This window comes from Nostoc sp. (assembly GCF_036918015.1).
Lineage (GTDB): Bacteria > Cyanobacteriota > Cyanobacteriia > Cyanobacteriales > Nostocaceae > Nostoc.
In genome coordinates, this window is record NZ_JBALEO010000024.1 from 1 (window position 1) to 57,671 (window position 57,671).

Annotated in this window: 50 protein-coding genes and 2 pseudogenes (1 of these 52 running past the window's edge); 30 read left to right on the forward strand and 22 right to left on the reverse strand. The window is 42.1% G+C overall.

Going from position 1 to position 57,671, the window contains the following annotated elements:
- Positions 1 to 251: 251 nt before the first annotated feature.
- Entirely contained in the window at positions 252 to 1,136 is an 885-nt protein-coding gene (locus V7K61_RS05970) for an SMP-30/gluconolactonase/LRE family protein (RefSeq protein WP_335051825.1), read from the reverse strand.
- A 374-nt stretch (positions 1,137 to 1,510) separates the two neighbouring features.
- Here V7K61_RS05970 and V7K61_RS05975 point away from each other — a divergent pair, with 374 nt between their 5' ends.
- Entirely contained in the window at positions 1,511 to 2,245 is a 735-nt protein-coding gene (locus V7K61_RS05975) for a Uma2 family endonuclease (RefSeq protein ID WP_334879442.1), read from the forward strand.
- Positions 2,246 to 2,830: 585 nt separating this feature from the next.
- Here the strand turns inward: V7K61_RS05975 and V7K61_RS05980 are convergent.
- Complete coding sequence (locus V7K61_RS05980) at positions 2,831 to 3,769, reverse strand: NAD-dependent epimerase/dehydratase family protein (protein ID WP_335051827.1); 939 nt, start codon at positions 3,767 to 3,769, stop codon at positions 2,831 to 2,833.
- A gap of 313 nt (positions 3,770 to 4,082) precedes the next feature.
- Here V7K61_RS05980 and V7K61_RS05985 point away from each other — a divergent pair, with 313 nt between their 5' ends.
- The 8 genes from V7K61_RS05985 (at position 4,083) to V7K61_RS06020 (ending at position 12,204) form a co-directional block, all read left to right on the forward strand.
- Entirely contained in the window at positions 4,083 to 5,237 is a 1,155-nt protein-coding gene (locus V7K61_RS05985; RefSeq protein ID WP_335051829.1) for a glycosyltransferase, read from the forward strand.
- A 98-nt stretch (positions 5,238 to 5,335) separates the two neighbouring features.
- Complete coding sequence (locus V7K61_RS05990) at positions 5,336 to 6,091, forward strand: sugar transferase (RefSeq protein ID WP_335051939.1); 756 nt, start codon at positions 5,336 to 5,338, stop codon at positions 6,089 to 6,091.
- Positions 6,092 to 6,722: 631 nt separating this feature from the next.
- Positions 6,723 to 7,802: a GDP-mannose 4,6-dehydratase gene (gene gmd, locus V7K61_RS05995; protein WP_335051831.1), complete on the forward strand. Its 1,080-nt coding sequence runs from the start codon at positions 6,723 to 6,725 to the stop codon at positions 7,800 to 7,802.
- Between the two features lie 23 nt (positions 7,803 to 7,825).
- Positions 7,826 to 8,770 carry a GDP-L-fucose synthase family protein gene (locus tag V7K61_RS06000; RefSeq protein ID WP_335051833.1) on the forward strand — a complete coding sequence of 315 codons (945 nt, stop codon included), beginning with the start codon at positions 7,826 to 7,828 and terminating at the stop codon, positions 8,768 to 8,770.
- Positions 8,771 to 8,837: 67 nt separating this feature from the next.
- Positions 8,838 to 9,413: a 5-formyltetrahydrofolate cyclo-ligase gene (locus V7K61_RS06005; protein WP_335051835.1), complete on the forward strand. Its 576-nt coding sequence runs from the start codon at positions 8,838 to 8,840 to the stop codon at positions 9,411 to 9,413.
- A 38-nt stretch (positions 9,414 to 9,451) separates the two neighbouring features.
- Complete coding sequence (locus V7K61_RS06010; protein WP_335051837.1) at positions 9,452 to 10,462, forward strand: catalase family protein; 1,011 nt, start codon at positions 9,452 to 9,454, stop codon at positions 10,460 to 10,462.
- A gap of 407 nt (positions 10,463 to 10,869) precedes the next feature.
- The gene (locus V7K61_RS06015) at positions 10,870 to 11,148 is read left to right on the forward strand and encodes a hypothetical protein (protein WP_335051839.1); all 279 of its coding nucleotides are present in this window, start codon (positions 10,870 to 10,872) and stop codon (positions 11,146 to 11,148) included.
- Between the two features lie 219 nt (positions 11,149 to 11,367).
- On the forward strand, positions 11,368 to 12,204 hold the full coding sequence (locus tag V7K61_RS06020; protein WP_334901009.1) for a carbohydrate ABC transporter permease: 837 nt from the start codon (positions 11,368 to 11,370) through the stop codon (positions 12,202 to 12,204).
- Positions 12,205 to 12,282: 78 nt separating this feature from the next.
- On the opposite strand, the gene V7K61_RS06025 is transcribed toward V7K61_RS06020, so the two are convergent.
- Both V7K61_RS06025 and V7K61_RS06030 read right to left on the reverse strand, forming a co-directional pair.
- Positions 12,283 to 12,936: a sugar transferase gene (locus tag V7K61_RS06025; protein WP_335051842.1), complete on the reverse strand. Its 654-nt coding sequence runs from the start codon at positions 12,934 to 12,936 to the stop codon at positions 12,283 to 12,285.
- 355 nt (positions 12,937 to 13,291) lie between these two features.
- Positions 13,292 to 17,395 carry a hypothetical protein gene (locus tag V7K61_RS06030; protein ID WP_335051844.1) on the reverse strand — a complete coding sequence of 1,368 codons (4,104 nt, stop codon included), beginning with the start codon at positions 17,393 to 17,395 and terminating at the stop codon, positions 13,292 to 13,294.
- Between the two features lie 86 nt (positions 17,396 to 17,481).
- Between V7K61_RS06030 and V7K61_RS06035 the strand changes: the two genes are divergently transcribed.
- The 5 genes from V7K61_RS06035 (at position 17,482) to V7K61_RS06055 (ending at position 22,108) form a co-directional block, all read left to right on the forward strand.
- The gene (locus tag V7K61_RS06035) at positions 17,482 to 17,679 is read left to right on the forward strand and encodes a hypothetical protein (protein ID WP_335051846.1); all 198 of its coding nucleotides are present in this window, start codon (positions 17,482 to 17,484) and stop codon (positions 17,677 to 17,679) included.
- A gap of 483 nt (positions 17,680 to 18,162) precedes the next feature.
- Entirely contained in the window at positions 18,163 to 18,864 is a 702-nt protein-coding gene (locus tag V7K61_RS06040) for a Crp/Fnr family transcriptional regulator (RefSeq protein ID WP_094349203.1), read from the forward strand.
- 13 nt (positions 18,865 to 18,877) lie between these two features.
- Positions 18,878 to 19,618 carry a DUF2232 domain-containing protein gene (locus tag V7K61_RS06045; protein WP_335051848.1) on the forward strand — a complete coding sequence of 247 codons (741 nt, stop codon included), beginning with the start codon at positions 18,878 to 18,880 and terminating at the stop codon, positions 19,616 to 19,618.
- Between the two features lie 63 nt (positions 19,619 to 19,681).
- On the forward strand, positions 19,682 to 20,944 hold the full coding sequence (locus tag V7K61_RS06050; RefSeq protein WP_335051850.1) for a nicotinate-nucleotide--dimethylbenzimidazole phosphoribosyltransferase: 1,263 nt from the start codon (positions 19,682 to 19,684) through the stop codon (positions 20,942 to 20,944).
- Between the two features lie 219 nt (positions 20,945 to 21,163).
- Positions 21,164 to 22,108, forward strand: a complete 945-nt coding sequence (locus tag V7K61_RS06055) for a hypothetical protein (protein ID WP_335051852.1) — start codon at positions 21,164 to 21,166, stop codon at positions 22,106 to 22,108.
- A 659-nt stretch (positions 22,109 to 22,767) separates the two neighbouring features.
- Here the strand turns inward: V7K61_RS06055 and V7K61_RS06060 are convergent.
- The gene (locus V7K61_RS06060) at positions 22,768 to 23,139 is read right to left on the reverse strand and encodes a hypothetical protein (RefSeq protein ID WP_335051854.1); all 372 of its coding nucleotides are present in this window, start codon (positions 23,137 to 23,139) and stop codon (positions 22,768 to 22,770) included.
- 356 nt (positions 23,140 to 23,495) lie between these two features.
- Between V7K61_RS06060 and V7K61_RS06065 the strand changes: the two genes are divergently transcribed.
- Positions 23,496 to 24,674 (forward strand): extracellular solute-binding protein, encoded by a 1,179-nt coding sequence (locus V7K61_RS06065; RefSeq protein ID WP_335051856.1) that lies wholly within the window; start codon positions 23,496 to 23,498, stop codon positions 24,672 to 24,674.
- A 97-nt stretch (positions 24,675 to 24,771) separates the two neighbouring features.
- Here the strand turns inward: V7K61_RS06065 and V7K61_RS06070 are convergent, their stop codons facing one another.
- Together V7K61_RS06070 and V7K61_RS06075 are read right to left on the reverse strand one after the other, a co-directional pair.
- Positions 24,772 to 25,323, reverse strand: a complete 552-nt coding sequence (locus V7K61_RS06070; RefSeq protein ID WP_335051858.1) for a hypothetical protein — start codon at positions 25,321 to 25,323, stop codon at positions 24,772 to 24,774.
- A gap of 54 nt (positions 25,324 to 25,377) precedes the next feature.
- Entirely contained in the window at positions 25,378 to 26,154 is a 777-nt protein-coding gene (locus V7K61_RS06075; protein ID WP_335051860.1) for a class I SAM-dependent methyltransferase, read from the reverse strand.
- Positions 26,155 to 26,465: 311 nt separating this feature from the next.
- Between V7K61_RS06075 and V7K61_RS06080 the strand changes: the two genes are divergently transcribed.
- A complete protein-coding gene (locus V7K61_RS06080) occupies positions 26,466 to 27,089 on the forward strand; it encodes a Uma2 family endonuclease (RefSeq protein WP_335051862.1) in 624 nt (207 codons plus the stop codon).
- On the opposite strand, the gene V7K61_RS06085 is transcribed toward V7K61_RS06080, so the two are convergent.
- From V7K61_RS06085 to V7K61_RS06095, 3 genes are all read right to left on the reverse strand, one after another.
- Positions 27,084 to 29,720: a U32 family peptidase gene (locus tag V7K61_RS06085; RefSeq protein ID WP_335051865.1), complete on the reverse strand. Its 2,637-nt coding sequence runs from the start codon at positions 29,718 to 29,720 to the stop codon at positions 27,084 to 27,086. The genes V7K61_RS06080 and V7K61_RS06085 overlap by 6 nt on opposite strands.
- Before the next feature lie 87 nt (positions 29,721 to 29,807).
- On the reverse strand, positions 29,808 to 30,239 hold the full coding sequence (locus tag V7K61_RS06090) for an HNH endonuclease (protein ID WP_335051867.1): 432 nt from the start codon (positions 30,237 to 30,239) through the stop codon (positions 29,808 to 29,810).
- 5 nt (positions 30,240 to 30,244) lie between these two features.
- Complete coding sequence (locus tag V7K61_RS06095) at positions 30,245 to 30,607, reverse strand: hypothetical protein (RefSeq protein WP_334778521.1); 363 nt, start codon at positions 30,605 to 30,607, stop codon at positions 30,245 to 30,247.
- A gap of 201 nt (positions 30,608 to 30,808) precedes the next feature.
- On the opposite strand from V7K61_RS06095, the gene V7K61_RS06100 reads away from it, so the two are divergent.
- Positions 30,809 to 31,450 carry a hypothetical protein gene (locus V7K61_RS06100; protein WP_335051869.1) on the forward strand — a complete coding sequence of 214 codons (642 nt, stop codon included), beginning with the start codon at positions 30,809 to 30,811 and terminating at the stop codon, positions 31,448 to 31,450.
- Here the strand turns inward: V7K61_RS06100 and V7K61_RS06105 are convergent.
- The 7 genes and pseudogenes from V7K61_RS06105 to V7K61_RS06135 form a co-directional block, all read right to left on the reverse strand.
- Positions 31,361 to 31,543, reverse strand: a pseudogene (locus V7K61_RS06105) (AbrB/MazE/SpoVT family DNA-binding domain-containing protein); the annotation flags it as partial. The gene V7K61_RS06100 and the pseudogene V7K61_RS06105 overlap by 90 nt on opposite strands.
- Before the next feature lie 22 nt (positions 31,544 to 31,565).
- Positions 31,566 to 32,492, reverse strand: coding sequence for a nucleotidyl transferase AbiEii/AbiGii toxin family protein (locus V7K61_RS06110; RefSeq protein WP_335051871.1), 927 nt, complete (start codon positions 32,490 to 32,492; stop codon positions 31,566 to 31,568).
- Positions 32,493 to 32,654: 162 nt separating this feature from the next.
- Positions 32,655 to 34,058, reverse strand: a complete 1,404-nt coding sequence (locus tag V7K61_RS06115; RefSeq protein WP_069070721.1) for a ferredoxin:protochlorophyllide reductase (ATP-dependent) subunit N — start codon at positions 34,056 to 34,058, stop codon at positions 32,655 to 32,657.
- A gap of 176 nt (positions 34,059 to 34,234) precedes the next feature.
- Complete coding sequence (locus V7K61_RS06120) at positions 34,235 to 35,029, reverse strand: DUF5331 domain-containing protein (RefSeq protein WP_335051873.1); 795 nt, start codon at positions 35,027 to 35,029, stop codon at positions 34,235 to 34,237.
- A gap of 32 nt (positions 35,030 to 35,061) precedes the next feature.
- The gene (gene bchL, locus V7K61_RS06125) at positions 35,062 to 35,928 is read right to left on the reverse strand and encodes a ferredoxin:protochlorophyllide reductase (ATP-dependent) iron-sulfur ATP-binding protein (protein ID WP_012410753.1); all 867 of its coding nucleotides are present in this window, start codon (positions 35,926 to 35,928) and stop codon (positions 35,062 to 35,064) included.
- A 663-nt stretch (positions 35,929 to 36,591) separates the two neighbouring features.
- Entirely contained in the window at positions 36,592 to 36,846 is a 255-nt protein-coding gene (locus V7K61_RS06130) for a TIGR02450 family Trp-rich protein (protein ID WP_099103731.1), read from the reverse strand.
- A 66-nt stretch (positions 36,847 to 36,912) separates the two neighbouring features.
- On the reverse strand, positions 36,913 to 37,287 hold the full coding sequence (locus tag V7K61_RS06135) for a hypothetical protein (protein WP_335051875.1): 375 nt from the start codon (positions 37,285 to 37,287) through the stop codon (positions 36,913 to 36,915).
- A 142-nt stretch (positions 37,288 to 37,429) separates the two neighbouring features.
- Here V7K61_RS06135 and V7K61_RS06140 point away from each other — a divergent pair, with 142 nt between their 5' ends.
- From V7K61_RS06140 to clpB, 3 genes and pseudogenes are all read left to right on the forward strand, one after another.
- Positions 37,430 to 37,834, forward strand: a complete 405-nt coding sequence (locus tag V7K61_RS06140) for a DUF433 domain-containing protein (RefSeq protein WP_335051877.1) — start codon at positions 37,430 to 37,432, stop codon at positions 37,832 to 37,834.
- Positions 37,812 to 38,209: pseudogene (locus tag V7K61_RS06145) on the forward strand (ACP S-malonyltransferase). Before V7K61_RS06140 ends, V7K61_RS06145 begins: the two are co-directional and overlap by 23 nt.
- Positions 38,210 to 38,473: 264 nt before the next feature.
- Positions 38,474 to 41,092, forward strand: a complete 2,619-nt coding sequence (gene clpB / locus V7K61_RS06150) for an ATP-dependent chaperone ClpB (protein ID WP_335051879.1) — start codon at positions 38,474 to 38,476, stop codon at positions 41,090 to 41,092.
- Positions 41,093 to 41,344: 252 nt separating this feature from the next.
- On the opposite strand, the gene V7K61_RS06155 is transcribed toward clpB, so the two are convergent.
- Complete coding sequence (locus V7K61_RS06155) at positions 41,345 to 41,911, reverse strand: SRPBCC family protein (protein ID WP_334879475.1); 567 nt, start codon at positions 41,909 to 41,911, stop codon at positions 41,345 to 41,347.
- Positions 41,912 to 42,332: 421 nt separating this feature from the next.
- Between V7K61_RS06155 and V7K61_RS06160 the strand changes: the two genes are divergently transcribed.
- From V7K61_RS06160 to V7K61_RS06170, 3 genes are all read left to right on the forward strand, one after another.
- The gene (locus V7K61_RS06160; protein WP_094349179.1) at positions 42,333 to 42,527 is read left to right on the forward strand and encodes a hypothetical protein; all 195 of its coding nucleotides are present in this window, start codon (positions 42,333 to 42,335) and stop codon (positions 42,525 to 42,527) included.
- A 140-nt stretch (positions 42,528 to 42,667) separates the two neighbouring features.
- Positions 42,668 to 42,832 (forward strand): rubredoxin, encoded by a 165-nt coding sequence (gene rd / locus V7K61_RS06165; protein ID WP_292774831.1) that lies wholly within the window; start codon positions 42,668 to 42,670, stop codon positions 42,830 to 42,832.
- A gap of 51 nt (positions 42,833 to 42,883) precedes the next feature.
- On the forward strand, positions 42,884 to 44,119 hold the full coding sequence (locus V7K61_RS06170) for an NAD(P)/FAD-dependent oxidoreductase (RefSeq protein ID WP_335051941.1): 1,236 nt from the start codon (positions 42,884 to 42,886) through the stop codon (positions 44,117 to 44,119).
- Between the two features lie 248 nt (positions 44,120 to 44,367).
- On the opposite strand, the gene V7K61_RS06175 is transcribed toward V7K61_RS06170, so the two are convergent.
- A complete protein-coding gene (locus V7K61_RS06175; RefSeq protein WP_335051883.1) occupies positions 44,368 to 44,853 on the reverse strand; it encodes an SMI1/KNR4 family protein in 486 nt (161 codons plus the stop codon).
- A 614-nt stretch (positions 44,854 to 45,467) separates the two neighbouring features.
- Here V7K61_RS06175 and V7K61_RS06180 point away from each other — a divergent pair.
- From V7K61_RS06180 to V7K61_RS06190, 3 genes are all read left to right on the forward strand, one after another.
- Positions 45,468 to 46,550, forward strand: a complete 1,083-nt coding sequence (locus V7K61_RS06180; protein WP_335051885.1) for a hypothetical protein — start codon at positions 45,468 to 45,470, stop codon at positions 46,548 to 46,550.
- Positions 46,551 to 46,683: 133 nt separating this feature from the next.
- The gene (gene lpxD / locus V7K61_RS06185; RefSeq protein ID WP_335051887.1) at positions 46,684 to 47,736 is read left to right on the forward strand and encodes a UDP-3-O-(3-hydroxymyristoyl)glucosamine N-acyltransferase; all 1,053 of its coding nucleotides are present in this window, start codon (positions 46,684 to 46,686) and stop codon (positions 47,734 to 47,736) included.
- 786 nt (positions 47,737 to 48,522) lie between these two features.
- A complete protein-coding gene (locus V7K61_RS06190; RefSeq protein ID WP_335051889.1) occupies positions 48,523 to 49,254 on the forward strand; it encodes an iron-containing redox enzyme family protein in 732 nt (243 codons plus the stop codon).
- A gap of 335 nt (positions 49,255 to 49,589) precedes the next feature.
- Here V7K61_RS06190 and V7K61_RS06195 read toward each other — a convergent pair whose 3' ends face one another.
- Positions 49,590 to 50,087, reverse strand: coding sequence for a hypothetical protein (locus V7K61_RS06195; RefSeq protein ID WP_335051891.1), 498 nt, complete (start codon positions 50,085 to 50,087; stop codon positions 49,590 to 49,592).
- A gap of 630 nt (positions 50,088 to 50,717) precedes the next feature.
- On the reverse strand, positions 50,718 to 51,623 hold the full coding sequence (locus V7K61_RS06200; RefSeq protein ID WP_335051893.1) for a CoB--CoM heterodisulfide reductase iron-sulfur subunit B family protein: 906 nt from the start codon (positions 51,621 to 51,623) through the stop codon (positions 50,718 to 50,720).
- A 423-nt stretch (positions 51,624 to 52,046) separates the two neighbouring features.
- Here V7K61_RS06200 and acpP point away from each other — a divergent pair, with 423 nt between their 5' ends.
- The 4 genes from acpP (at position 52,047) to V7K61_RS06220 (ending at position 56,495) form a co-directional block, all read left to right on the forward strand.
- A complete protein-coding gene (acpP, locus tag V7K61_RS06205; RefSeq protein ID WP_094349173.1) occupies positions 52,047 to 52,301 on the forward strand; it encodes an acyl carrier protein in 255 nt (84 codons plus the stop codon).
- A 235-nt stretch (positions 52,302 to 52,536) separates the two neighbouring features.
- Positions 52,537 to 53,787, forward strand: coding sequence for a beta-ketoacyl-ACP synthase II (gene fabF, locus V7K61_RS06210; RefSeq protein ID WP_335051895.1), 1,251 nt, complete (start codon positions 52,537 to 52,539; stop codon positions 53,785 to 53,787).
- Positions 53,788 to 54,185: 398 nt separating this feature from the next.
- Positions 54,186 to 56,213 (forward strand): transketolase, encoded by a 2,028-nt coding sequence (gene tkt, locus V7K61_RS06215; RefSeq protein WP_335051898.1) that lies wholly within the window; start codon positions 54,186 to 54,188, stop codon positions 56,211 to 56,213.
- 123 nt (positions 56,214 to 56,336) lie between these two features.
- The gene (locus V7K61_RS06220; protein ID WP_335051900.1) at positions 56,337 to 56,495 is read left to right on the forward strand and encodes a hypothetical protein; all 159 of its coding nucleotides are present in this window, start codon (positions 56,337 to 56,339) and stop codon (positions 56,493 to 56,495) included.
- Between the two features lie 616 nt (positions 56,496 to 57,111).
- On the opposite strand, the gene V7K61_RS06225 is transcribed toward V7K61_RS06220, so the two are convergent.
- Positions 57,112 to 57,671, reverse strand: the 3' portion of a protein-coding gene (locus V7K61_RS06225; RefSeq protein ID WP_099102632.1) for an NAD(+) kinase. Its footprint extends 361 nt past the window's final position; 560 of the gene's 921 nt are visible here — the last part of the coding sequence; its start codon lies beyond the right edge, outside the window; its stop codon occupies positions 57,112 to 57,114.

The window sequence follows — 57,671 nt, forward strand, 5'->3', positions numbered from 1 at the left end:
TGAACTCGGAAGTTGCACCTTTGAACTCGGAAGTTGCACCTTTGAACTCGGAAGTTGCACCTTTGAACTCGGAAGTTGCACCTTTGAACTCGGAAGTTGAGCCTCTGAACTCGGAAGTTGCACCTTTGAACTCGGAACTTCAAGATCAAAAGTTTAAAACTCGGAATTTTTAGAATTCGCAAACAAATAAAGAGTCGAGTTGAACAAATATGGGAGGCAATTTAGCGCCTCACCTTGACACAGGGACTACTTTATTTCTCAAAATCATAGCTAGGTAAGCCAGTAACATCAGTTTTGAGAGCAAATAAATCACCTGAGTAGAAACTTTTTCCTATCTCCCCTTGGCTGAGTCCAACTGAAGCTGTAGTGATATAAAGTGTTTGCAAATCTTCGCCACCAAAAGTGCAACTGGTTGGCAATTGGACAGGTAAATTGATCCGCAATATCTCTTCACCCTTAGAGTTGAAACGAATCACACACCACCCATCCCACATAGCTGACCAAATATTTCCTTGACTATCTATCGTCAACCCATCTGGGTAGAAAGATTCATGAGTTAAATCAACAAAAATCCGGCGATTATTAATGTTACCTGTTACTGAATCAAAGTCGTAAGCATATATTTTTTTCTGAGGAGAATCACTCAAGTAAAACGTTTTTTCATCGGGACTCCACCCCAGACCATTAGAGATAGTCAAACCCGTTTCAATCACATACAATGAACCGTCACGATCGTAGCGATAGAGGCTAGCATGAGGTTTTTCTAAAGAACACATTGAGCCGATCCAAAAACGTCCTTGAGAGTCACATTTACCATCATTCAGACGGTTATCTGACAGATTTCCTTCAATTTCCAAAATAGGAATAACTTCACCTGTCTGGGTGTTGAGGAATGCCAGTTGATGACGCAGTGCCATAATTAATCTATCTTTACCTGCTGTTGCGATCGCACCCACCACATCTCCTACATCAAAAAACAAGTCTTTCCCCGTAGCAGGGTTGAACTGATGTACCCGATGGTTGTGAATATCGATCCAGTACAGTAGGTTTTGGGTAGAATCCCAGATGGGGCCTTCACCTAAGCGGGCACGGGCTTCTAATACATTCTGGAGTGGATATTGTAAAACCTGGCTCATTTTATCAACCAACAATAGTATTTACAGAAACTATAGGATTACTATTTGATTTTTGAACAACACGTAGGGTGTGTTATCGCGAAGCGTAACGCACCATTTTCAAGGCTTTGGTGCGTTAGACTAAAGTCATAACGCACCCTACAAATACTTAATTTTTTTCATAAATCAAACCGGATTCCTATAGTTTCAGTAGCCGTTCAGGCAATTCTAAAGAAGGTTTGCCTGACTAATAGAGAAAATTTTCATTCCTGTTTCAGTAAAGACTAAAAACGCCATTTATCGCGTCTTCCCCAGGTAGAAGAAAATATTTTTGATTTTGACTCAACCTTTACTGCGATCCGTTAACTTAAAATTAGTCGGTCAAGATTCCCGTTATGTACCAAACAGACCCGCCTCTCTCTCCCAAAGAAGTCCTACCAACCATGTATGATCTTCCCAGTGAATACCCAGAGGACTCTGGTTTGCCTGACGAATTTCACCTTTTTCAACCCCAACTTCTGCGCGAAACCTTCTGTCCACCTAACTATCCAGCAGAGGAAGTATTTGTTGCCAGTGACTTAAACCTTTACTATGACCTGCGGCATACACTGTGGTACAAACGCCCAGACTGGTTTGCTGCTGTGGGAGTTTCGCGTCTCTACGAACAACAAAACTTGCGTCTCAGTTATGTTATCTGGCAAGAAGGGGTTGCTCCTTTTGTAGTGGTAGAATTGCTTTCTCCTGGCACTGAAAAAGAAGACTTAGGACAAACTCTGCGGGAGATTAACCAACCACCGACCAAATGGGAAGTTTATGAACGGATTTTGCGAGTTCCTTACTACATTGTGTTTGACCGCTACACTGACAAACTCCAAGTATTCCAATTAGTTGCAGATAGTTACAGCGAATTGGACTTGAGTACCCCACGGGTGTGGATGCCGGGTTTGGAACTAGGTTTAGGACTTTGGCAAGGTTCTTACCAAGGAATTGAGCGATTGTGGCTACGTTGGTATGATGCATCCGGGAATTGGCTTCCCACGCCGCTAGAAAAACTAGAACGAGAAAGTCAACGGGCTAACAGATTAGCAGCACAACTGCGCGAGTTAGGCGTTAACCCTGATGAGTTATGAAAATGCGAAAAACATCAGTCAACTTAAGCGAAACGGGCGGTTAGAAACCGCGTCTACACGAAACAAAACCCACACTTCTCTACGAGACGCTGCGCGAACGACAAGCTCAGTGACCGCCTCCGTGGGTTTCAAAACCTTAATTTGACCTTAGAGGATGTTTTAAAAGTCCTCTGATCCGTATAAAAACGTTTTAGATCCCCCTAAATCCCCCTTAAAAAGGGGGACTTTGATTCTGGTTCCCCCCTTTTTAAGCTACGGTGTATACACAAGTCTGAAGTAGTTTACTCACCTGGTTTATGCGTCAGTTTTACCCCACCCTAACCCTCCCCTTGCAAAGGGGAGGGAACAAGATTTTCCGGTTTCCCCCCTTTACAAGGGGGGATTAAGGGGGGTAATTCAACTTGTGTATACACGGTAGCCTTTTTAAGGGGGGTTAGGGGGGATCAACAAGTGCCTAAAATTACAGCCAACCACTTTTAAAACATCCTCTTAGTCCGCCTCGGCGGACTTTGCCTGTGTAGCCGCGTTCACGCAGTGTGCCGCAGGCAATTCTATTCGCCCTGGCTACTGTTTAAACATCTTTACTTACAAAGCTTGTAAAATTTCCTCATCTACAGAGAAATCAACATCAGCTTTGTCTTTTGCATTAGCCAAATAGTCATTTTCTAGAGAGTCTTGCAATCCAGAAATCAAATCATATTCAGGATGCCAGTTTAATTCTGTTTGCGCTTTATTCACCGAAGCAAAGAAATGCTGCACCCGCATTGGAAAAGCTTTACGCTTACCGAAATCAAACTTTTTCGGGTCGTAGTGGACAATTTTAACAGCATCGGGTGATTTGCCAGCCGCTACAGCACTAGCACGGGCTAAACCATCAAAAGTGACAAAGCGATCGCCTGAGATATTATAAATCTGCCCTACAGCTTGTTCATTACCCAAAACCTGAGTCATTGCTTGTGCCAAGTCCTTTACATGACCCAGTTGGGTGATATGCAAGCCATTTCCAGGGATAGGAATGGGGCGATCGCGCACAATTCTGTCAAAAAACCAGCCTTCCAACTCATTATAATTATGGGGCCCGTAGATATAAGTAGGACGAACAGAAGTAAAGGGCAATCCCAATTGAGTCAGATAAGCTTCTGTTTCATGTTTACCCTTATGGCGACTTTTGGGATCTACAGCATCGCCTTCTATGTGGGGTAATTGATCGGATTTTAGATACACTCCTGCAGAACTCATATACACAAAATGTTGCACTCGGTCTTGAAAAATTTCTGCTAGTGGTTGAGTATCAGTAAGTTCGCGCCCGTTATTGTCAAAAATGACATCAAAGTTTTCTTGTGATAACTTTGCCTTTAATTGAGTAGCATCTGTGCGATCGCCTATAATTTGTCCTACTCCCTCTAAAGAAGGTGCTGGCCGATTCCCACGATTGAACAGCACCACCTCGTGTCCTTGTTCTACAAGTAGTTGAGTCAAATAGACACCAATGAACCGAGTACCACCCATAATCAGAATTCGCATAAATTCACCCTTTCTATATCAGTTTTCATCAAGAGATTGGGGACTAGGGAGACAAGGAGAATAATCCATACCCAATGCCTCATACATACATACCTCATGCCCAATGCCCAATCCCCAATCCCTAATCCCCAATCCCCAATCCCCAATCCCAATCTGAGATTATCAGGTTGCCGTATCCATCTGGAACCTCTCAGGGAAAGATTCCGTCTTATGTGCTAATCTGGGGCGCTTCCCATTAATTAATCACAAGGGGAAACTTTTCAGTTAACGTCATCAAGTTAGCCTTTGTATTTTCCACTTATTCAAGTTAGCTGTGCCCTTGAAATATGCTCTGGTTCATGAGTGGCTAACCCCCAAAGCCACCGGTGGTTCAGAACTCGTTGTACGAGAAATTTTGAATCACATTGATGCTGATTTGTATGCCCTCATAGATTTTGAATCCAGCAATAGAGAAAGTTATTTATATAAGCGTCAAATTGGCAAGACGTTTCTCCAGAACTTTCCCTATGCCCGCAACGGTATACAAAAATACTTGCCCTTGTGGCCCTTGGCAATTGAACAACTTGATTTGCGGCATTATGATGTCATTCTGTCTTCATCCCATGCTGTTGCCAAAGGAATCCTTACCACTCCCGAACAGATGCATATTTGCTACTGTCACAGCCCTATGCGCTATGCCTGGGACTTGACCTTTGATTATCTGCGCCACAGCAAACTGGGTAGTGGTTTACCTGGATGGGTGACTCGATATTTATTACATCGTTTGCGCCAGTGGGATGTATTGAGTGCCAATCGCGTTGATTACTTCATTGCCAACTCGCAGCATACAGCTCGGCGGATTTGGCGTTGCTATCGCCGAGAAGCAACAGTCATTTACCCACCAGTTAATATTGCGGAATTTCCGTTTCTGTCTGAGAAAGAGGACTTTTACCTGACAGTTTCCCGGTTAGTGAGTTACAAGCAAATATCGTTGATTGTCAAGGCTTTTAATCAACTAAAACGACCATTAGTAGTCATTGGTACAGGAGATGAAATGAACAAGATTCGCGAGATGGCAAACTCCAACATCCAAATACTGGGATGGCAACCCGATAATGTGGTAAAAAAATATATGTCTAAGGCTAAGGCGTTTGTGTATGCAGCTTGTGAAGATTTTGGGATTGCCCTAGTGGAAGCACAGGCTTGCGGCACACCAGTAATTGCCTACGGTGCAGGGGGTGCTTTAGAAACAGTGCGAGATATCCGCTCTGATGCGGATACAGGGACAGGTATATTTTTCAAGACGCAAACAGAGGCGGCTTTAGTGGAGGCAGTAGAAAAGTTTGAAATGTATGAAGGTTCGTTCAATTCTGAGTATATGCGATCGCACGCCGCGCAGTTTTCACCGCAAATCTTTGCAGATCGTTATCTAAATTTTGTAAACAAGTGCAACGAAAAACACCGTTTTCGGAATGATGGTGTTGATTAACGTCTTATTTTTTTAGGCTTTTGGCAATTTCCCCCAGAAGCACATCATTTTGGCTTTAATATTGGGACTATGTGTGGTGTGGATTATTAAGGAGTATGATGACTGCCCAGAGCTCACTCCTCTCCGGCAAGCGAGGCGTAAGGCAAGACACTAGAGCGTCTACGCGTTTCTTAAAACGCGGTCAAAAAACAAAGACGCCAAAAGTTAAGCCCAAAGGTTTATCTTTTCAGGGTTTAAACGGAGAGTTAGTCAAACGACTGTTCGATATAGTGTTTTCGCTGTCGGTATTAATTTTGTTCTTCCCCGTCTACTTAATTTTGACCTTGCTGATTGCCTTTAGCTCAGAAGGGCCAATTTTTTATGTCCAGGAACGGGTAGGGAAAAATTACAAAGCGTTTAGTTGTATTAAATTCCGAACAATGGTAAGCAATGCGGACGAAATCCTCATGCAAATGATGGAAACATCGCCCGAATTGCGGCAAGAATTTGAGAGCAGTTTTAAGCTGAAACAAGACCCCCGGATTACCAAAATTGGTCGATTTTTGCGAATTACTAGCTTAGACGAATTTCCCCAGTTCTGGAACGTTTTAAAAGGGGACATGAGTGTAGTTGGCCCCCGACCTTTGGTAGCACAAGAACTGCCAAAATACGGTTGTCACATTGACGAGATTTTAACAATCCGTCCAGGAATTACTGGTTTGTGGCAGGTATCTGGGCGTAATGACATTCCCTATCCTCGGAGAGTCCAAATAGACCTGCATTATGTCAAATTTAGGAATTTCTGGCTTGATTTATGGATCATCTTGAAAACTGTTGATGTGGTAATTCTACCCAAAAATAACGGCGCATACTGAGTAACTACTTAGGGTGGATTCTGTGGGGCAGTTAATGCCCCTAAGTACAATTCTCCCCTCAAACTAAAGGATTGCTCATTTTTGTTTCTATAATTTGTGCTTTTCTACTTATATTCAGACTTCTGTAAGTGTGGATCTTTGGCACTTTTGCCAGAAGTCTAACTTTAAAATGGCTATTTTATTAAGTCTTCATAAAACTAGAGATATATGAAGTTTTGACAAAAAACAACATAAACCTCATCTATGTTGAAACCTAGAGTTTTTTAAAATATATATTTATGTAGGTTGGGTGGAGTGAAACGCAACCCAACATTACCACCAAATTTTATGTTGGGTTACGCGATCGCTGCACCCAACCTATAAAACTACGGTTCTCAAGGTAGACGAGGTTTACATAAAAATAATCTCGACCTATCTGGTAGAAGAAAATATACATAATTAAGTAATCTTGAGCTATCTAATATTGGACTTACGTGCTAGATTACTTTTTGTTAAGTATATTTATTTACGGAAAAAGTATCATAACCACAAGAACTCGTAGGTTTCCCATTAGGCAATTCAGCAATTAATTGCTAGGTTGTATCAGATTGGCTGTAAATTTTTAATCAAAGACAATAAGGGATAATTGAGTATGACGCAACAGAAGCGAGCGTTGATTACTGGTATTACTGGACAAGATGGTTCATATCTAAGTGAGTTTTTGTTGGAACAAGGTTATGAAGTTCATGGCATCATTCGCCGGACTTCTACCTTCAACACAGACCGTATCGACCACATTTACGAAGACCCCCACAAAGAGGGAGTACGGTTGTTTCTTCACTACGGCGACTTGACGGATGGTACAACGTTACGGCGTATTTTAGAAGAAGTAAAGCCAGTAGAAATTTACAACCTCGGCGCTCAATCCCACGTCAGAGTCAGCTTTGATTCACCAGAATACACAGTAGATGCAGTAGGAATGGGGACATTGCGTCTGTTGGAAGCAATTCGAGACTACCAGCATCGTACCGGAATTCAGGTGCGATTTTACCAGGCGGGTTCTTCAGAAATGTACGGTTTAGTACAAGCAATACCTCAAACTGAGACAACGCCCTTTTATCCGCGCAGTCCCTATGCCTGTGCGAAAGTTTACGCTCACTGGCAAACTATAAATTATCGTGAATCTTATAATTTATTTGCTTGTAACGGTATACTTTTTAACCACGAGTCACCACGGCGGGGTGAAACCTTTGTAACCCGCAAAATTACTAGAGCCGTGGCTGGTATTGTTGCTGGTAAGCAGAAAAAGATTTACATGGGTAATCTAGATGCCAAGCGAGATTGGGGCTATGCAAAGGATTACGTCAAAGCAATGTGGTTGATGTTGCAGAAAGACCAGCCAGACGATTACGTAATTTCTACTGGTGAAACCCACTCGGTACGAGAGTTTTTAGAACTGGCATTTAGTTATGTGAATCTTAATTGGCAAGATTATGTAGAGTTTGATGAGCGTTACTTGCGTCCATCTGAGGTAGAGTTGTTGATTGGCGATTCTACCAAAGCACGGCAGAACTTGGGCTGGACACCATCAGTAACCTTTGAAGAACTAGTTTCCCTAATGGTAGAAGCAGACTTACAAGCATTGGGTCATACTTCACCCAATGGAAAAGGTTCGCAATTTCCAAATGACATTGCGACTATTCGTCAAACACTGGGCGCTTTGCACTTCTGATTCGGCATCACAGAGGATAAAATATGACCGCCTTAGAACTAAAAAATAAACGCATTCTAGTCACTGGTGGATCGGGGTTTCTAGGCCGTCAGGTGATAGATCAACTGTGTAAAGCAGGAGCCGATCGCGAGAAAATTACAATACCGCGATCGCGCGATCAAGATTTGCGTGTTTGGGAAAATAGCCAACTTGCAGTTGACCAGCAAGACATAATCATACATCTAGCAGCTCATGTCGGTGGCATCGGTTTGAACCGCGAAAAACCCGCAGAGCTATTCTACGATAACTTGATCATGGGAACCCAGCTAATTCATGCTGCTTACCAAGCTGGAGTAGAAAAATTTGTTTGTGTTGGCACAATCTGCGCCTATCCCAAATTCACTCCAGTGCCATTCAAAGAAGACGATCTTTGGAATGGCTACCCAGAGGAAACTAATGCCCCTTACGGAATTGCCAAAAAAGCACTTTTAGTTCAATTGCAATCTTACCGTCAGCAGTACGGTTTTAATGGGATTTACCTACTGCCAGTAAATTTATATGGCCCAGAAGATAACTTTGACCCCGGAAGTTCCCACGTCATTCCAGCATTAGTTCGCAAAGTTCACGAAGCCCAAATTAATGCAGAAAAGCAACTTGCAGTTTGGGGTGATGGCAGTCCTACCCGTGAGTTTCTCTATTCAGAAGATGCAGCACGGGGGATTGTGATGGGGACTCAATTCTATAACGAATCGGAACCAGTTAACTTGGGAACCGGTTATGAAATCTCCATTCTTGATTTAGTAACTCTAATCTGCGAATTGATGGAGTTTAAGGGGGAAATTGTGTGGCAAACTGATAAGCCTAATGGTCAACCCCGCCGCTGTTTAGATACTGAACGGGCCAAGCAAGCCTTTAATTTCACGGCTCAGGTAAGCTTTGAAGAAGGGCTAAAGAATACCATTGAGTGGTATCGTCAACACGCTGCATAACAATGTTCTGGTGAATGTAGAGTGATACAAGCTGGGTGATGCCCAGCTTATTTTTTTGACTATTTTTATGGACAAAGTTAATTATCAACTAAATAAAGTAGAACTGCGCCGCACTCTACTCAAAACACGTCAATCAATGTCTGTTGGAAAATGGAGAGAAAAAAGCGATCGCTTATGCTTTCATTTACAAAACTCTACTTTATTCACCCAAGCAAAAACAATACTCGCTTTTTTCAGCTTTCGCCAAGAACCTGACCTTAGTCCCCTATTTGCCAACACCAAATACCGTTGGGGATTTTCTCGCTGCGTTTATAAATCCCTGTCTTGGCATATTTGGACACCTAACGATTCTATCCAAAGCGGCCTCTATGGCATTACTGAACCACACCCCGACGCTCCAATCTTAGATGCTGCGGAAGTAGATTTGATTCTTGTACCCAGTGTAGCTTGCGACTATCAAGGATATCGTTTGGGTTATGGCGGCGGATATTACGATCGCTTGCTCAGTTTACCGCAGTGGCAGACAAAGCCGACTATCGGAATTGTCTTTGATTTTGCCTATTTGTCCCAAATACCGATTGAACCTTGGGATAAACCATTACAACATATTTGTACGGAAACCGGATTGACTCGAAAAGGTTGAAGCGTTCAGGATAATGAAGACATCTCATAAAATGTTTTATGACTAACCCAACGTCATCTACCACTGAGCAAGAAGCAATAATCGACGATATTATCGCAACGAGCCTCCAAGCTCAACAAAAAAACGGCCCAGACCTCCGTCAAATTCATAGCAAAAGTCATGGACTGCTTTGGGGAGAGTTTATTATTGAACCCAATCTTCCTGAAGACCTGAGAGTAGGTTTATTCAAAACGCCCCAAACCTATCCTGCGTGGATTCGGTTCTCTAGCGGTGGTTCGCCTCAAAAGCGTGGTAAATTCAACTCCGATAGCCAGCCTGATGTTCGCGGTATTGCCATTAAGGTGATGAATGTGGACGGGCAAAAAGTTCTGGATGATGAAGAAAAAACCCAAGATTTTATACTCAACAATTATCCTACTTTCTTGGCTAAAGATGTTCGTGATTACGCCGATCTCTCCAAAGCAGGTAGTGGACAACTTACCCCAGAACGGCTGGAAGAACTTGGTTATGCCTTTGCTATCTTGCAAAAAATTGGCAGCAAAAAGGTAGGAAATCCGCTTTTGATTCAATATTGGAGCATGGCTCCGTTTAAATTTGGTAGTCGTCTTGTCAAATTATCTGTCAAATCTCAACAGCCTGAACAACCACCAGAAACACTTCCAGAATCAGAAAATTACCTTCGAGAAACGCTGGTAAAATATTTGACTGAAGAAGGTCAAGAAGCGTCTTTTGACTTTTTAATTCAGTTTTATGTAGACGATGACAAAACACCGATTGAAGACCACGTTCAGGAATGGCAAGAAGCAGATTCACCGTTTATTAAAGTTGCAACTGTTCGCATTCCCAGTCAGAAGTTTGACTTTGAAGAACGCAAACGTTTAGATGAGGGTATATTGTTTTCTCCTTGGCATACCCTCCTAGAGCATGAGCCTGTTGGAAGTGTGAATCTCTCTCGCAAGAGGCTTTACAGCGAACTTGCAAAGTACCGGCGAGAACAAATTGCCCAACGATCGCGGGAACCACAACCTTATGTAGCGGTTGAAGATTAACTACTATGAATTGGCTTCAAACTGCAAGAGAAACCGTTGAAAGCTGTGCGTACAAACTGTGACTTGATACGAATTAAATCTGATTAGTGAGAATTGAAATACCAAGATTCCCGACTTTTTAAATAAGTCAGGAATCTTGTTTTTAAGGAATGATTTTAACGTGAGTTCGACAAGTCTTATTTGACCTCTCCCCCAGCCCCTCTCCGATGCGGAGAGGGGAGCAAAAAGCTTAATTTTTCGTTTCTCCTCCCTTTCCGTTTCGGAGAGGGAGGCTGGGAGGGAGAGGTTCATCGAGCTCACGTGATTTTAAGACTGCTATAGATGGTTTTTATGAGAATAATGGCTTAAGAATATGATAAATATTTAATTTGTGCAACATAATGCCTTTTATAAATTGGGTACAAACTATGAATAAAGATAATGAGTTAACTGAAAAGTTGAACAGAATGTTGACTGAATCCGCCGACAAAGAATCTGTTATTAAGTTTTTAAGATTGAGTAATTATTCAAAAGCCGAATCAATTGGAATTTTAAAGAAGGCTTTGGGTATTTGTCTTCTTGAAGCACAAGATATCATTCACAATAGTCAAACATGGAGTGATGTAAAAGAACGTGATGCAAAAATAAACAACGAGTTCTGTGATTTTCTGGAAGGATTAGGGAGTTCAGAAAGTGAAGAGACTTAATTATATTGATATGTGAATAAATTCAATAACAGAATTAGGTTAATTGCTTTAAACAGATTTTTGATGATAGGTTAGTATAAAGTTAATCAAATTCTCAAATAAAGCTATGTCTGACTCAATTCAGTATGTCACACTGCGGAAATTTTAACAGTTAATACTTTTGAATTTGAGCAGATCATTATTTAATTTTCAAAAAAGATAATTTCCTATATTAATAAAATGCTGAACTGGAAAAAATCACGATCGCAGATTCTGCTAATGTATGCGCTGTTGGGAGCGATCGCACTGTTGATGCTCTTTCCTTTACTATGGCTAATTAGCACATCCTTGAAATCGCCAACGGAAAATATTTTTCAGTCGCCGCCACAGTTGCTACCCAGTCAACCGACACTAAATAACTTCTCTAGTGTGTGGAACTCTCTACCTTTTGGACAATACCTGTATAACAGTACCTTGGTATCAGTACTGACTGTGGGCTTAAATCTGCTGTTTTGCGCCTTGGCTGCCTATCCGTTAGCCAGATTGTCGTTTGTCGGGCGAGACTGGATTTTTGTGGCGATCGTCTCTACGATTATGATTCCCTTCCAAATCGTGATGATTCCCCTCTATATTTTGACAGTCCAGATGGGTTTGAGAAATACTTATTTAGGGATGATTTTTCCAAGTTTAGCTTCTGCCTTTGGCATTTTTCTGTTGCGCCAAGCTTTCATGAGTGTCCCGAAAGAAATAGAAGAAGCCGCCCGGATGGATGGCAGCTCGGAGTTAGGTTTGTGGTGGCATATTATGTTACCAGCAGTTCGCCCTGCATTGGTAACTTTAGCTATTTTCGTATTCATTGGTGCTTGGAGTGACTTTTTGTGGCCTTTAATTGTCATCCAAGACGAAAATTTATACACTCTTCCTTTGGGAGTCGCCAAGCTAGCAGGTACATTTTCTCTTGACTGGCGGTTGGTAGCTGCTGGCTCAGTGATTGCGATCGCCCCAGTATTATTACTATTTTTGTTTTTACAACGTTACATTGTACCCACAGAAACTGGTAGCGGCGTTAAGGGTTGAAGCAGTAAGGGCGATAAGGGAGATGAAACAGACGCGGGGACATGGAGAAAAACTAATGACTAATGACTAATGACAAATTCAATAAGCACCAGTCTTTTTAAATACCACCCAGATAGTTTTGATAATCAGACTCAGGTCATAAGTTACAGACCACTTGCGTTGATAATCCATATCCATTTTCACAATGGTTTCAAAGTCTGTAATGCTGGAACGCCCATTAGCTTGCCATTCTCCGGTAATGCCTGGTTTGACTCGCAATCTATCCCAGTGGTGTGGATCGTAATTACTGACTTCATCAGGAGTAGGTGGACGAGTACCAACTAGACTCATGTCCCCTAATAAAACATTCCAAAATTGAGGGAATTCATCCAAGCTAGTACGCCTCAAAAATTTACCAACAGGAGTAATGCGAGGATCGTCAACAGATTTAAAAATGTGACCTTTGGCTTGGTTCTCAACCAAATGCTTGAGTTTATCAGCATCGACTATCATGGAGCGGAATTTCCAGATGCGGAAAGTTTTGCCGTTTAAACCACAGCGAATTTGGGAATAAAATATTGGACTTGGCTCATGAATAAAAGTAGCAATTGCTACGGGAATTGCTATCATAAATGTAACAATCAGCCCGACAATGGCTCCAACAATGTCAATTAATCGTTTTCTCACGCTTAAAGTTGACGGGTGTGAAGGCTGTTGCAAACAATTAACTGAATAAAGAGAAAGATTATTCACAAGGGCTAACTTAGTTTTATAACAGGAATTTTTACATTAGTAGTGTAGACATAGACATGATTGTTGGGCGATTTTTACTACTCTTGTCGTTACTACCGAGTGTTAATATACACAAATTTTAGCCTATATAAAAACCAAAAACCAAAAATTTACAGAATCTTTCAATATCAAGTGATAGATTGTAAATCTACGGGATTTTATCCATCTATTAAAAAATATACTACTATCGTACACACCGAAAAATTACTGTCCTGAAGTATTAGTACTAATAGTACTTTGCAAAATTCCAAATGCTCATAATGTAAGCATTTGGAATTTTGAGTAGTATTCTTATTTCTAGCGCGATCTACTAGTCTCAACGATCGACCTCTAAAGCGAAATTCACCGTATATGGTTCCTCCAGTGATTGCTGATTACTAGCCTTGATTGCATCTAGATAGCGACGCAAAGATAACAATTGTTGAGAATTGGGACGATAAGTGAGACTTCCTTGTTTTTCAAAAAGTGGTGCTGTGGCGATCGCCTGATAGTCAGGATTTTCTTGCGAACTCTGGGTAAGCCAGGTTGATTCTGTGGCTGAAGGTATTAAACCGGAAGGCAGTTCACCTTCCAAAAAAGCCAGCAGCCGTTGCTGACAAATGCGAGTATTGATTCCACGACCCTCAAATAACTGGATAACTTCACCGAAAGATAACGGACGGTCTGGTAGCAATCGCAACAATTCTGTAAACAAGAAATAATCAGTGTATTGTTGCCTGGGTATATCTAAAATCTGGGGATGCAGAGGCAGCATCGCCAAACCATAAGCAACCCGACTGCAATTAGGAGCGCCGTTTTCGCCGAGATATAAATCTTGAATAATCTTAGTGCTGGGAAGTTTTTGCCGTAACCAGCGGTTCACTGTCCCAACACAAGCCACTCCACCAGTCAGGATAGCTTGATTAATGGCTTCTGTAGGAATACCACGAGCTACCAATAACTTGTTAAGTTCTCGGTTCAGGCGGCGCACAAAAGGGATAAATACCTGGCTTTCTAAGTCTCGTCGCTGCAAAACCCACCGCTGATCGGCTAATTCCAGGGTAAAAGAGTCTTGGTGTTGCAAAATCAGCTTTAGGGCTAATGCCGCATCTAATACCGCCTGTCCCAGTAGAGAACTTTCTAGACGCTGCTGGAGACGAATTCGAGCGGTGATATCTGGTTCTCCGACTCTAGGTAGTTCTAATTCTTCCAACCCTAAAGTCTGCCAACGCATTTGGTCTAAACCAGGAATTGACGGTTGCCATTGCCAAGGATTACTCGTGGAAGTTTTGCTATCGCTTGGTGTTTCTAGGCGTGATTGCCGAGATTTCGGTGGCAATAGCAGCTGGCAAATTATATCTTGTTCAATACCCTTGCCAGCATAAGCAAAACTGTGGAGCATGAAATCATTGTATGTCAATTGCTGCAAGCTTTCTGGTAGATTCACCAGCAACATTTCTGTGGCAGTTGTCCCAATGTTAATCACAAGGGTGTTGCCAACAATGGGATGTTCGCTAGTTTTTGCTGGATGAGTACCTTGAGCATCGCTTAGTTTTACTTGCTCACCATTAACAGCATCGAGTTCTGGGAGTAGACTAGCGATCGCTTCTTCAACAAAAAATACTTGCTGCGGATGTTGAATAAGTTTGCTAGTGAGTAAAGCTTCCCGCACGTTAAAGCGGTATTGTTCCGACCAGCTAGATGGACAGGTACAAATTACACCAGCAATATTATTAATAATCTGGGGAAAATCTTGTTCGCCGATCCCAACAGCGGCAGCCACTAAACTAGGGGTGGTACTTGTTTTTTCGGATTTGAGGGTTAATAGTAACTTAGAGAGCGATCGCACAACCCAAATCAAAGGCCCTGCCGAAAATTCATTTAATTGCAAAACAGGTTCCCATTTCTGTCGTTCACTCTTATATGGAATGGCTACTTGCAAGTAAGGCTTCAACTGCGCCGAGTAGAGATTATTTTTCGTCGGATCTGCTGTCGATTTTGGTGTTGTAGGAGTAGTAGCCGAGCGATCGGGCACTTTATCTTGGGCAACAGCCGCAGGTGCTGTCTGCTCATGCGCTTCGATAGTTTCGTTTTCACCGTGGGGTACAGAAGCTGTAGGTAGATAAACCTCTGTTGGTAAACGAAACGATTGCTGAAAGGAACTTGTTCCCGGTGGATTTTCTGCTGACCAGTAGATAGGATGTACAACAAAAGTCGAGCGATTTAACAATGCGGCGGAAATTCCTGTTGTACCTAAATCAATTCCTAAATACCAGACTGATTTTAGAATATTGGGCGAAACTTCTGGATTATTTATGGAGTGAGCAATTGGAGGTAAAGAACTTTCTGGAACGGGGATTGTGACTTCCTTTTTTTTTTCAGTTTCTACCTGGGGAACTGCCAAACTGGAGAAAGCAGCAGTTGATGTATCCTCTACTATTTGGGGATTTTCAAGGGGAATTGTGGGGATTGTGTCTTGAATGCTATCAAGTAGTTCCGAGAAAACACCCAAGTTGTTATCTAGCTGCGACTCAGAATTTAGCTGCCGATCGAAATTAGCCAAATCCCGATCTAATTGCTGCAACTGTTCTTCATCTAAAGAAATATCTGGTACGGCTGGAGACTGGTTTGACTCAATAGAAAGTAAATTTTCTTGGGGTGAAGCAGCAATGTAGTTATCTGAAGACAGTTCGGAGCGATCGCTGTTAATTAATACTTCCGATGTGGTGATATCTTCGCTGCGATCGGGCAGCGTGTCGTAGACAGACGCTTCGGGAACAGTATCTACCAACGCAATTTCTGCTACTTCTGGAGTCACTGGTGCTGTGGTTGTGGCATCATCCACAAAAGATAAGACTTCCAATAGTTGCAGTTCACTATCGTCATTAGGCAATAGGTCAGTTGCTGTAGTTGTGGAATTATCCACAGAAGATGAGACTTCCAGCAATTGCAGTTCACTATCGGCATTAGGTAATAAGTCAGTTAGGGTATTGATTGTATCAACGCTAGCTGGCTGAGTGCCGATTTGTGGCAAACTGTCTATTTGTGGAGTAGAGAAGCTAAGAGGTGAATCTAGGTCAGTATCTTCTTCAAAAAATAGTTCTTCCTGTGGCTCTGATGAATTTGTGGTTTCGCCTAAAGTCTCTTGGATTGAAAGACCCGTATCTGGTGTTACAACCGCAGAGTCCACAATGGGAGAGACAGGTGGAGTCTGTGCAATGTTCAACGGAGATGGAGAGGCTGTGGAAGCAGATAATTCATTTGTGGAAACATCGAGGCTGAGATTATTAACATCACCAGCATCAAACAAACTGGCGTAAAGTTGGTCTACTTCATCACCAATTGCCGCAGAAATATCTTCCGGTAATTCGGTCGGGGTTTGAGAATATTCAGATGAGTCTACGCCAAGCTGCAATAGCACTGCATCTAGATCCTCTGTGAGGGTAGTCTCCTGTTGCTCAGAATTAATTGTGAGTGGAGATGAAGTTTCTGGCTGTATAAGCTCCAAGGATTGGGGTGCAACTCCAGCAGCAATCTCGGCTGGTTCAGTCAATGATGGTAGTGTCTCAGATTCTCCTCCCAGGAAAGATGACTGCGAACTAGGGGATTCTTGTTGCAAATGCTGGGTCAAATTGTTGACAAAGCTAGCCATCAGCTGTTCGCCTTGCATCCCCTTGCTATGCATTCTTACCAGTGCTTGGGACAGGGATTCATAATAAGTATTAATGTTACGCTGTAGTGCTTCAAAGACTACATTCACCGTTCCATCTAGTGACAATAGGCGTTGATCTAACTCCCTAGCTAGCTGGGTTAAGCGCTCCACATCGTTAGAGGATTCTAATAAAGATTGAGTTGCAGAGGTTGCGTAATTAATTCCTCCTGAAGAACTGGCGGAATTTTCCCTTGTTTGTCCGAGCAGTGGTGTTAAAGTTGGCACAAGGCGACTCATGAGTACCTGTAAAAACTCGGTAATCATTTGTTCCTGGTTTGTCAACTGCTGCGCTAAGGAGTAGTTTTGCAATCGCTTTTGCTCTAGTTGGCGAATTTCTTGTATGAGAGTGGCTCGCTCTTGCAAAAGCAATTCTAATTCCGATCGCAACGGCTGAATCAATCTCGAAAATTCATTATTTAATTGCCCTGCGCCAACAGTACTCTGTTCCTGACTGGGTTCGAGCGGCGGTAGTGGATACTGGTTATAACCACGATCGATAAATTTTGTTAACAAAAGCGAAGGCGGCTCTTCAGAAGACTGATTTGGGATGCCGCTCTCTAATGCTTCTTTTTCTTGTAACCTCACCAAGAAGTTGCGAATTCGCTCTAAAACTTCTTTAGGCTCTTGCGCCTGACCAGACAGAAATCTAGACAGGCGCTTGCCACCGCTGGCAAGTAAGTTGTCAATGTCTGCGATCAGCTTTTGAATTTCATCTGTACTAAAAGTCACTTTTCTACCTTATATATAAATCTATGTCAACTCATGTGAACAATTACTTTACAATCACCGTACCCCTATGCCTGGATTTCTCACAAGTGAGAAATCCAAGGGGTGTGGGAGGTGTGGGAGGATGGGGAAGAAGTCTTACCCCCCACACTCCCCACACTCCCCACACTCCTCTTCCCCCTTTGCCTACACTATGCGTGAGAAGTCCGGGCTATGGGGATCTTGCTACGCGCAGTGTCACCATAGAGGAAATTTTGAGTGGCAAGAGCCGCTGCTTGGACTTGTGACTGTCATTATGTTATGGATTACTGGGAATCGTGGCAATCTTCAATCATCCAAGAAAACAAGGAAAAAAGTTTCTCTTTGTTCCCCCGTCCCCTTGTCTCCTTGTCCTCTTCAGACAGCCTTTGCTCGAAAAGCTTAATTTTGCAGGTCATTGGTCGCCTATTTTTTAAAATCGCTAAAATACCTGAGCAATAATTTACTCCCTTTAGTATCATTAATGTTGTTTGCCTATATTCATAACTAATCAAGTTTGCAGTACAGCTAGCCCCTAAGCAATACAACCGCAGGCTATAAACTACTTTTTGCAAAACTTTTACCCCGTTTAAACTTATAGGTAAAGATTATTTAGAAAAACTTCTTGTCGCTTTCTTGTGTAGCATAGTTTAGTTTTTTCTTTGAAAGGGAGCTGTGCAATGATAGCTTAGGCTACAAATGGCGCTCCTGTTTTTTGTGTGTACATAGCAGCTTGAATTAAAAATGTCGTAATGGAAGATCGATATAGCTTGCAAGCACAGGCTAATTCCTGGATGATCGCCTCCGCTCCCTTTTTTCAAGGGTTGCCAGAAACTGCTGTGGAATCAGCCCTTACCCATCTCGTTACCCGCACTCACCCAGCCAATCAGGTGATTTTACTGGAAAATGACTGGGGTGGTTCTGTGTATTTTATTATGGACGGATGGGTAAAAATTCGCACCTACAATCTGGAAGGAAAAGAGGTAACGCTGAATATTATTGGCAAAGGTGAATTGTTTGGTGAAATGGCGGCGCTAGATGAAGCACCTCGATCCACGGATGTGATTACCTTAGCCCCGACGGTAATTGGTAGTATGCCTGCTCAGGATTTTGTCAAATTACTTCAAATAGAACCCTTGGCGGGAGTTCGATTGGCGCAACTAATGGCACGACGTTTGCGGCAAGTAAATCGCCGATTGCGGTTGCGGGAATCTGATAGCCAGTCAAGGGTAGCAGATACGTTGTTGTTTTTGGCAGAAGGACAGGGAAAAAAAGGGCAAACTGGAACCGAAATCCCTAATTTACCTCATCGGGAATTGAGTAGTTTGAGCGGATTGGCGCGGGAAACGGTGACACGAGTATTGACAAGGCTAGAAAAAAAAGGCTTGATTAAACGGGATCAAGACACTATTTGTATTCCCGATTTGTCAGCCTTAGAAAGAATGATCGTTTAAAAACTTGTCAGATATGAGTATTTTAGATTCTCTCCCAGATGAACCGGAGGAAGATCCATCCCCTGAATCTCCAACTCCTCAGAACCATTGGCTAGATAAAGAACAGCAGTTAATGCCTCCTCAAATCAAGGCAGATGCGCCTTTGAGGATGGTGGAAACAGCATTTTTAGCCAGTACCGCTAGCTTAATTTGGTTTATTAATTTTTACTTCCCTTTAGGCCCAGTTTTGCGGATATTTTTTCCAGTGCCGATCGCTCTAGTCTATCTGCGTTGGGGTAAACGTGCGGCATGGATGGCAGCACTCACCTGTGGGTTACTGCTGACGGTATTGATGGGGCCAGCCCGCAGTTTGCTGTTTGTCATGCCCTACGGGTTCATGGGCGTTCTTTTGGGCGCTACGTGGTGTCGTCGTCGTCTTCCCTGGATTGTTTCTATTACCTTGGGTACGCTGCTGGGTACTTTGGGAGTTTTTTTTCGGCTGTGGCTGCTGTCTGTTTTGTCGGGTGAAGACCTATGGATTTATGTGATTACCCAGGTGACTGAGTTCATTGAGTGGGTATTTTTTAACTTGAGTTTGTTGGCGAGTCCCAGTGTATTTTTGATTCAAGTGGGAGCGATCGCTTTAATTATACTCAACAACTTTATCTACCTTTTTGTGGTACATCTGGCAGCATGGTTGCTTTTTGACCGTCTGGGCAACCCGATCCCCCGCCCACCACACTGGGTACAAGTTCTCATGGATTATGAAGGATAATTATTTGTCATTTGTCATTTGTCATTGGTTAAATGATGAGTCCTAACTAATAACCAATGTTCCATGCCCAATTCCCAAATTAGTATTTATACGCAAAAAGAACAGGGTGAACAATGGCTGCGAAGGTATCGTGGTTGTCTACCCGTATTTGCTTGTGTTTTAGGATTTACTGAAACTGGTTTAATTCCAGGGATTTCAGCGGCTGGTCGCACTCCAGAGGATCGGAAATATACAGCTTGTGCCGATGCTGAGTTTTTGTATTATGGCCCAGAACATAAAGCCCAATATTCCCTACCACCATTGGCCGCTGGGGCTTCACCTGTGCTGATTTCTCGCGCTGTATTTGAGTCACTAAAGATACCAGTTCATTTATTTAATGCGGGTTTACCTCAGCCCCCTGCTGTGCCAGTAATTGATTTGGGTGGCGCTCCTGCTAAGTGTTTAAGTGGAGGTGCTGCAATGGAAATTACAACAGTACACCACTTGTTTGAACAAGGGCTACTCTGGGGAGAACGCCTAGCTGCCAATATCCAACAGGGGTATCTGATTGTTGGTGAGTGCGTCGTCGGAGGTACTACAACTGCCCTGGCAATCTTAACTGGTTTAGGTATAGATGCTGCCGGAAAGGTTAACAGTAGCCACCCTGTTTGTAACCACGCGCAAAAGTGGGCACTAGTGCAAGCTGGACTGGAGAAGATGAGGGGGTGCAGGGAGCAGGGGAGGCAGGGGGAGCAGGGGGAGATAAACTTCCAATCTCAAATCCAAAATCCAAAACTTGTACTGAGCGAAGTCGTTGGCGCAGCCTCTCGTAGAGAAGTATCTCAAATCCAAAATTCTGTAGATCCCCTACAACTCGTAGCCGCCGTGGGCGATCCGATGCAAGTGGTGGTAGCCGGGATGGCGATCGCTGCTAGCCGTAGTTGTGGTGTAATGCTCGCTGGAGGGACGCAAATGCTGGCGGTTTATGCGTTGATGAGTGCGATCGCTCAAGCTTACGCTTTATCATGGCAACCAGAAGCAGTAGTTGTCGGCACAACCCGCTGGGTGGCGGAAGATCCTACTGGCGCTACAGTTGACTTAGCCCTCAACTTAGGAAAAAGCAGCTTAACTCCGAGTGGAAAAACCCCTCCTCTATTAGCAACTCATCTGAGCTTTGCTGATTCTCGTTATCCCCAACTCAGAGCTTATGAGCAGGGCTTTGTAAAAGAAGGTATGGGCGCTGGAGCCGCTTGCATAGCCGCCCATCTTAGCCAAGATTGGCAGCAACACCAACTTTTGGCAGCCATTGAAGCCCAACTTGAACGGCTAAGTACAGCATCTCATTAATTCTTAGCGAATTAAATTCGGCAAGACTCTGCGCCCACCAAAGTTATAAACGGAGGTTTCCTCCGATGCTACTTCTCTGTGCGTTTAAAAATCTTGCCCAGCATGACAGACGAATTAGAATAAACTATGAATTGGAGTTTTCCCTTTCTTGGTTTATTATCTAATTGGTAAACGCGTAATATTTTTATCTGCTAAAACGGTTCTGGAGCTACAAATAAAATGACTGTTTTATTAGTTGCCATCCTGTTGGCAATTAACTTAGGTGCTGGATGTTATTTTACTCTAGCTAATCCTCTAAAAGTCTCAGAGCAAACATCAACTAAACTTATTTTTATTATTCGACCAAAAGTATTTTTAGGTATGGGAATATTTTTTAGTCAATTGTTTGTTCTATTTTTATTTGCGTCTATTATATTTACACCTATTACACAACTTGTCTGCAATCGTTATCCAAACAATATATCTACTTCAAATATTGATTTGAGTGCGGGACAAAATACTCTAACAGTGATGTGTAAGTTAACAAAAAATAATTGGTTAGGTCGAGAACAGAGTCAAACGCTAGTTTCTGAGTTACTAGAGGCTAAATTGGAAACTCAGATTGATACTGATGGTCAGGCTAAGTATTATAAATATAACATTTTACTATTAAATGATAGAGATAGTTTTCCTTTTTCACGCGCAGGATACCCAAAATTGAACCTTGAAGAATTGCAATCAATAGTATTAAGAATTAATAATTTTTTGAAAAACCCTATAGAGAAGAATTTAGAGGTTATATTTGATGAGACTTTTACTGGTTACATTTCTGTCATGATTACTGTATTCTGTGGAATATTAGCGTTGCTAGTAGCGTCACTAGGTTTATTTATCACTTGTAACCTTGACAAGGAAACAAATACTGTAAAGCTTAGTCGTTACAGGTGGTTTGGAACGTTAGGAAAAACAGTTTTTCAATATTCTTTGAACAAAGTTACTGATGTTAAGCTTGAACGGATTAATACTAGTATAGGCGAATACTTTTTTCGGGTTATTTTAATACTAGAATCGGGTGATAATATACCATTAACGCCCAATTATACTTCAAATTATATAAATGGAGATTCTATAGTTAGAGTAACTAAAGATTTTCTGGAACTAAAACATAAAGATAGTGCTAGATAAAAGCGTGGGATTGGTAAACTCAGAAAAATATGAGTTCTGAAACAAGCTATGTCTCACATAAGCTTTTTAATAAAATTTGTACCCTCTGTAATTTAATTATTTCATTTTGATATTTATATATTTCAACAGCTTTATGACAATCTTTTTTGTTTTGCGTTTACTCTTTTCTTTGGCTGCAAATCTTTTAAGATTTTCCGACTTGAAATCTCCGTAAATTTCTGCCGTTTCATCAATTGGGATTGAGTCCCTTATTTACAATAGCGGTTGAGTAAGAGCAGGTTGCAAAAGGTCAATCTTAGCGAAAGCTGTCTGGCTTGTCATCAACCAATTTGAGAACAAAATGTCAAAAACACTAATGATAAAAATACAGATTAATTAGAAAATTTTGGTTTTGAAACTAAACAATACCCTAACGACACCAGTCTTAGGGTTGTTTTTTTGTTTCATAGTGAGGTATTAACTAAAAACCTATGGGTAGATATATCACACTATTACGTAAAGATATGTAATAGTGTGTTTAACTTTTTTATCAATTTGATGGCTGGATTACTTACTTGTATTTAAGTATATCCGCATAAAACCATCACTCGATATTGAACCTAAAGGCTTGTCTTACCTACCTCAATCTATTTTTTTATTCGTTGAACTTCAGGTTAAATTTAATGAATTCTCTCTCTAAGTAATTGTTCTTCTAAAGCAGCAATGCGATTGTACGCTGCTGTTAATTGCGCTGTCAGTCTTTGTATTTGAATTTCTGGTGTTATGTTATCTCCAGCTTGACGATGCATGTCTAGATAAATGCCATCTGTCAACACATCCTTGTGTTCCATTTCTGGATTTAAATTGTTACGTCCTTTAAACTGGTAGCCTCCATCTGCGCCATTTTGTTGGCAATTATCCTTTGCTTGTGTATTCGCTAAAGAACACTCTGAGAAAGTTTGAGTGACTTTACTATCAAGCTGCTCAATTACTTGGCACAGGTCATCCAGCTTTTGGCTTAAAGTCAGGATCTGCTGCTGTAATAGCTCCATTTAATACCTTTATCCGTACATTTTCTTTATGTTATTCAATTTACTCCCAACCTTAACGATACTTATGGATTATTTAAGTATTGATAATTTTTGCTGGAAATGTGACATTTAAATCATTACTTCCAAATACAAGTAAGGTTTCACTATAAGTACCACCAAGTAAATTTATGGATAAAAATTAATCTTTAGGTACTAATTTGACAAAAATCTCGCTAATTTGAGCTAAATATTCAAAATTATCCGTATTATCAAGAAAAAATACTGATAAATCTCCAACTCCACTTTTTCAGCTAGTCAGCCACTGATGAATCTCTGCTTAATATTAGGTATAATCAAAAATCTCAAATCCAAAATCAATGGATCGACGGTCTTTTTTACTAGGTACAAGCACACTGGCACTTTCACAACTGCTTTTTGGCTGTGGTGGAAACAAGCAGACACAACTAAAAGTACAGTTATTAAAAGGTTCTATACCTGGTCAGGTGGTGAATCAGTTTCACAAAAGTTTGCAGCAACCGGCGCAGTTAAAGTTTGCTCCAGTTGAGCGTATACAGGATTTATTTCAGCAATTACAAAGTTGGCAGCAGAAGCCAAAGACCACTGATGAGCAGGGATGGCGACGTTTTATACCGTTTAGGCAAGGTCAAAAAGCCGCTGACATAGACCTAGTGACATTGGGAGATTACTGGCTACAAGCAGCTATTGAGCAGAAATTGATTCAACCACTCCAAGAAGTGCAGGGAAACCAATTAAAGCAGTGGTCTACTTTAGATGAAAGGTGGAAACAACTGGTAACGCGCAACGACCAGGGTATTTTGGATACTCAAGGGAAGGTGTGGGGTGCGCCTTACAGGTGGGGTAGTACGGTAATTGTTTATAACCGTGACAAGTTCCAAAAATTGGGATGGACACCCAAAGATTGGAGTGATTTGTGGCGAGATGGAATGCAGCAGCGTATTTCCCTACTCAATCAACCACGAGAAGTTATTGGTTTGGTCTTAAAAAAGCTAGGAAAATCTTATAATACAGACAATCTTGACCAAGTACCAGACTTGGAAAAGGAATTACAGATTTTAAACCAACAGGTGAAATTCTACAGTTCCAATAACTATTTGGAACCTCTAATTATGGAAGACACTTGGCTAGCGGTTGGTTGGTCAAGCGATGTATTGCCTGTTCTGGGACGTTACCCGCAACTTGCCGCAGTTATCCCCCAGTCAGGAACAGCAATCTGGGCGGACTTATGGGTACGTCCCGCAGGGATTACTAAGAATAATTTATCAGATCAATGGATTGATTTTTGTTGGCAACCAAGCACAGCTAAACAAATTTCGGTGCTGACTAAAACTAATTCGCCAATTTCTACAAATATTGCCGCTTCCGATATCCAAGAACCATTATGGAGTTTGTTAGAGAGCGATGTCTACGACGGGCTACGCCTACGCAATGTTTTCGATAAAAGCGAATTTTTACTTCCCTTACCCCCATCAGCAATAAAACAATACGAGTCTTTATTCGCCAAAATTAAGGTTTAATTGGGAATTGGGCAGAAGAGGCAGAGGTGCGGAGGGGCAGAGGAGCAGAGGGGAAAAATGCAACTTCTTCTCCTCTGCTCCCCTGTATCCCCAGTGACTATAAAGAACGCTGTAACCCTATCTTGTTTTTAATAGTGGTTTGGATACTGCATAAAGCTGGACTTGTATTAAAGTTGCAAGTATAGGTTGCCAAGGGTTCTTTTTGATAATTAAATACCCGGACGTTGTAACCAAAGTTCCGTGCAGCGCTACCCAAGCGATTTACAAAGTCGTAGCGCTCTACATACTCTAGTAAGCTCCAAATTTGCTGATTTACGATCAAGTCTACTCGTGCAGGTTCTTTGCCAGAAGTTGGATATGCTATCCAATTATCCAATAGCTTTTTCTCAGAGTTTTGTTGTGCCCACCATAAACTAGGAACGGTTAATCGTTCTGGATGAATGGTGTTAGCTGTGATTACATAGTCTTTTGGCTTGGTTAATAAGTCTAGTTCTAAAGGCGCACTAGAAGGTGACGGTATTAGGGGTGTTTGTGCTAGTGAGGGTGGAACTAGTAAAGTGGTAAGGCTAATGGTTAGTAGTAATAAAAATGATGTCTGGCGATCGCTGCGCCAAAGCCAAAGGCGATCGCACAATTTGGGTATATACATAACTGATACTAATTCATAATTTGTGATGAAGGTATAAGTTAAAATTCGCACAAATTAAAGTTTAACGGCAACGATGCGAATTCTTCGATAATCTGCTGTCCAAGTTCCTTGTTGATATAGTGTTGGCTTCAGATATTCCTCAATGACGGGAATTATTTCTATTTGTTGCTCAGGTGAAAGTCCGGCGAAGAAAGAGCCGGCGAACATTTTAATCCAGTTTGCGATGCCAGCTTCTCCCTCTGCTAAGGGAGTGGGACGAGGAAAGAGGATAGCATAAATGGCATCAAAGCCTTGTTGTTCTAGTAGACTGGTGTACTCACCAATGCTAGGGTAATACCAAGGATTCTCTACTTGTGTTTGGGGGATACCAATGGACTCTAAAGCGCTGTATAAAGCTGTGGCGATCGCCTTTACATTCCCTTTACCTCCAAATTCTGTAACAAAACGCCCTCCAGGTTTTAGGGATTGATGGATGGATGCGATCGCGCTATCTGCTTCTTTCACCCAATGCAATACTGCGTTGGAAAATACAGCATCCAATGGCTTATCTACTTGAAAGTTCCTAGCATCAGCAACATCAAAGCGGATATTGGGATAGTTTTGTCTTGCCTTCTCAATCATCTCAGATGCATAATCAACTCCCATTACTTCAGCCCCAGCTTGGGCAATTTTTTCTGTGAGTTGTCCAGTACCACAGCCAAGATCCAAAATGGATTCTCCTGGCTGAGGGTTGAGTAATTTCAGTAAGTCTTCGCCATATTGCCAGACAAAGGCGTGTTTATCTTCGTAAAGGGAAGTATCCCAATTATTGCTTGTTGAAATATTATTCATAAATAAGTATGGTCGTTTTTTACTTTCTCTAATAAAACCTTTTTATTGTAGTGGTTAGATTCTCAAATTTTTAATAAGTTGAAAATTGATATATAGCAATCTTAAATCATTCGTGAATGAGAAGAACCCCGACTTCTTTGAATAGATACAAAATTTTGTAAAATCCTCCAAGTTCATCCTTTTGGGATTATCTGGCGAGGTTTTCTATCAACTTAGCTTCCTAACTTATTAAATAAGTCGGGAATCTGAGGGACGAATGAGTAATACCAAGTAATTTGCTAAACTCTGAATCATCATCAGGAGTAAGTGTAATGTTTCAAGCCTTACCAAAAACGATCGCTTTTGAAGAATTCCTCAATTGGAAGCCAGATGGCGGATGTTATGAACTACACGACGGGGTAATTGTTGAAATGCAGCCAGTAGGAGATCATGAAGAGATTAATGGTTTTTTAGCGGGTGAGGTAACTTTAGAGTTCAAACGATTAAAACTCCCATACCTCATACCCAAGCAAGCATTAGTCAAGGTTCCTGACAAAGAATCAGGTTATTCACCTGATGTAATTGTGATAAATCAAAAGAATCTTTCAGCAGAACCGATGTGGAAAAAGTCTTCAACGGTTACTCAAGCTGCGTCGGTTCCCTTAGTTATTGAAGTCGTCAGCACTAATTGGAAAGATGATTATGCACATAAGCTGGTTGACTACGAAACTTTTGGCGTTCCTGAATACTGGATTGTTGACTATTTAGCTTTGGGCGGCAGAAGGTATATAGGTAATCCCAAACAACCGACTATTTCCGTTTACTATTTGGTGGATGGTGAGTATCAAGTTAACCTGTTTCGGGGTAGCGATCGCATCATATCCCCTACATTCCCAGAATTAAACTTGACCGCCGAACAGATTTTTCAAGCTGGGCGTTCAGAAAATCAATTATGAACGCAGTGCTGACACTCCCATAGGCCCACGAGTCACACCCAGCTGATTTTGCAACTTCAACTCACGCCAGAGTTGGGAACCTGTAATCTCACCTTGCAATAATTGACTATAACAATGTATTGTTTTACTCACTTGCTCTGGTGTTTCATTCACAAACTCGATGCGAAAGTGACGTAATCCCAGTTCTATAAGACGCTGTACGTACTCGGCTCCCGTTTGAGCAGTGCCGTTAAATACAGTATTGCGGCAACCTATATCTGCTTTAATAACGTGTTCGCTGCCTACACGGTCTTTTAATTTAACTTCATGCTTATCACAAGGTCGTCCACAGTTGGTGTAATCTGTACCCGTCGAGAGAAAGGCACAAAAAACACAATGCTCCATGTGAAACATCGGTATATGCTGATGGATTGTCACCTCAAACCACTGGGGTGGACAACTGGTGAGCAGGTCTTGTAGTTGGGTAATATTCAGGTCATAGGATGCCGTCAGCCTTTCTAAACCAAAGTTTTGCTGAAAGTAGTCTGCTGTTAAGGGATTAGCAACGTTGAGCGAAAAATCTCCGATACAACGATCTGCTGCAAAAAATTGCAATTGGTCATAGTTCCGTATCAGATAGCCATCTGCTTCTGAGGCACAGACTTGCTGCAAAATCCAATTTTCTCCCGGTTTAGTAATTCGGGGTGGTGCAACCCAAATTGTGGGAAGTTGGGAGTTAGGAGTTAAAAGTGAAGAATTCTCTGCTTTGTTTCTTTGCTGTTGTTGGCGCACCAGTTGTACGGCTTCTCGATAGGCGCGGGGGTCTTCAAATTCACAATACAGTGTTTCAATACCAGCTTTGAGGGCGGCTTGCAGTTGCTTGAGATTTCGTACTAGGACGATGAGTGAAGGAGATGTAGCTTTAGCTTCCCGCAGGGTGGGAGATGAAGGGAGTAAGTTTTGGAAAGAGACATCAGAATGTAATTGCCAGCGTTTGGGTTGACTTCGCAATTCTTCCAACTGTGCTACGATTTCCCGCCGCATCCGGTTTAACTCACTGACGGGTAGCATAATAGCACCGCTGAGGTGGTTGGTTAGTGTTCCCAAACAGAAAGGGGTGTTACCGAGACGACCGAATTGTTCTTGTAAACGTTCTGTATCTAAGGGTTTGGTGTGCGCCTCCACCAGGGAAATTGCAGACTCTACTTGGATAATATTACCGAGTTTATCGCGGGCGATCGCAATCAACGCCTGACCAACTTCTCCATAAATCTCCAAGTCAATCGGACGCTGAAATTGGGGATTCTCGCCAGCAAAACTCTGACGCACTTGCTTATCGAGTTCTGGATCGCTGGTTTTCCAAATGCGATCGCCTATATGCACTCGGCGCAGGTTCAAGTCATTTCTACCAAAGGTCAGCACACTTTCCTTTCCTTTGGAAACCACCCCATAAACTCGGCCGCCTTCTTCCTTCGCCTCTGGATGACCGCAGTCAAATACAATTCCATCCCCTGGCTTGACAGGCGCTTCCAATTTGACTGTTACCTCTTCGTTGTGAATGCGGCTGACTTCACCTAAATAAACCCCACGTTTTTTACCAAAGCGGGCGTGAACTAATTCCTGATTATTAATCCCGCCAAACCAGCCTGTGTAAAGTCCGCGAGAAAATGCCATTTCTAGGTTGTAGTGTTCTTGGTCTGCTTGACCTCTCCCCCAACCCCTCTCCGAAACGGAAAGGGGAGCTTTTATTCCCCCTTCCCTCGTAGGGAAGGGGGTTAGGGGGTTAGGTCTTTCCAATTCCGTCATCACCCCATCCAAAGCTTGCCGATAAACACGGGTGACATTAGCAACATACTCTGGAGCTTTCAGGCGACCTTCAATCTTGAGACAAGTTACTCCTGATTTCACCAAATCAGGCAGAACATCTAACCCTGCTAAGTCTTGAGGACTGAGTAAATATTTGCGCTCTTTTAAATTTATAACTTCCCCATCAGCGATTAAATCGTAGGGCATCCGGCAAGCTTGGGCACATTCACCTCGGTTAGCAGAACGTCCACCTAAAGCCTCACTAGTCAAACACTGACCGGAATACGCTACGCACAAAGCACCGTGAACAAAAACTTCCAAGGGCAGCGACGTTTCTTGTAGGGCAATCTGCTGCTGTATTTTATTGATTTCTTTGAGAGAACATTCACGCGCCAGCACCACCAATTGACAGCCAAGAGATTTGGCAAATTCCACTCCAGCCGCACTGGTGATGGTCATTTGCGTGGAAGCATGGATGGGAAAATCGGTTGAAAGTTGACGGATGAGACGGCATATACCAATATCTTGAACGATCGCTGCATCCACACCAGCTGCAATAATTGTGCGGAGATATTGCTGTGCTTCTGCTAGTTCTTTGGGAAATATTAGTGTGTTGACTGTGACATAACCCTTTACACCCCGACGGTGTAGGAATGCCATTAATTGGGGTAAGTCCGCCTCAGTAAAATTTTGTGCCCGCATTCTGGCGTTAAACCGATCCAAACCGAAGTAAATCGCATCTGCCCCATTTTCCACAGCAGCTTTAGCACATTCCCAATTACCTGCTGGCGCGAGTAGTTCAGGACGTTGAAGGGAAGGTTGGGAAGGGGAGATATCGCTTTTCATTGGATTTAGGGAGGGTTAACTAGCACCATAGTGATTTTATCTAAGTTGGTGGGGGATGGTGCGATCGCTCTTTCATCTGCGGTTCATTCAATCCTCTGGAGGATGCCAACCCGCAAGTACCCAATAACTGCGAACTTCCAGTGCATCTGCATCATCACTTAAATGTAGAACTGCAACAGTTGCTCTCCCAGTCGGCGTTTTGCCAACAATACGTAGACCATCTTCACTCCAGCTAAAATGCTCAAACCAGACTTGAGTACGAGGGTTAAATAGCCTTACCGTTTCGCTCGTCTCTGGATCAACTCCTGTAGTTTTATCACTTTTATAGCGATTACACAGGGGACAAGCTAGCCACAAGTTTGATTCATCATTGCTACCATTTTTAGATATGGGAATAATATGTTCGATTTCCAAACGTGCCATTACTAAACGCTGAGGACTTAAACAATAGCCACAGCGATTTCGAGCATCGGTGCGGACACGACGTTCTATTTCTACAGAAATGTAAAAGCGTGCCATTGCTGTTAATTGAGGGCTGGTTTCAAGCCGCGTTCAACAGCAACTTTTAAGGCTCTTGCTTTACTTACTAAGCCACGTCGATAGACCTGCATGAGTTCATCTAGTTGACGAACTTCTGCATCATTAAGCTGTCCCTCTCGGTGACGCGCTTGCAAGTCACTGAAAACCTCTTGCTGCTGAGTTTCCATCTGCATATCGCACATAGCCAAAACCTGATCATCCGGTAATGATTCCATAGGTAGTTCGGTAATGGCGCGGTCAATCCATTCTAGTAATACATCTTCAAGTCGCCGATGTGTGAAAGCAGCGATTTCCTTTGCTTTTTGTGCCAGTGTTTCAGGGAGTTGAAGGGTGACAATTTCAGCCATTTTCTACCTGCTTGCCTTTTACTTATGATTGTATCTGCGATCGCTCTGCATCTTCATGGTTAAAAAAATAGCGATCGCTATTAGGCAGAATAGAACTCAAATTGGGAATACTGAGTAAAGCATTGATATTGGCTGCATAGAGGTAAATAAGTTTATCGCCGGATGCTGTGCTACTGAGTATTTAGCAGCTAGGAGTAAATTATGGAAAATGTTACAGCAACATTTGTAATTCCAAACTGGATTATTGAGGGGTTGAAAAATCAAGCTTACGAACGTGTTGGTGGTGTAATTCGAGAAGTAGGGAGCAAGAAAGTCGTTAGTTGGTTACGTGAAGTATCACCGAGTTTGATACAAAGCTCAACAATACTTCTTCAATTTGGTTCAGCCGCCAGCATTCTTAATCTTGGCGTTTCAGTAATAGGATTTGCTATCGTAATTCAACGCCTAGAAGAGATTGAACAGCGCCTCAAAATTTTAGAGAAAGATGTCAATCAACTGAACCGTAAATTTGATCTTTCTGTCTATACAAATTTTCGTGCATCTCTTGATTTAGCAGATAATGCCTTTACAATGACCAAAAGGGAAAATCGTATCAATATGGCAACATCAGCCATTAACCGATTTTTAGAAGTTCAATATACTTATACTGGTTATTTTGAAATAGCATTAGAAGAAGATATTCAAGCTGCTGATGAATATCTCTCATTATTATTCTTAACTTATGTAGTTAAAAATCTAACAATTATATTTGTATCAACTACAATCATGCCACGATTTTTCTACACTTTGGCGAATTGCATTGTCCATATCCTCAAGAGCTTTAGGTTTTCCCTGATATTTTAAACAACCTGCTACATCATCTAATTTAGTTTCTGGAAAAAGTTTCTTAGGCTTTAAAAGAATTCCATCACCAATATCAATAATAATAAATTCTCGCTCGTTTGCTGATGATTGGATTTTAAATTCCTTTAATTCCTAGATTCTCAAAGTCAACCAGAAGCAAATTTATTCCATCCATTATTATGGGAAATTTTTCTTCGGGTATGTTTAATTCCTGAAAACATTTATCTCTATATTTTTCTTTTTCAGTAAAATTTGTGATGGCTTTAACTAATGGCTTTTTTACTTCGTAGCTTTCTTCAGCTTTAGCGATCGCACGTGCGGGAATTTCGTGATTTACACGCAATATTGCTAAGTCAATCAAATCTCTAGATTGTGTACTTGAATCGTTCCATCGGTCAGCATTAGCCATTAGTTTTGATGTAAATCTATCGCTTATACTCAGACAAGGTATTTTTGTCCATTTCGGATAAACAGGAGAGTCTAAAGTAAAAATCCCATTGGCTACAATTTCTACTTTAATAGTTGTTTCATTGACTACAATAGGAAAACGAATACCATATTGATTTATTGTACTGTCACCTAATTCGATATCTGTTGTACTTTGAAATAATGCTACAATTCCTTCATCGCAAATCAAATTTCTTAAATATCTGTAATTTTCAGTTCCATAAGGGAAGAGGAAATCAATATCTTTACTAAGCCTGTATTCATCATATTCTAATGCTAAGAGTGTACCACCGCCAAAGTATGCAGAAGCTTTTTTGAAAACTTCTGGATTGAAAGCATTAAGAATTTTAAGTATATTATTATGATGATCAAGATGAAACATTTCAAAATCCGGTAATATCCAGGAGTTATATTTTTTTGCTAAATAATGAACAAAATCCTTTTCTTCTTGTTTTAAATTTCTGAAGGTAGTTTGATGATGCCAATTGCGTTGATACAATTGAACAATTTCTTTCTCACTCATTTGATATACATTTTTTAGCTGCCAACCAATAGACTCTAGAAATGGTAGCTTTTGTGGATTGAGCTTAAGCATAATTAACTCTAATGGTTAAATTTTCTCTAAGTTATGATTTAGCGATATCCACCTGATTATAACTATTTTTAGGCGCTCTTACTTTGCGCCTTTGTGAGACAAAAAAGGCGAACTTTTTGGGTTCGCCTTAATTATATGCTGTTGCTCAATCCAAACCCAAATCTAAATCTTCGCTTCTTCTCTCACCAACTTATCCCAACCCAAATCTTTCAAATTATTATTCCGACGCAACGGACGAGTCACCAACTCTAACATGTCACGCGCATTCGTAAAGCCGTGAATTTGAGCAAAAGTGAACTCCACAGACCACTTAGTATTAATACCGCGTGCTTCCAATGGGTTAGCGTGAGCCATACCAGTAATTACCAAGTCTGGTTTCAACTCATAAATTCGTTGAAGTTGATTGTAATTATCCGGCTTCTCTACAATCCTTGGCAGGGGTGAATTCATTTCCTGGCAAGTTTTCTCTAACAATGCCAACTCAGCAGCTTGATAACGCTTATCCATGTAAGGAATGCCGATTTCGTGAACAGTCATCCCACAACGGATTAAGAATCTTGCTTGGGAAACTTCCAGCAAGTTATCACCCATGAAGAATACAGATTTACCGCGAATCAGTTTGACGTAATCTTCCAAACCTGCCCAAATTTGTGCTTCCCGTTCATCCAAACCCTTGGGAGTAATACCGAACACCGAGCAGATTTTCTCAATCCAAGCGCGAGTACCATCGGGGCCAATGGGGAAGGGTGCGCCAATGAGTTTACACTTGCGGCGGCGCATTAAGGTGGTAGCTGTGCGGCTGAGGAAGGGGTTGACACCAGCGACATAATACCCTTCTTCCAGTACTGGCAGTTCTGTGAAGCGCTTCGCGGGTAGCCAGCCGGAAACTTTGATACCTTGTTTCTTCAGTTCCAAGGTTAACTGAGTAACTACGGGGTCGGGAAGGGAGCCAAAGAGAACCAGTGGTGGATGATCTACGTACTCAGATTCATCTTGGGCGACATCTTCTTTCTTTTTACCGAAGTTTAGCAATTTAGCGATCGCATTACGTTCACTTTTCTCTGTTTCCGCCACAGGAGACTTATCAGGACAACGGTTAGCCATTGCTGCTAATACGGTGTCTTCCCCTTGGGTGAAGGCGTAATCTAGACCATTTGCCCGCGCTACAACGATGGGAATCCCAATTTCGGATTCTAGTTTTGGTGCTAAACCTTCTAAATCTGTTTTGATAATTTCGGTAGTGCAAGTGCCAATCCAGACAATTACACTGGGATTGCGATCGCGTTTAATTTGTAAGCACAACCGCTTTAACTCTTCATAATCACTCAGTTGTGCGGAAATATCGCCCTCTTCCAACTCTGCCATTGCATAGCGGGGTTCAGCAAAAATCATCACCCCCATCGCGTTTTGCAGGAAGTAGCCACAAGTTTTTGTCCCAATCACCAAAAAGAAGCTATCTTCAATTTTTTGGTATAACCACGCCACGCAGCTAATTGGGCAAAAGGTATGGTAATTTCCAGTTTCACATTCAAAGCTTAAAGCTTCTGGTTGTTGAGCGACAGTCATTTTGGTTTTTTCTCCCCTTGATATTTAATGGCAGTTCAACCAATTTCAGATTTTAGATTGATAATTTTGGATTGAAGGCTGAGACAACAAAAGTATCCTCTGTCTAACGACAATTTCCCTAATTCCTCATCCAAAACCCCAAATCTAAACCTTAAAATTGCGAAGAACGGCAATAATTAAGCGTTGGGGAAGAGGCGGGCAATTTCTGATTCATCAAAAACGCCTGCTGGCAGTTCTTCCCCCAAAAAGTCATTATTTTCTTCAGCCTTTTGTAAAGCTGTTTCATCACCCCAGACATCTGATAAAACGTCTTTAAACGCATTCTCATCTAGCGGAATATCTCCAAGCCCCTCGTCTTCGTCTTCATCCAGCTTTACTTCCGTTGCAGCTGTTGAATCGAAGGCAATTTCCCCAAACTCATCTGCTTCTAAGCTAGGGCTTTGGAGAGACTCATCTTTTGAGTTGTGTCCGTTGGTTAAGGAAATATCGCCAAAGCCATCTTCGATTTCCTCCAACTCGCTAATCCCCAGGCTTTCATCCTCAGAATCCACCATTGTGAATTCTTGAACTACCGCCACTGCTGCAAAACCATTTGTATGAGCGTGTGTCAATGTTTCATCTTCAGGCTTTTCATCAATGACATCTGCTGCTGCTTCTACGTATTTCTCTACATCTGGGTTGATGACGAAGCGATTACCGAGAGCTAAATCTGGGTCAAAATGCAAATCCAGCACCTCAATTAGGGTATCGGCGTCAGGATTGAGTTTGGCAAAGGGCAGCATTAACTGCGCTAGTTTTGGCTCTAGGGCGTTAAGAACTCCCAGGATGAGGTAGGAAGGTGGTCGCTTCCCGCCATCAGGGGTGTACACCGATTCCACTTCCATGTGTAGGGTAATCCAGTCTCGATTATTCTGGAAAAATTGCAACCACTTTTGCTTTATTGAATCCGTAAAGCTGTTAAAGAATGCCATGTTATTGTCCCCCATCCTGAGAACTTGGTGATTTATACAATCATCAAGTCTAGTTCCTCTTCTGAATTAGGAACCTGGGGTTTACCCGGATTTAGATAAAAATCGGACAACAAAGAGAACAACTCCCGATCTGGTGTGTCATTAGGTACAACACCTTCGGGACGCGCTAGAATTTGGTCGGCGATGTTGAGATAGTAGTCGCAAACGTAGTCTAGGGAAGGATCTTGCTCTGCCATCTCGAACAAAGTTTTGCCTTTCACACGGGAAACACGGATATCTTCAATTAAAGGTAAAACCTCTAGAACTGGCATGGGCACTGCTTCTATATATTTTTCAATCAAGTCGCGCTTGGAGGTGCGATTGCCAATTAATCCGGCTAAACGCAGTGGGTGAGTTCTTGCTTTTTCGCGGACTGAAGCAGCGATCCGATTGGCAGCAAATAAAGCATCAAAGCCGTTGTCTGTAACGATCAGGCAGTAATCTGCATAGTTGAGTGGTGCTGCAAAACCACCGCAAACTACGTCACCTAGAACGTCAAAAAGAATTACATCGTACTCATCAAAGGCGTTGAGTTCTTTAAGTAATTTTACGGTTTCACCGACTACGTATCCACCGCATCCAGCACCCGCAGGTGGTCCACCAGCTTCTACGCAATCCACACCGCCGTAGCCTTTATAAATCACATCTTCCGGCCAGACATCTTCGTAGTGATAGTCCTTTTCTTGGAGGGTGTCGATAATTGTCGGAATCAAAAACCCAGTCAGGGTGAAGGTGCTGTCATGTTTGGGGTCGCAACCAATTTGCAGCACTTTCTTGCCACGTTTAGCTAGGGCGACGGATATATTACAGCTAGTTGTGGATTTACCGATACCACCTTTTCCGTAGACTGCTAGTTTCACTGTTGTTTCCCTCTTATAGCTTCTTGTCAAATTTGTGGCTCAAACATTTGCCTTCACCTTTCCTGAGATGGCGATGCGTGAGGTCTGTTGATGTCATTATTGGGCAAATTACCTAGAAAAGAAAGTGGCTCCTAATCTGTAAAACGGTCTTATCCGATGAATTAAAGCTTAATTAGATTTAATTAGGTTTTTATGAACTATAAAGACCTTCAAAGCTCTAAAAATAGACAATAAAAAGTTTTTATTAATTATTTTTATAAAAATAGTTACAAAAAACAAAAAGCTGTAATAGTCTTTTTTAAATGCTTTTTATCGAATTAGCTAATGTTTTGACAACGTGTTTTCAAGGCATTGGGGCGCAGGGTCAAGGGGAAAGAGAGGTATATGCAGCCTGATGCTGGAAATACTACTGGAATTTGCGTTAGCGTAGCTCACCGTTAGCGTAGCGTCTCGTAGAGAAGGTATCGCAGATAAATTGCCAGTTTTCAGTCGCTCGTCACAACCATTTAATTGCTGCTTGAGAGTAAGTTAGTGTGATTTTGTAAAAATTTATTAAATTACCAGATATTGTCTAAGATTATTAAAATCTTTCGGCTGCCGCCTTGTTCACAGGCGGCAGCCTATTAATGGGCATTTTCAGCCAGATACTGGGAAGGTGGCAAATCAGGACACCTCAGTTTCAAGTCCGTGGATTTCCTGTAATGTTTGCCAGCCAGCTTGCCACTGGGAGTTATCTTGCAATAATTTGGCATTTATCCAAAAACGGACTTTCGGATCGCAAGCAGCAACCATTTCGGCATAAACCCACTTAGCCTGATTTTTCCGATTGACAACTTGGAAGTGCCGCCAGCCATCAACTTTTTGCTGTGCTGTCCACTTAGAACCAACTAGGTAAGGAAATTTTTGTTTTTTAGTCATTTGTTATTAGTCATTTGTCATTTGTCATTAGGTATTGGGAACACTTTCTTTATCCCCAATACCCAATTAAGATGTCACCAAATCGCCATTACGGGTAAACTTCTGGCAGTGCAACTCACTATCTTGCTGGACACATAGCGAAAACCATCTGATATGACTCCAGCAGGTGTTGATGTTGTTGGTAATTTTGCGCTTTTTCTTGGAAAGGCGTTGCCTTACGACTTCATTAGGGCAAAGAATTTCTAACGTGCCTGTACCATCTTCGTAATTGACAATGCGAAATAGACAGTCTTGCAACATCGCACGGCTGCTGCTGTCGAAGAACCGCTTAAACCTCTGTAGCTTTTCCCCTTCAGTCATTTGGCTGGTGGGTTTTATTTTAAATAACTCTTCATCTTCAAGGTCAAAGTCATCATTTTCAAAGTCGTAGGGGTCAATCATTATAGTATTTACTCATTTTCAATCACTTGCTCAGGTGTTGTTCGCGTAGTTTTATTGAACACCTCGACAATCAAAATGGCATCGTCATCAATTCGATAAATGACTAAGGTAAGATGGGAGAAGCTTTTGAGAAGTAAGCGGTATGACTTCATCATCTAATAAAAAAGCAACGATCGCGCGCACAGAACGAGGACTAACGATCGCAGGTACGCGCATTACCATATACGATGTGATGGACTATGTGACAGAGCAGTATCCGCCAAAGTTCATTCGTGCCATGCTCAACTTGACAGATGAGCAAGTCAATGGTGCTCTGTCTTACATTGAAACGCATCGTCAAGAGGTTGAAGCTGAGTATCAACTTGTTCTCAAGGAAGCTGAAGAACTGCGGCAGTACTACGAAGAACAGAATCGTGAATTGGTTGAGAAAATTGCCAAGATGCCGCCACCACCCGGACGGGAAGCGGCTTGGGAAAAACTTCAGTCGCAGAAAGCTAGACTCAGAGCCAAACTTGAACCCAGACATGATTTTTCTCGTCGAGCATAATCTTGAGGGACACGCACTGCTTTTATCAGGCAGTATCACAAATCAAGGTTGGCAAGATTTGTTTTCAATCCGCTTTGTTCTTCTCGACGAGATGTCACTATCAGTTAATAGCAGCGACAGAGTTGTGTGGAGATTTGCTCAAACAAATCAGATGCTCCTACTCACAGCCAATCGCAGAATGAAAGGAAAGGATTCCCTAGAGCAAGTATTGCAGGAAGAAAATACGCCGACTTCGTTTCCTGTTATCACGATTGGAGATGCCGATCGAGTTTTGAACGACCCTGATTACCGGGATCTCTGTGTTAACCGCCTACTTGAAATTGTTCAAAACACATTGAAAATTACATAGGGACACGTCGAATTTTCATTCCATAAGTTGTTCTGCTTGTTGTGCAATGAAAAAGAATCGCACATAGGAAAATCGGAACTAGGGGAAAATACCACTTTTACAAGACGTGAACACCGATCTAGGCGATCGCTATCCTGTTCTTACAATATCTATTAAGAATAGAAATTTTCTTTACTTGGTGTTCTGGTGGTAGCCTGCGACAAGGCCTCCGGGTTCAGCAGTCGCTCATGGGGGAAACCGCCAAGACCGCGCTGCTTCACCACTACAGCTTTACGTTCCTGAAAAAGCCTATGCAACCTACTAATCCTGACCAATTTACACAAAAAGCCTGGGAAGCGATCGCCCATACCCCGGATATTGTTAAACAATATCAACAACAGCAAATTGAAAGCGAACATCTGATGAAAGCGCTGCTAGAACAAGATGGTCTAGCCAACGTTATCTTTACTAAAGCGGGTGTTAACCTTCAAAAACTGCGCGATCGCACTGAACAATTTTTTCAACGTCAGCCGAAAGTATCAGGTAATAGTACCTCAGTATACTTAGGACGCAGCTTAGATACACTTCTAGATCGAGCAGATGGGTATCGCAAGGAGTTTCAAGACGGATATATTACCATTGAACACTTATTGCTGGCTTACGCTAAAGATGACCGCTTTGGCAAAAGTTTATTTCAAGAATTCGGTTTAGACGAAAGCAAGCTAAAAAATATTATTAAACAAGTTCGTGGGAGCCACAAAGTGACCGACCAAAATCCAGAAGAAAAATATCAATCACTGGAAAAATATGGACGTGACCTCACCGAAGCTGCACGTAAAGGTCAACTTGACCCAGTGATTGGGCGAGATGATGAGATTCGTCGCACTGTGCAAATTCTCTCTCGCCGCACCAAGAATAATCCTGTGCTAATTGGTGAACCAGGTGTTGGTAAAACTGCGATCGCTGAAGGATTAGCACAGCGGATTATCGCTGGTGATGTACCTCAATCTCTGAAAGACTGCAAGCTAATTGCTTTAGATATGGGTGCTTTGATTGCAGGGGCAAAATTCCGGGGTGAGTTTGAAGAACGTCTGAAAGCAGTATTAAAAGAAGTTACTGAATCTGCCGGCAAAATTGTTTTATTTATTGATGAAATTCACACCGTTGTCGGTGCTGGTGCAACCCAAGGCGCAATGGATGCTAGTAACTTATTAAAACCAATGTTGGCGCGGGGCGAATTGCGCTGTATTGGGGCGACAACTCTAGATGAATACCGCAAACATATCGAAAAAGATGCCGCACTAGAAAGACGTTTTCAGCAGGTTTATGTCGATCAGCCTAGTGTAGAAGATAGTATTTCGATTTTGCGCGGGTTGAGAGAACGTTATGAAAACCACCACGGGGTGAAGATTTCTGATAGTGCTTTAGTTGCCGCTGCCGTATTGTCGAGTCGTTATATTAGCGATCGCTTCCTCCCTGATAAAGCCATCGACTTGGTAGATGAAGCCGCCGCAAGATTAAAAATGGAGATTACCTCCAAACCAGAAGAACTCGACGAAATTGACCGCAAGATTCTGCAATTGGAAATGGAGAAGCTTTCGCTGCAAAAGGAAAGCGATGCTGCTTCTCGCGAACGTCTAGGAAGACTGGAAAAAGAAATTGCCGATCTCAAAGAAGAACAAAAAACCCTGAATACTCAATGGCAGTCTGAAAAAGATATCATTGACAAAATTCAGTCTGTGAAAAAAGAGATTGAACGGGTCAACTTAGAGATTCAACAAGCAGAACGCGACTACGACCTTAACCGCGCTGCCGAGTTGAAATACGGCAATTTAACCAGTTTGCATCGTCAATTGGAAGCAATAGAAGCTGAATTGGCAAGCACTCAAAGAAGTGGGAAATCACTATTACGGGAAGAAGTCACAGAAGCTGATATTGCCGAAATTATTTCTAAATGGACAGGAATTCCCATCAGCAAGTTGGTGGAATCAGAGAAAGAAAAACTGCTGCATTTAGAAGATGAACTGCACCGCCGCGTAGTTGGACAAGAAGAAGCAGTCACAGCCGTAGCCGATGCAATTCAGCGATCGCGCGCTGGATTAGCCGATCCGAATCGTCCCATCGCTAGCTTTATTTTCCTTGGGCCTACGGGTGTGGGTAAAACCGAGTTGGCGAAAGCGCTGGCTGCGTATATGTTCGATAGCGAAGATGCGCTGGTGCGAATCGATATGTCTGAGTACATGGAGAAACACGCCGTTTCTCGTTTAATCGGTGCGCCTCCAGGATACGTGGGTTACGAAGAAGGCGGACAACTTACAGAAGCGATTCGTCGCCGTCCTTACTCAGTGATTCTCTTCGACGAAATCGAGAAAGCCCACCCCGATGTCTTCAATATCTTCTTGCAAATTCTCGATGATGGTCGTGTCACTGATGCCCAAGGTCATAAGGTGGACTTTAAGAACGCTATTATCATCATGACCAGCAACATTGGTTCGCAGTACATTCTTGATATCGCTGGGGATAACGCCCACTACGACGAAATGCAGCGTCGAGTCATGGAAGCAATGCGAAATAGCTTCCGTCCAGAGTTCCTGAACCGGATTGACGAAATCATCATCTTCCACGGTTTGGATAAGAAGGAATTGCGGCAAATCGTTCTATTGCAAGTGGAAAGATTGCGGCAAAGATTGAGCGATCGCAAAATATCTCTCAAACTATCGGATTCTGCGCTTGACTTTTTAGCAGAAGTAGGGTACGACCCAGTGTATGGGGCGCGTCCACTGAAGCGGGCGATTCAGCGAGAGTTAGAAACTCAAATTGCTAAATCCATCTTGCGCGGCGAATTCAACGACGGTAACACCATCTTTGTAGATGTACAAAATGAAAGGTTGTCGTTTAGCCGTTTACCAGTTGAAGTCTTTACCGGATAATTACACCTCTTGAAGAAGAATTCAGGAGTCAGAATTCAGGAGTCAGAATCAAGACGCGACTCGAAAATATTCGCTATCAGTGGGGGTATTTAACCCTTTGAGTCATGCGCTCTTTCCTTCACAATTCATTCTGAATTCTGGCTCCTGACTCCTGAATTCTGTTTTGATAAATCACACACAAAAACCCGTTTTCTGACAGAGAGCGGGTTTTTGAATTATCTATAGGTAAAGTGAAAATCCAATCAGTAATGCCTAAACTTTTGATTGAGTCTTACACATAACTTGTCGCATTTTACGCATATTTGCAGGCAACTCTAAATTCATCGCTTGTTGAATAAAAATAGATGGAATCGGAATTAGAGGTGTCGCTTGCACAGTATAAGCAAGTATTGTGCCATTACCACAATCTTGTAGTTCTAAATTGGCGTTAAAGTCCTCAAAAGTCCCATTTACCATACGAAATTGGATTTGCTGCCCCAGCACTTCTACAACATTGAGGTAAATTTCCACTTGAGCGGTGAAAAAGAAGAAAGCTTTTTGTGCTGCTTGATACAGACGTTTGACTTCACCTTTATGTATTACCTCACTCTTGGTGATATCGGGAAAATATTGCACCCAGCGGGGATAATCAGTTAATTGCTGCCAAACGTGCGATCGCACCATCGGCAAATACATCCAGGCTGTCACCGCGCCACCCGATAGCTTGTGCGATCGCGTTTCTAGCAGAATTTCACCCTGTACCAGCAACTTTTGCTTGTCTTGACTCCAAGCCATATCTGAACCTGCAATAATTGAATCTGATATATAAGACGCAGACATAATGATTAAGTTACTCCTCAACTCATCCACCTAAATAGAGTTGAAACTACAAGCCATAAAACTTGATTTAGATCCAACCCATTATTAAATTAGTTCCAGTTTAATACTTATCTTTTCCGGAAAGGATGATTTTTTGCTCATCATTTCAGTTACTTTACTGTAAAAACTGTGTTTCTTATCACAATTAACATAATTAATACTTCAGTGAGTTTTGTCAAAATAATATTTGTAGATGAAAAACTGCGTTGTTAACAGCTAGAATGGCACAAACACGATTTAACATCAAGTACCTTACCCTAACGTTTGGATAGTATCTCTCGGTTTTACGTGTTATTTCTGATGAAAGTGCAACTTCATCGTAACTTCATATTTTAATTATCAATATCAAGTGTAATGTCTGTTGAATTTAGAGGAAAATTAGGTGAGTCAATCTTCTTTAAATCGTAAATTAATCCAGATTTTTGGTACACTTCTGGGCATTAGCGTTGCCGTCTGGGTACTGAGAGGTATTGGTATTCTGACTTTTATCCCAGGTGGAATTATTTGGCTACTGCTACTTGGGGCGATCGCGATCGGAATTATCAGTTACGCCCAAAGGACATGGTGGCGTTTTTAGTCATTTGACTAATGACTTTGCGAAGCGGTTTGATTTTCATGCCGTAGTCTCGTTTAAGAATTGTAGCTTGCCTATTTTGACTCATTGCCAAAAGTATTTAATAGGGAAGCAATGCCAACAATTTACGAGAGGAAAGGAACATGGCAAAGTATAAATGTACTGTTTGTGGCTATATATATGACCCAGCAGAAGGCGATCCAGATAGCGACATAGCACCGGGAACAGCCTTTGAAGATATACCAGAAGATTGGTCGTGTCCAACTTGCGGTGCGACAAAAGACGACTTTGAACCTGATGAAGAGTGAAAATAACAGCTAGCCTAGAAAGTAGGTGCTGTAAAAGAGACATTTTTGAAATTGTTACCGTTACAAATTGTAGTTATTGGGGGTGGGGCAGCAGGATTTTTTGGCGCGATCGCTTGTGCTAAAGCCAATCCTGATGCCCAAGTTACTTTACTCGAAGCCAGTCGCCAACCCCTAGCGAAAGTGCTAATTTCTGGTGGCGGACGCTGCAACGTCACTCACGCTTGCTTTGAACCAGAGGAGTTAGTGCAAAATTACCCCAGAGGTGCAAAAGCTTTGCGGGGTGCTTTGACTCGGTTTGGGCCTCAAGATACAGTAGCTTGGTTTGCTGCTGGTGGAGTCTATCTTAAAACGGAAGCTGATGGCCGGATGTTTCCTGTCACCAATACTTCAGAAACCATTGTGGAATGTCTAATTAAAGCAGTGGCGAAATCTGGGGTAAAACTCCGTATCGGTACACACGTAACTTCGGTGAGAACCGCAGCAGACGGGGGTTTTGATATTCTTCTGAAGTCGGGAGAGACAATTAAATGCGATCGCCTACTTTTGGCAACCGGTAGCAGCCTTGCGGGTTATAAAATTGTCCGAGAGTTAGGTCATCAAATTGAACCGCCAGTACCCTCGTTATTTACCTTCAACATTGTCGATCCAAAATTGCGGGAATTGGCTGGAGTTAGCGTTAACCCTGCTCAATTGCGGTTATCTGCGGGCGGAAAATCCCAATTACAACAAACTGGGCCATTGCTAATTACCCACTGGGGTTTGAGTGGCCCCGCTGTTTTGAAGCTTTCGGCTTGGGGTGCGAGAGTTCTGCACGAAAGCCGCTATCAAGCCACATTATTGATTAATTGGTTGCCTAATTTGCACCAAGAAGAAGTGCGAGAAAAAGTTTTAGCAGTTAAAGATGAATGGGGAAAGAAAGCGATCGCATTGCATCGCGGAGTCGATCTACCCCATCGTCTCTGGCAATATATCATTGCCCGTGCAGGAATTACTACAGAAGACCGTTGGGCAGAAATATCTAGTAAAACCTTAAATCAACTGGTGCAAGAACTTACTCAGGGACAATACTTAATCAACGGTAAAGGAGCCTTCAAAGAAGAATTTGTTACCTGTGGCGGTGTCAAGCTCAAAGAAGTCAACTTCAAGACAATGGAAAGTCGGTTAGTTCCTGGTCTTTATTTTGCCGGAGAAATCTTAGATATTGATGGCGTTACCGGTGGATTTAACTTCCAAAGTGCTTGGACAACCGGGTATTTAGCAGGCGTGGCAATGGCGACTAATTCGTAATTCGTAATTCGTAATTCGTAATTCCTATACCGCAAGGGTTTTATTGATTTAGGATGGGTAGTTGACTTCCGCCGTGCTGTACTAGTACTCCACAGGGATTATGACAGTTTACGATAGTTAGTAATCAGCACTTTAGTTCTTAGAAAATAAGGACTAAAGTCCTTACTACGAATTTATCAAAATTAATGTAGCGGACTTATATAAGGGTTATCGTTAAAGTTTATTCTCAGAAATACAACTTGAAAATTTTATCTTAGTTCTCTCCTTATCAAATATTCAACTTGTTCTACAAATCCCTCTATCCAATCCATCACAGATTTACTGGACTCTTTGATTGTGATGCCATCGTCATGTAGAAAATAAACAGAACAGTCATCTTGTCCATTGGCAATAATAAACCACGGATCTCCATGTAAAGCACAGATACAGAAAGCATTTTTAGGTAAAGGTGTACATTCTTCCCCCTCAGCAATGGACTCAAGGATAATCTCTTGCTTCCACTCATTCATTTTAATAAGTTGATCGAAATAAAACTCAAATTCTGATCCTCTAATAAGCTTTCCAGCCCTATGCCCAAGTAAGCCTAAGATTTCCCTGTAAGTTCTTGGCAAAACCCCATATTTACTCTCAATGTATGCAATTTCCTCTGGGGTACATCCTTGTAGCTCTTGCTCATCTTTTACTATTCCACTCGTAAACAAACGCTCTTTTAATTCTTGGATATTATTAATCATTTCAAAACTCGAACTTTCTAGAAGATAAATGATTTCTATTTTTTTATTAATTATATTGCTAGTACAAACTGGCAAAAATAAAGCTACTATTCAAAATTACTGTATTAGAGTAGAAAAAAGGTTGAAAACAGCAACAAAATACTTATCAAGTTAGATTTTAGCATTTGTATATACATCGTAGTCATAGGTGTCAACTTAAGCTGGAAATAGTTTATTTGTTGGCTTCCATGCCCGCCCGGGCATAAATTTCTTTGGCTTTTAGCTTAAGTCTACTGAAGTAGACTGGAGATTTTTGGCTATATTTAGTCATCTTCAGATGACTTTAGCTATGAGACGGGAATTTCAATTCCCGGCGGACAAACGGTTTCACGTTAAGTTGACACCAATGCATCGTAGTATACCCCTACTCTTAAAGCGTACTAGCAACAGAGTCTCCGTATTAACCCGAACCCATTTACCAGTTCTTTAGAACAAGCGATCGCTACTTAACTATATTTACTTATCAAAATTAATACTAATCCTCCAGCATTTCCCACCTTGCCACTCTATATTCACACCAGCCACCCTAGAGAAGACAAATTTTTCCGGGTGTATTATTTTTTCATAAAAAATATATGAATACTGATAAAAATGCTGAGTCTGAAATTACGTTGCAGGGAAGCCAGTATATGCTGCATGGCTTTCCAGTACTTGGTGTTCCTGATGAGGAGCGTGCTGTAAAATACTTCAGCCTCAATCCATTTCTACCAAATGTCCAGAACCGTTGCCCGATTGAATGTGCCTATTGTGTCTGTCATCAAGACCGTGAATGGCATCATTATCCACAAAACTTTCAGGATGTCTCAGATCCGGTTAACTTGCTCGATCTTTTGCTAGAACACATTTTTGCTACCCAGGAGGGACAAAAGGGCTTTCCAATTTCACTATGCGATTACTCTGACCCCTTTATTCCAGCCCATCGAGAACGTGTACTATCAATTCTGGATGCACTGATTGACCGCAAAGCCGCCAATATAGTCTACATAACTACCAAAGTCCATCCTGGTCAATCTTTTCTAGAGCGCCTCAAAACAACTCTAGAGCGACCTCATTCACTTCGAGTCACTGTTTTTGTCAGTCTACCACCCTTGAAACCAGGCTATGAGCAAGCCTCAATTCAGAGTCGGGTACAGTTGTTACAAGATTTAGTAAACCTTGGCATTCCCTGTTGTTGGTATCTGCGTCCACTAGTTGAAGAGTGGTTTGATGAAACCTTAATGTGGCAATTAGCACGTACACTATTGCCCCATGTTTCCCATCATGTTATTCTGTCCGGGCTTGTGATGTCTGAAGAGATTGAAGCAAGTCTGTTAAAACAAGAATTAATCGTTCCAGAATGGGATCGCACACAACCAGGACGTAAGCAAAACTTGTCATTGGAGTTCGAGTCAAAACTGCGCTCAATTCTTAGCACTGTTGCTAGCGAGCAAAATATTTCTCTCGGCCCGGTGATGGGACATCGGTTATGCGGTAGTAACGGTAATCATGCCTATGGCTGCTTGATTTGCGGCAAACAAAACCGTTATTGCCAGCTTTTTCAACTTCATCACTACGGTGAAACGATCGCTGCCGAAGATAATCAACGCCTCAAGACGCTACTGAGACAAGATTCAGTGAAAGTAAGCTCACGAGAGCCATCAACCGAAGAATGTCAGTAGAGTAATCCAACCTGAAGCGAAGCTAGGAACAGTCTGATTGTTTGATCGCTACGCATCTACAAAATTATTCTATTGGATCATAAAGAGGGAAAATTATCTTGCAATTGTAGATCAATTTTGAACACACCCAACAATGAAATTCAGCGAAATCCTCCGTCAATTTGGTGACGTGGCTACCAATCATAGCCTGAATAGTAACCCAGACCAAGACCCAGAAATTACAGGGGTAGCAGCCATTGATGAAGCTACCAACGGTACGATCGGTTACATAGAAAGTGCAAAATTTAAATCTTTTGTCGGCAATACCAATGCTAGTGCTTTAATTTTGCCCCAGGACGAAAAATTACAGGCGCTTGCACAAGAGAGGGGTATTGTCTGGCTAGCAACCCCAGATCCGCGATTATTGTTTGCCAAAGCGATCGCACTTTTTTATCAACCATATCGCCCTACCCCAGAAATTCATCCTACCGCTGTGATTCACTCCACCGCAAAAGTTGGTAGTGATGTTTATATTGGCCCCCATGCTGTGATTCAACAAGGGGTAGAAATTGGTAATGGTGCAATCATTCATCCCAATGTAGTGATTTATCCAGATGCCAAAATAGGCGATCGCACCACCTTACACGCCAACTGTACCATCCACGAACGCACCCGTATTGGTGCAGATTGCGTCATTCACAGTGGTGCTGTCATTGGTGCAGAAGGCTTTGGTTTTGTTCCTACCCGTACTGGTTGGTTCAAAATGGAACAATCAGGCTATACAGTCTTAGAAGATGGTGTAGAAGTTGGCTGTAACACTGGCATTGACCGCCCAGCAGTCGGAGAAACACGGGTAGGTCGCAATACAGTGATTGATAACTTAGTGCAAATAGGTCACGGTTGCCAAATTGGTTCTGGCTGTGCGATCGCAGGTCAGGTTGGCATGGCCGGAGGTGTTAAACTGGGAAATCGCGTTATCTTAGCTGGACAAACAGGAATAGTCAATCAAGTGAAGATGGGAGATGGGTCAATGACATCTGCTCAAACTGGAATTCACAGCGATGTTGCACCAGGAGAAGTTGTCTGCGGAACTCCAGCCCTTCCTTACAAACTATATCTCAAGGTATGTGCTGTCTATGGCCGCCTGCCAGATATGTATCAATCGCTAAAACAATTGCAACGTCAATTCAAAAATAGCAATGATTAAGCTGAAAGTTATCTAAATTACATATAGCGTTTCCTAATCACATGAGGTACATCTTAGCCCCCTCTCGAAGAGCGGAGAGGGGGATGGGGTTCTTGTACCTCACCGAAAACCGCTATAACCAAATTCAAAATAACTCTTGTGGGGCGTGAATCTTGCACGTCCCATTCTGTATTCTTATTCAAGAAGATTTTAGTTTTTATTCCTATTGACAGATGACAAACAAAAGTTGCTTGATAATTTTATACCAACTTTAGAAAGTTGTAGAAAAAAGTAAAGATTTAGTTAATGATTCTTTTTTATTTGCGTATAAAAAAATAAAGCACTAGAATTTTTATTAGGATAAATTACGAACTTGTACTGAATTATTTTGCAAAAGAGGGTAACAAATTATTCATAATAACTATGCATACAGTTCAGTTAACCAAAAAAATTTTTGGAACGCATTCTAGTTAAAGTTTAGCCTCAATTGTTGAAGATAATGTCAATTTACAAGCTTATCCTAACCGAAATAAGGATTTGCAAATAACTTGTGAAGTATGGTTACAAAGGGTATGCAAATTTTACTATGCAAACTGCCTGAGTAATTTTCCATTATTCGCATCAAATCAGTCAACCAAGTAACTGAAGTGAGTTCACTTCGTTAATAAGCATTTGCAAACATACTCTGAAACATAGTTACAAAGAGTATGCACTTTTCGCTATGCAAACTGCGTGAATAATTGTCCAGACATTCACGCCCAATTAGACAATTAAGCATCAATAAAAATCCACTTCTCCCCTAGAATAATGACTACAATTCTTTCTTTGGATACTAAGATATCCAATCAATTACAGCAAGTTTTGTTAGAACTCACAACAGCACAGGATTTGTCTCTACATCCCTTTGTTCAACGCTTTGCCAAAGGAGAATTTTCACAAGATGCAATCCGCCAGTTTGCAATGAAAATGCTACCTGGCTCAAACAGATTCAATATGGCTTTTCTGAAAGTTGCGTCTAAAATGGATAGTTACCATGCTAGAACGATTATGCTAGAAAATGCATTTACAGAGCATGGAGAACTCAACTCAGACCTTGCTCATGTAGCATTATTTATGCGTTTTATGAAAGGTATTGATTGCCCTCAGATTGATATCAATGCTGATGATGGAGCGTTTTTAATTCCGGCATTACGCTTTAAGAAATTTGAATTTTGTGATGATGAACCTATAGTACGCTCTTTAGGAAGATTTGCAGCAATTGAGCAAGTATTACCTGGAATTTTCATCAAATATATCGAAGGACTTCGTAAGATATTTAAAGGTATTGATGACCATACCATCGAATATTTCCATCTCCACTGCCACTTAGATCCAGAACATACAGACGAATTGATTCAAGTAGCCCAAATTTATACCAAGTCTGAGGAAGATGTTGAACTCTTCCGTGAAGGAGTTGAAGATATGGTTAAATCAATTGGCGATATGTTTTCTTGGATGGATGAAAACATTGAAAAAGAAGCGTTGACTTTACAAAGCTAATACCAAAGCGATTCTCAAAATTAGAGTTTAATTAAAGTTATCCAAAATTACCAATCTTATATTAAGTTGGTTAATTTTGGAAATTTTTTTATCAAAATAGAATAAAGGCGTTAGTCGTACAGAATACAAAAAGGTTATTCTGTACGACTAACGCCTTAGCGCAGCTATTCTTGCTTTGCTCTGAATCCTTCGGCAATTTTTGAAAGTCTCTATTAAAAGCCTTAGATAGTAAATCTAATTCCAGGAATGAGCACACTCAAACTGACATCCTCAGCTACAGCAATTACGCTACTGAATGCGGGCGCTCCGAAGAAGATGACCGTATCTAATATCTTCTACAATATTCCTTCCTCTAACCAAGGAGGTGCAAATGAGTGAAAATCATTAGATAGAATTGGGCGATCTATCCATCTCCATTTTTCCCAATCTTCTTCACCTAATATCTTCGATCCCATTAGTTCACCTTGCTCATCGTAAATTTCAATAAAGTCACCGCTATTATCCCACCCATCATCTACATAACCGTGGATACAAATAGCGAAACTTATAACTTTATTGATAGAGATTTTAAAAACACGTATTTCACTTGCAGCGCGTTTTGCGTACCAAATATGTCGTTTAAAAGCATTCAAAATACCTGCTGGTACTTCTTCTTTTAAAGCTTTAATAGCAAATTCTTGAATGTTAATAGCTTCATCCTTAAATGTATCTTCAGGAGTAAAAATAACACATCCTATTTCAAATTTTTCTTGAAAAGTCTCGCAAATATTATATTCAAAATCAGTTCTGATTTTTTCTTTGTAAAACTGTCTAATTACTAATTTTCTCTCCATATAAAACCTTTTTCATGATTGTGTTTAATATATAAAACTCAAGCTTATTCTACTTATTGCGACTTAGACAAAAAGTAGCCAGAAAAAACTCAAATGTATATGCAGAAAGTTTGGTAGGGTGTGTTATCGCGCCAGCGTAACGCACCGTCAATGATTTCGGTGCGTTAGGACTTGCGTCCATAACGCACCCTACGAAACTACTACGAAACTACTAAAAGAGTTGAAACCTATGCTGGTCATACTTGTGTGTACACCGTAGCCCAATACATCGGGGGGATTAAAGGGGGTAATTAAAATCACACCCAAACACTTTTCAAACAACCTCTAAGCCCCTTGTACTCCATAAACTTATACCAATTCAATTAATGATTGCAACACATTCTTGGGTAAAGACGCGATGAATCGCGTCTCTACAAATGGTCTATTTGTCGCATTCTTTTTTCAAATTGGTATTACAACTAGCCTTTCAAGGTGGGTAAAATTTTGCTCAATAAACTCTCTTTAACCTCTTAACTCTGTGTTCTCTGCGCCTCTGTGGTTAAATAAAAGACTTTTGAACCGCAGAGACGCGGAGGGCGCAGAGAGAAAAAAGAGATTTTACCAGTCAGATTAAAAGGGCTAGTCCTAAAACTAAAATCCTAATTTTTCCAACACTGGCTTTGTGGAAACAATGTGACGGTCTAAACCCAGTTCTTTTGGACTAACGCCAAGTGCCAAAGCAATCAACTGGGGTAAATGCAACACTGGTAAACCTAGCTTTTGTTCAATCACCTTTTCTACCTCTGGCTGACGCGAATCTAAATTTAAGTGGCACAGAGGACAAGGCGTAACTATACAGTCAGCCCCAGATGCTAAAGCGTCCTGAATATGCATCCCCGCCATCTTAAAAGATTGGGTAGTGGCATAACTAGAAAGCGGCCAACCACAACATTGTGTCCTACCTCGGTAATAAATTGGTGTTGCACCCACTGCCCGAAACATATTTTCCATCGCTTCCGGTTGGAAAGGGTCGTCATCAGGCATAGATTTTTGGGCGCGGAGGAGATAACAGCCATAAAAAGCCGCACATTTTAATCCAGTTAACTTTCGGGTGACACGTTTGGTAATTTCCTCTAAACCGTAATCTGTCACTAAGGCGTAAAGAAGATGTTTAACGTCAGTACTGCCGCGATAAGGCGAACAGCCTTCTTTATGTAGCAAGCCATTAACCTGTTCAATGTAAACAGGGTTAGTTGTTTGGCATTCCTTCAGGTGTTCGTTTACGTGACCGATAACACCTTGACAAGTGCTGCAATGGGTGAGTAAGGGTAGATTTAATTCTTCTGCTAGGGCAATATTTCTAGCGTTGACTGTATCTTCTAGCAGTTGCGAATCTTCTTTAAATGTGCCGGAACCGCAGCACGCAGCTTTTTTAAGTTCAACTAGTTCAATACCCAATGCTTGGGTAAGCGCTTGAGTTGATTGGTAAAGTTCTCGACAGGCCCCTTGAGCAACACAACCGGGGAAGTAAGCGTATTTCAGTGTCTGAGGTAGCATAGAAGTATGTTTGGGTTAGAGCGATCGCTCTAAACAATAACTGTTTTATCATTCCCTTGTTAGCACTAAAGTTCTGATGTTTGACGTTTAGCTACCCTTTAAGCGTCTAGGTTAAAGGGTCGCGGCATCTACATATTCTTAATTGCTAGCAAGGCTGTAAATACTGATCGAGACATTGTAAAAAATTTTAGCAATAATTGGAAAACCAAAGCATTTACACGGTATTGGCGATGGCGTAGCACGCTCTACTGCTCAAGTGTTCCCAGAAAACTTACCTCATTTATTTTAGGAATGGGAGAGGTTTTCTAACAGAAAAACCCTTGGAAGTATGCGGGCGATCGCGCTTGACGATAAGATGTATATGCTCAAAACAATGTCTCCTCTAAAGAGCAGATCGTAGCAAGTGGTTAAGGACTTTTATTTATGAGCCAAGCGGAACTTTTTGAAAAGGTCAAGAAAATCGTTATCGAACAACTGAGTGTTGATCCCCCAGATAAAGTCACACCACAAGCCAAGTTTATGGAAGACCTGGGAGCAGATTCTCTCGATACCGTTGAGTTGGTGATGGCTTTGGAAGAAGAATTTGATATCGAAATTCCCGACGAAGCTGCGGAGCAGATTACATCCGTTCAAGACGCAGTAGATTACATCAATAACAAAGTTACCGCCTCAGCTTAACTGGGGATTGGAATTGGGGATTGGGATTGGGGAGATTTTTCTCTAATATCTAGCCACTCTTCGCTTGACGCTGCTAATGTCACTAATGCTGACGTTAACGACAGTCACTTGAAGTCAGCAAATCCGATGCCAGTCGCTCGTAAAGGAAACCTTTAAGACCGCGCTGGCTCACCAGTACCTAGTCGCTAACCTCAAATTTTTTGCCTGCTGCTTTTTCGCCATTTTTAACTGAATCATGACAGATCATACACGTAAACGCGTTGTTGTAACTGGTGTTGGCGCGATTACACCTATAGGTAACACAGCAACAGAATATTGGAATGGATTATTGAGTGGACGCAATGGCATTGACTTCATCACATTATTTGATGCGTCTCGCCATGATTGCCGGATTGCTGGTGAGGTAAAAAACTTCGATCCGCATGATTACTTGGAGCGCAAAGAGGCCAAGCGCATGGATCGATTTTCCCAATTTGGGGTTGCGGCAGCAAAACAGGCTCTAGCTAACTCGGAGTTAGCGATCAATGACCTGAATGCAGAACAGGTAGGTGTGATGATCGGTTCTGGGGTTGGTGGCATTAAGGTATTAGAAGACCAGCAAACTATCTACCTCAACCGTGGCCCCGATCGCTGTAGTCCATTCATGATTCCGATGATGATCGCCAATATGGCCGCAGGATTAACGGCAATTCATACGGGTGCTAAAGGGCCAAACTCTTGTCCTGTAACTGCCTGTGCCGCTGGTTCTAACGCCATTGGAGATGCTTTTCGCTTAATTCAAGGGGGATATGCCCAGGCGATGATTTGCGGTGGAACGGAGGCAGCTGTCACACCATTATCGATAGCTGGGTTCGCTGCTTGCAAAGCACTCTCTTTTAACAATGATGACCCGGCTCATGCTTGCCGTCCCTTTGACCGCGATCGCAACGGATTTGTCTTGGGTGAAGGTTCAGGAATTTTAATTCTCGAAGAACTGCAACACGCCCTAAGTCGTGGTGCTCACATTTATGCCGAAATGATTGGTTATGGCATGACCTGTGATGCCTACCACATAACCTCCCCCGTACCCGGTGGACTCGGAGCCGCTAGAGCGATCGAACTGGCTCTTAAAGATGCTGGCATAACTCCCGAAGAAATTAGCTATATTAACGCCCACGGCACTAGTACCCCGGCTAATGATTCAACTGAAACCTCAGCAATCAAAAAAGCCTTGGGAGAACACGCCTATAAGGTGGCAATTAGCTCCACCAAATCGATGACAGGTCATTTATTGGGCGGTTCTGGAGGTATTGAAGCAGTCGCAACAGTGTTAGCGATCGCTAATGACCAAATTCCACCGACAATCAACCTGGAAAATCCCGATCCAGAGTGTGACTTAGATTACGTGCCTCACTCTAGCCGCGCTCAAAAAGTCGAGGTGGCAATATCCAATTCCTTTGGGTTTGGCGGTCATAATGTCACACTGGCGTTTAAGAAATACGTTTAAAAGAAGTTAGGAGGCAGGAGGCAGGAGGCAGGAGGCAGAATTCAGAATTCAGAATTCAGTAGTTTAATCCGACCTGCTCGTTTGCCCAATGCCCACTTGCCCTGAGCGTATCGCTAAAGCGAAAGCTCCGCTAACGCGCAGCGTCTCCGTTAGGAGAAGCCGTTGGCGTAGCGTCTCGCAGAGAAGGGATGCCCAAAGTATCAGAAATATCATTCCGATATAACTTAAGCGTTCAGCATGACCCAATTATCTGCTTGATTTATCACCAGAAACTCAGGAGATCCCGCTTGTCCATCGACAAGTGGGAGTGGGATGATGAGGATACTGTGGGGAATCTAAAATAACCCCAGCAAAAGAAGCTACGAAGAGTGCTAACCCGTCGTTAAAAACAAGAGATTATGACTGTTGCAACCCAATCCGCCAAAGAATTGTCTGTCGAAGAACTGGCTATTAACTCGATCCGCTTCTTGGCTGTTGATGCCGTAGAAAAGGCTAAATCGGGACACCCAGGACTACCAATGGGCGCGGCTCCGATGGCTTTTGTCCTTTGGGATCGCTTTTTGAAGTTTAATCCCAAGAATCCCAAATGGTTTAATCGCGATCGCTTTGTCTTATCTGCCGGTCATGGCTCGATGTTGCAGTACGCCCTGCTTTATTTGACAGGCTACGATAGCGTCACCATTGAAGATATCAAGCAATTCCGTCAATGGGAATCGAAAACCCCTGGACACCCCGAAAACTTCATGACCCCAGGCGTGGAAGTCACCACTGGCCCCTTGGGTCAAGGAATTGCCAATGGAGTCGGTTTAGCGATCGCCGAAGCGCACCTTGCCGCTAAATTTAACAAACCCGATACCAAGATTGTTGACCATTACACCTACGTAATTTTAGGTGACGGTTGCAACATGGAAGGTATTTCTGGTGAAGCTGCTTCTTTCGCAGGACACTTGGGATTAGGCAAACTCATTGCTCTGTACGACGACAACCACATTTCTATCGACGGTTCCACAGATGTGGCATTCACCGAAGATGTTTCCAAGCGCTTTGAAGCTTACGGTTGGCACGTTTTGCACGTCAAAGATGGCAATACCGATTTAGAAGCGATCGCCAAAGCAATTGAAGAAGCTAAATCTGTCACCGATAAACCATCAATGATTAAGGTGACAACCATCATCGGTTATGGTTCCCCCAATAAAGCCAACACCGCTGGCGTTCACGGTGCTGCCCTTGGTGGAGACGAAATAGCTTTGACTCGGAAGAATTTGGGTTGGGAATACGAGCCTTTCGTAGTTCCAGAAAATGCCCTCAACCACACACGTAAAGCAGTTGAGCGCGGTGCAGGCTACGAAAGCGACTGGAACAAAACATTTGCTGACTACAAAGCTAAGTATCCTCAAGAAGCGGCTGAGTTTGAACGCTACATTAGCAGCAAACTACCCGATGGCTGGGACAAGGTACTACCCACTTACACCCCAGAAGACAAAGGACTACCTACCCGCAAACACTCAGAAACCTGCCTCAACAAACTAGCGGCAGTTTTACCTGAATTGATTGGTGGTTCGGCTGACTTAACCCACTCCAACTTGACCGAAATCAAAGGCAAGGGCGACTTCAAAAAAGGAGAATACCAAAACCCCAACATCCACTTTGGTGTGCGGGAACATGGTATGGGCGCAATCTGTAATGGTATAGCGCTGCACAGTTCGGGATTAATTCCCTACGGTGCTACCTTCTTAATCTTCACAGACTATATGCGTGCTGCCATCCGCTTATCCGCCCTTTCCCAAGCTGGCTCGATTTGGGTGATGACTCACGATTCCATTGGACAAGGTGAAGATGGCCCGACACACCAACCCATTGAAACTCTCGCTTCCTTGCGTGCCATTCCTAATTTATTAGTGTTTCGTCCCGCAGACGGTAACGAAACCTCTGGCGCTTATAAAATAGCGATCGAGAAAGCAAAGGAAAATGCTCCGTCTCTATTGGCGTTCACCCGTCAAAACGTTCCCAACTTGGCAGGTACATCGGTTGAGGGCGTAGCCAAGGGTGGATACACCGTGGTGGATAGCGAAGGTACACCCGATCTCATCTTGATTGGTACTGGTTCAGAATTGAGCCTCGCCGTCGGCGCAGCCGAAAAACTTACAGCCGAAGGCAAGAAAGTTCGTGTCGTCTCGCTACCTTCATGGGAACTGTTTGAAGCACAGGATGCGGCTTATAAAGAGTCCATTCTGCCGAAAGCTGTCACCAAGCGTTTGTCTGTAGAAGCTGGTAGCAGTTTCGGTTGGCACAAATACGTGGGAACCGAAGGCGATTGCGTTAGTATCGATCGCTTTGGTGCTTCGGCTCCAGGCAATGTTTGTTTAGAGAAGTTTGGCTTTAGCGTTGATAATGTATTAGCTAAGGCTAAACAATTGTTGGGTTAATAGCAACAGAATATTCTCAAAATAGTATGGGGTGGGCTGAAAGGCCCGCCTTTTTTTTAACGTAGAGAAGGGTGAGGGAGATTGTTTATAATTAGGGTAATTATTTGATTAATGGAGGGAATTATGCAGGAACTTTCGAGGGAGAAAGAAGAACTTCTAGCTCGGATAACAAAAATAGTAGAACATTTGATGCAAAAGGATAGTAGCTATCAGTTAACTCAGCGATCGCAGTTGCTACTTCTGTCTTTAGTGTTGCACTTTGTAGATGCTGGTTTATCATAGTCTGCTTTTACACTTGTTCACTCAGCCGTATTATCTCGTACTCTTTTTCAAAAATCAAATAGGATTCCTATAGCTCTAATTTACTATGCCAAAAATCTAGTTTTGTTACTTTAATTCATTATTCTAATTTATGATTTCAGCGTTGAACGTCTTCATTTATTTATCTCATCCGAATCTATCTGCCATCAGTTCTTACTACTCCTTATTGATAATAGATTTTGATGCCATTTGTGGTGATTCATGGCTGCTCAAATCCCTTTTTTGTCTAAATATGTCTGTTTTTATTCTTGCTTGCCTTTTTTCTCTCAGTAATTTCCGTTTGTGACACTTGGGGGTGCGGAAAGTGGGATGTATAGGTTTCTCTCCCTAACTATAGGAATCCGGTTTGATTTCTGAAAAAAATTAAGTATTTGTAGGGTGCGTTATGACTTTAGTCTAACGCACCAAAGCCTTGAAAATGGTGCGTTACGCTTCGCGATAACACACCCTACGTGTTGTTCAAAAATCAAATAGTAATCCTATAGAAAGCCCCCAGATGAATCCAGGGGCTTGGGTAATTTTGATTGCGTAGGCGTAGCCTACGCAATCTGCGGTAAATGCACTCTAAAATACTTAATTAATTACGGTGATTATTGCTGTAGTGAACCCTTGTACCTGCCCACAGCAACTTCTCCCGTAGCGTCTGATAGTAGGAATTGTTCTCGCGCAAAATAATAAATTTAGCCCGACACTCTGCCATCCGCACATCAACACGGTGTCCGGGCCAAATTGAAGTTCCCAAAACCCCATCTGTCCACAGCTTGGTACTCAAATCGTAATCCCCCAAAGGCCAAATACTCACCACAGAACCAGGGGGTAAAACGAGGGGACGACTAGAAAGGCTCATTGCACAAATAGGAGTGATGGTAAGCGCCTCCATACCATCATGCATAATTGGCCCATTCGCAGAAACGGTGTAACCTGTGGAACCTGTAGGAGTGGAAATAATCAACCCATCCCCGACGTATTGATCGACTACCTCACCATCGATTTCCATTTCCAGAATTGAGGTGATCATTCGGTCGGCGGAGGCGGGTTTGACACAGAATTCATTCAAAGCCAGATAACGTTCGCTTACTGGTTCCAAATTAGATCCATGACCCTCATACACCGCAGCTTGCAACATCATCCGTCGTT

Coding starts and splice junctions, on each gene's coding strand:
- V7K61_RS05970 (WP_335051825.1), bottom strand. CDS start 1,136: ATGAGCCAGGTTTTACAATATCCACTCCAGAATGTATTAGAAGCCCGT.
- V7K61_RS05975 (WP_334879442.1), top strand. CDS start 1,511: ATGTACCAAACAGACCCGCCTCTCTCTCCCAAAGAAGTCCTACCAACC.
- V7K61_RS05980 (WP_335051827.1), bottom strand. CDS start 3,769: ATGCGAATTCTGATTATGGGTGGTACTCGGTTCATTGGTGTCTATTTG.
- V7K61_RS05990 (WP_335051939.1), top strand. CDS start 5,336: ATGACTGCCCAGAGCTCACTCCTCTCCGGCAAGCGAGGCGTAAGGCAA.
- gmd (WP_335051831.1), top strand. CDS start 6,723: ATGACGCAACAGAAGCGAGCGTTGATTACTGGTATTACTGGACAAGAT.
- V7K61_RS06000 (WP_335051833.1), top strand. CDS start 7,826: ATGACCGCCTTAGAACTAAAAAATAAACGCATTCTAGTCACTGGTGGA.
- V7K61_RS06005 (WP_335051835.1), top strand. CDS start 8,838: ATGGACAAAGTTAATTATCAACTAAATAAAGTAGAACTGCGCCGCACT.
- V7K61_RS06010 (WP_335051837.1), top strand. CDS start 9,452: ATGACTAACCCAACGTCATCTACCACTGAGCAAGAAGCAATAATCGAC.
- V7K61_RS06015 (WP_335051839.1), top strand. CDS start 10,870: ATGAATAAAGATAATGAGTTAACTGAAAAGTTGAACAGAATGTTGACT.
- V7K61_RS06020 (WP_334901009.1), top strand. CDS start 11,368: ATGCTGAACTGGAAAAAATCACGATCGCAGATTCTGCTAATGTATGCG.
- V7K61_RS06040 (WP_094349203.1), top strand. CDS start 18,163: ATGGAAGATCGATATAGCTTGCAAGCACAGGCTAATTCCTGGATGATC.
- V7K61_RS06045 (WP_335051848.1), top strand. CDS start 18,878: ATGAGTATTTTAGATTCTCTCCCAGATGAACCGGAGGAAGATCCATCC.
- V7K61_RS06050 (WP_335051850.1), top strand. CDS start 19,682: ATGCCCAATTCCCAAATTAGTATTTATACGCAAAAAGAACAGGGTGAA.
- V7K61_RS06055 (WP_335051852.1), top strand. CDS start 21,164: ATGACTGTTTTATTAGTTGCCATCCTGTTGGCAATTAACTTAGGTGCT.
- V7K61_RS06060 (WP_335051854.1), bottom strand. CDS start 23,139: ATGGAGCTATTACAGCAGCAGATCCTGACTTTAAGCCAAAAGCTGGAT.
- V7K61_RS06065 (WP_335051856.1), top strand. CDS start 23,496: ATGGATCGACGGTCTTTTTTACTAGGTACAAGCACACTGGCACTTTCA.
- V7K61_RS06070 (WP_335051858.1), bottom strand. CDS start 25,323: ATGTATATACCCAAATTGTGCGATCGCCTTTGGCTTTGGCGCAGCGAT.
- V7K61_RS06075 (WP_335051860.1), bottom strand. CDS start 26,154: ATGAATAATATTTCAACAAGCAATAATTGGGATACTTCCCTTTACGAA.
- V7K61_RS06080 (WP_335051862.1), top strand. CDS start 26,466: ATGTTTCAAGCCTTACCAAAAACGATCGCTTTTGAAGAATTCCTCAAT.
- V7K61_RS06085 (WP_335051865.1), bottom strand. CDS start 29,720: ATGAAAAGCGATATCTCCCCTTCCCAACCTTCCCTTCAACGTCCTGAA.
- V7K61_RS06090 (WP_335051867.1), bottom strand. CDS start 30,239: ATGGCACGCTTTTACATTTCTGTAGAAATAGAACGTCGTGTCCGCACC.
- V7K61_RS06095 (WP_334778521.1), bottom strand. CDS start 30,607: ATGGCTGAAATTGTCACCCTTCAACTCCCTGAAACACTGGCACAAAAA.
- V7K61_RS06100 (WP_335051869.1), top strand. CDS start 30,809: ATGGAAAATGTTACAGCAACATTTGTAATTCCAAACTGGATTATTGAG.
- V7K61_RS06110 (WP_335051871.1), bottom strand. CDS start 32,492: ATGCTTAAGCTCAATCCACAAAAGCTACCATTTCTAGAGTCTATTGGT.
- V7K61_RS06115 (WP_069070721.1), bottom strand. CDS start 34,058: ATGACTGTCGCTCAACAACCAGAAGCTTTAAGCTTTGAATGTGAAACT.
- V7K61_RS06120 (WP_335051873.1), bottom strand. CDS start 35,029: ATGGCATTCTTTAACAGCTTTACGGATTCAATAAAGCAAAAGTGGTTG.
- V7K61_RS06130 (WP_099103731.1), bottom strand. CDS start 36,846: ATGACTAAAAAACAAAAATTTCCTTACCTAGTTGGTTCTAAGTGGACA.
- V7K61_RS06135 (WP_335051875.1), bottom strand. CDS start 37,287: ATGATTGACCCCTACGACTTTGAAAATGATGACTTTGACCTTGAAGAT.
- V7K61_RS06140 (WP_335051877.1), top strand. CDS start 37,430: ATGACTTCATCATCTAATAAAAAAGCAACGATCGCGCGCACAGAACGA.
- clpB (WP_335051879.1), top strand. CDS start 38,474: ATGCAACCTACTAATCCTGACCAATTTACACAAAAAGCCTGGGAAGCG.
- V7K61_RS06155 (WP_334879475.1), bottom strand. CDS start 41,911: ATGTCTGCGTCTTATATATCAGATTCAATTATTGCAGGTTCAGATATG.
- rd (WP_292774831.1), top strand. CDS start 42,668: ATGGCAAAGTATAAATGTACTGTTTGTGGCTATATATATGACCCAGCA.
- V7K61_RS06175 (WP_335051883.1), bottom strand. CDS start 44,853: ATGATTAATAATATCCAAGAATTAAAAGAGCGTTTGTTTACGAGTGGA.
- V7K61_RS06180 (WP_335051885.1), top strand. CDS start 45,468: ATGAATACTGATAAAAATGCTGAGTCTGAAATTACGTTGCAGGGAAGC.
- lpxD (WP_335051887.1), top strand. CDS start 46,684: ATGAAATTCAGCGAAATCCTCCGTCAATTTGGTGACGTGGCTACCAAT.
- V7K61_RS06190 (WP_335051889.1), top strand. CDS start 48,523: ATGACTACAATTCTTTCTTTGGATACTAAGATATCCAATCAATTACAG.
- V7K61_RS06195 (WP_335051891.1), bottom strand. CDS start 50,087: ATGGAGAGAAAATTAGTAATTAGACAGTTTTACAAAGAAAAAATCAGA.
- V7K61_RS06200 (WP_335051893.1), bottom strand. CDS start 51,623: ATGCTACCTCAGACACTGAAATACGCTTACTTCCCCGGTTGTGTTGCT.
- acpP (WP_094349173.1), top strand. CDS start 52,047: ATGAGCCAAGCGGAACTTTTTGAAAAGGTCAAGAAAATCGTTATCGAA.
- fabF (WP_335051895.1), top strand. CDS start 52,537: ATGACAGATCATACACGTAAACGCGTTGTTGTAACTGGTGTTGGCGCG.
- tkt (WP_335051898.1), top strand. CDS start 54,186: ATGACTGTTGCAACCCAATCCGCCAAAGAATTGTCTGTCGAAGAACTG.
- V7K61_RS06220 (WP_335051900.1), top strand. CDS start 56,337: ATGCAGGAACTTTCGAGGGAGAAAGAAGAACTTCTAGCTCGGATAACA.